Raw genomic sequence first — 53380 nt, forward strand, 5'->3', positions numbered from 1 at the left:
GGCCGCGGCACGGGTCGTGCGGGTCGTGGTCGCCTTGGCCGGCGCGGCCGCGGCGGCGGTCTTCGTGGCCGTCGCGCGGGTCGCGGTGGCGCGCTTGACCGGGGTGGCCTTCGGCAGCTTCTTGGTGCCGCCGATGACCTCCTTGAACGTCGTGCCGGCGCGGAAGGCGGGCACGTTGGTCTTCTTCACCTTCACGGCCTCACCGGTGCGCGGGTTGCGCGCGGTCCGAGCGGCGCGGGCGCGCTTCTCGAAGACACCGAAGCCGGTGATGTTGACCTTCTCGCCCTTGTTGACCGTCCGGATGATGATGTCCACCAGACCGTCCACGGCCTGAGCAGCCACCTTCTTGTCATCGCCCAGACGCTCCGACAGCGCCTCGATCAGCTGGGCCTTGTTCGTCATTCCAGTCCTCCATAGTGGAACTCGTCACGGCCCATCACGGCCGACATCACACAGAGTATTACCAAGTCGCCCCAAAAACCAAACGAGGGCGGTGAGGAACTCTCTTGCGTCGTCTGGAAAACAGCGAGAACGGTACGCTCGCCGAGTCCCGCCTGGACACACACGCGCAGCAAGGATATCGGCCTGACCTGCGAATACGTCACCACTGGCCGGTCAAAGTCCATAGAGGACACAGGTCGCGCAGTCGCTCACCTGTTCGACGCGGGGCTTGAGAAATCCCTGACGGCGCAACGAGTACCGGCACTCCAACGGCCCAGCGATGAGCCCGCTGAGGCATCCTGGCGCCGATGGGCCCCAGTGCCACCGTGCCGTCCACAGTGGAGACATCGGGGCCGCCCGGTTCGGGATGAGCCAGGGCCCGGACCTGCACGGCGTCCGGCCGGACTCGGACTTCAACAACGGTCGGCGAGGCGACCCGGGTCGCGACCGGCCAGTCGACCACGGCGAACGCGACGCCTGGGCCAACTGGCTCCAAACGAGGACATCTCGGGCCTGCGTAGTGGGCCAAACCCGCGGAAGCCCGCAGCGCAAGACGGTCACCGCCGCGCGTGAGTGGCCGTGATGGCCGGCAGATCACGGCGCCGCTACCACGCGAACCAGCCTCGATGACGCCACACGCGCCGCAACAGGCCAAGGCACGCCGGCATCCTCAGCGAGTTCACCCGGTGCCGCAGCCGCCGCACCGGGTGAACTCACCGCCGAGAGCCCCCGGACCGAAGCCTCACAGCCCGTACTGCTTGGCGATGTCCTTCCCGTGCGGCTGCCACCAGTCCTTGTCCACGTTGCCGCCCTTCGGCACCGCCGGGTTGCAGTGGTAGGTCGTGACCCAGTTGCCGCCGCCGTTGCCGTCCGGTTTCCAGTACGAGGTCATGTCGTACTGGACGCCGTCGTCCTTCGCGTCCTTGTCGTACTGGACGGACTTGCGGTTGCCGTCGTAGCTCTCGCGCTCCGCCTTGGCGCTGTCGTAGTCCGACTGCGCCTTGTCCCGGTCGGCCTTCGCTTCCTTGTACTCCTGGTTGAGCTTCTTGCCTTCGTCGATGATCGCCGCCCGCTCCTCCGGCGAAGCGTTCTTGACGGCGGCCTTCTTCGCGTGGAGCTCCGCCTCGAGCTCGTCGACCTTCTCCTGGTGCGCGTCGAGGGCGTCCTTCTTCGCGTTCACGTTCTGGTCGATCGAGCCGGGGTTCTTGCCCTCCGTGCCGTGCTTGGCGTACGCCGGGTCGTTGCTGTACTTGGCGACTTCCTTGGAGAAGTAGTCCTGGTGCCACTTGTCGTTGACGCTGTCCGGGAACTTCGTCCCCGAGCCGCCCGTGTACTTCATGCCGAAGCTCTGGTTGCCTTGCTGGTGCTTGCCCTGGTGGGAGTCGACCTGGACCTCGGTGCCGTCGTGCTTGCCGAGCGGGTGGGTGTCGGTCTTGCCGCCACCGCCGGAGCTGCTGGCCTGCGTGTCGTCGGTGTTCTTGCCCTTGCCCTTCTTGCCACCGCCGCCGCGGGGGATGTTGCCGGCGTTGTCGCCGCCGCCCGGCTGGTCGTTCGTCTTGTTCTTGCCGCCCTTGCCGCAGGCGAGGCCGAGCAGGTCGCGGTCCGCCAGCGGGTTGTCGACGTAGGCGGCCGGGTTGGGGGCGGGGCCGAGCCCGAGCGGGTCCTGGCTCAGGTACCGGCCGGTCGACGGGTCGTAGTAGCGGAAGACGTTGTAGTGCAGCCCCGATTCGGCGTCGGCGTACTGGCCGGGGAACCGGAGCGGGGTCGCCGCCGCGCCGGTCTCGCGGCCCCACAGGCCCGCGTTCCCGCGCCAGACCGGCGCTCCCGCCGCGTCGAGGAGCTCGGTCGGCCTGCCGACCAGGTCGGTGACGATCGCGAAGAACCGGTCCCGCAGCGTCGCCGCGCGCTCGACCTGGACGACCGGGCGGTCGTCGCCGGGGTGGTACTCCCAGACGGTGACGTGCCGGGTCTGCGCCGCGTCCACGTGCACCTGCTCCACCAGCAGCGCACCGCTCCACGTGAACTCGTAGGACTCGGCGACGACGCGGGCACCGGTGGCCGAGGTGACGACGCGCTGCTTCGCGATCCGGCGGCCGATCGGGTCGTACCGGTACCACCACTGGTCGCCCTCGGGGGTCGTGACCGAAAGCAGGCGGTCCTGGCCGTCCCAGAGGTACCGCCAGACCCGGCCGCCCTCGTTCCGCGCGATCACCCGGCCCTGGACGTCGTGGTCGAAGGTGACGGCGCCGGCGGCGACCAGCCGGTTGTTCGCGTACCGGCGCGGCCCCGCGCTCGGCACCGGGCCGGGTTCCCTGGTCTCCAGCACGTTCCCGGCGGCGTCGTAGCGGTAGGCCTCGCTGCCGGTCGCGCCGTGCACCTCGGCCACCCGCCCGGTGGCGTCGAGCACGAGCCGGGTCGGCCCGGCCGCGTCGTCGTCGATGCCGGTCAGCAGCCCGTCCGGCCGGTAGCTGAACCGCCGGTGCCGCGGCGGCGCCCCCGCGGCCAGCACCGACTGGCCGACCAGGTTGTCGTCGACGTCGAAGACCTGCGTGAACGCGACCCCGCCGTCGACGGCGCGCGAAACCTCCCGGCCGCCCGCGTCGTGCCCGAAGCGCACGGTGTGCCCGGCGACGACGAGCGACGCGGGCCGCCCGGCCTCGTCGAAGGTCCACACACTGTCCACTCCGGACGGCGTGCGGCGCCGCACCGTCCCGTCGGCCTCGTAAGTGTGCGTCAGCGTCCGGCCGTCGACCGACTCGCTGAGGACGTTGCCCTCGCCGTCGTAGGTGACGCGGAGCTCGACGTCGGCCATGACCGCGGCCGTCAGCCGGCCGACCGCGTCGTAGGTGAAGCGCGTCGTGCCGGCCGCGGAGCGGCGTTCGACGACGTTGCCGAGCACGTCGCGGACGTATTCGGTGTGCTCCCCCGCGCCGTTCACCGACCGGACGAGCCGGCCCGCCCGGTCGTAGCCGAAGCTGAGCGTCCGGCCGTCGAAGTCGGTCTCCTCGACCACCCGGCCCGCCGGGTCGTAGCGGTAGGTCCAGGTCTGCCCGAGCGGGTTGGTGACCGTGCTGGGCCGCAGCTCGGTGTCGTAGGTGTAGCTCGTCCGGGCGCCCGACGCGTCGATCGTCGCGGTCACCAGGTCGAACGGGCCGTACTCGGTCCGTTCGGCCAGCCCCGCGCCGTTGACGTGCTCGACCTCGTTGCCCTCCGCGTCGTAGCCGCGCGTCTCGCGCACACCGGAGGGCCGCACGCGCAGCCGTTCGTGCCCGTCGGCGGTCCAGCCGAGCACGACGTGCTGCCCGGACCGGTTGAGCACCGACTTCGGCCGCCCGAACACGTCCCGGTCGACCGGCGGCGGCTCTTCGTCCCCGCGCGTCCAGGCGGCCTGCTCGGAAGTCAGCGGCTTCGCGATGCCGAGAGGCTCGGTGTACGGGTCCGGCGCCTCGTCGCGCGGGTAGAAGCGGGAAAGCACGGTGCCGTCGACGGCGGTGGTCTCGATCGTCAGCCCGGCGGCGTCCTGCGTGACCTGGAGGACCGACCCGTCCGGCCGGGTCACCGACCGGAGCGCGCCCCGCTCGTCGTAGGCGAACGACGTCGTGTGCCCGAGCGGATCGGTGCGGGACAGCAGGCGGTCGTCGCGGTCCCATTCGGACGTGGTGACCTCGCCCTGGGGGCCGACCTCGCGGACGAGCTGGTTGGCCTCGTTGAAGTGGAACTCGCCGGTGTGGCCGAGGGAATCGGTGAACGTCGTGATCCGGCGCTCGGTGTCATAGGCGAACTCGGCGTCGTAGAAGCCGCGGTCGCCGATGGTGCGGACGCAGCGGCCACTGGGGTCGTAGACGTAGCGGAACCAGGTGCCGTTGCGGTCCTGCCAGCCGGTGACGCGGCCCTCGGCGTCGTAGTCGTAGACCTGCGCGCGGCCGGAGGCGTTGAACTCACTCGTCAGGCGTCCTTGCGCGTCGTAGCCGAAGCGCCGCACCAGGACCCGGGCCTGGCCGGCCGGGTCGGTCACGTGGACGGCGGTGACCCGCCCGCCTTCGGTCTCCAGTTCCACCCGGTACCCGGCGGAGTGCCGCAGGATCCGCGGCGCGCCGAGGGCGTCGTAGTCGAACTCGACCCGGGCGCCGTCGTCGTCGGTGACCGACCGCAGGACGAGCTCGGCGGCTCCGCGTCCCGGCAACGCGGCGAACCGGAGTTCCCGGCCGCGCAGCGGATCGGCCTGGGTGTAGCTGCCGTCGGCGTGCCGGGTCAGCGGGCGCCGCGGCCCGTCCAGGGGCAGCACCGGCGCGCCCGGCGCGGCGAGCGGGTAGACGAGGGTGGTGCCGTCCGCGGCGAAGCACCGGACGTGCTCGCGGCCCACCGCCAGCCGCTGGTCCACAGTGGACACCCAGGTGGGCCCGAACCACCGGCCGGCGCGGTAGGACGACACGTGCAGCCGCTCCAGCACCAGCGGCGACGGCAGTTCCAGGTCGAGCTGGTCGATCACGACGTTGCCGCGCGCGATGTCCACCGGGTCGGTCTTGCACTCCCAGGTGTCCTTGCCCCCGCCGCCGGTGTCGCCGGTCTTCCCGGTGTCGCCCTTCGGCGGCGGGTCGCCCGGGGTCTTGTTGCCGTTCCCGTTGCCGTTGCCGGAGTGGTCGCCCGACGTCGAGGTGGAGTCGTCCTTGCCCCCGCCGCCGTCCTTGCCCCCGCTGCCCGAGTGGTTCCCGGACGACGAGCCACCGCCCGAGTGGTCACCGGAGGTCGTGGTGGAGTCGCCGTCCTTACCGCCCTTGACGTCGGGCGACTTCGGGTTGCCGTCGATCTTCCCCGGCTTGGGCGGCGGGCCGACCTTCCCGCCCTTGATGTTCTTCAGCCCCTTGGCGGCGTCCTCGAACAGGGTGCCCGCCTTCTTCAGCAGCGGCACCAGTGCCTTGAGCGCCTTGACGAGCTTGGTCGTCAGGCTCGCGATCTTCGACGCGGTCTTCGCGACGGCGGCGACGACCTGCGGCACCACCCAGGTCAGCCCGATGCCGAGGGTGAACACCACCTGCAGCGCCCACGAAATCAGGTGCCCGACGAGTTCGGCGATGATGTCGCGCACCAGCGTGCGGACCGCGCCGACGACTTCACCGGCGGTCTTCACGCCGCTTCCGGCGCCTTCGCAGCCCTTCTGCGCGGCGGCCAGCAGCCCGGACGTGTCTTCGGCACGCTTGCGGTAGTTGTCGGCGGCGGGCCCCTGCCAGCCGTTGAGGTCGGCCTTGACCGCGTTCGTCAGCTCGGTCGAGACGTCCTCGAGCTCTTTGGCGATGTTGTTCCAGGTCTGCGACTGCGCCGCGATCTCGTCGGCGTTCCCGGTGAGCGCGTTGAGCGCTTCCTTGAGCGGGCCGACGTGCTCGATCAGCCACCCGACTCCCGCGGCGAAGATCGCGCCGAAGGGGTCCATCACCGCGGTCAGCGCGTCCAGCGCGGTGCCCACCGCGCCCATCGCGACCGAAGCCCAGTCACCGCTCTCGATGGCGTCCTTCAGCCCGACGGCGTCTTCGAGCAACGGAACACCGGAGTACGACTTCGTGGAATCCTGCGCCTGCGCGACCAACGGGTTACCCACAGCGACCGACTCCCCGGCCCAAGATCAGCATTCACCTGATCTTAGTGACGCGGCCGAATGCGGGTCACGACACCGCCACGGCTTGCCCTTTCGACTCCCCCGGAGTTCCCCATCCGGTCAGAAGCCGAGTGGTCCGATGTCGCCGATGGTGCGCGCAAGAGCGCGGATGAGGTCGTTCTCCGACTCGCTCTGCCACACGAGTGCGTAGGCGATCGCGTCGATGTCCCGGATGGGCAGGTAGGCGATGTCGGGCCGGACGCCGTAGCGGCTCATGTGGCGGGGGTAGGGCGTGACGATCTCTCCGACGCTGACCAAGGCGAGCACCTGCTCGTTGTTCCGGACGAGCGGACCGCGCTCGATGGGCCGTCCCTGGGGAGTGCGGGGCGGGAGGTAGCTGTCGATCCAGTAGGCCGGAGCCGATGCGATGCTGGGGAACCGGAAGTGGCTGATCATGTCCAGTGACACCGACGGGCGGCCGGCGAGTTCGTGCTCGCCTGCCACGGCGATCACGCGGGGCTCGGTGAACAGGACGGGCCCCACGGTGAGGTCGGCTTCCTCGACCGGGAGCCAGGCGACCAGGACGTCGACGTCGCCGCGGCGGAGCCCGGCGAACGGGTCGACGAAGGGCGCGTACTGGATGCGCAGGTTCCACTGGGGGTGGCGGGATCGGAAGGCGTCCCAGTGGGGGCGCAGGTCGTGGCCGTTGTGGGGCAGCACGCCGACGCGGAGCACGGCGGTGATGCCGCGGGCGGCGAGGCGGGCCCGTTCGAGGCTGTCGCGCAGGTCCGCGTAGACCGGTCGCAGGTCGTCGCGAAGTTGCCGGCCGACGGGAGTCAGCCGGACCACGCGCCGGTTGGCGCGGTCGAACAGCAGCGCGCCCAGGCGGCGTTCCTGGTGGCCGATCGCCTGGCTGATCCGGGCCTGGGAGACGTGCAGCCGCTCGGCGGTCCGGCCGAAGTGCAGTTCTTCGGCCAGGGTCAGGAATATCTCGATGTCCCGCAGCTCCATCGGGTTTCCGCCCCTCCGTTCGCCTCATAAGCCCGGTGTTATCGATCGGCCCGCGAAGTCGGCGTTGATCGGCTCGGTGCCCCGGTGGAGTGTTGGCGCGAGTCCACGCCGCGATTCGGCGGCGGAGATCCGAAACACTGGAGGAGAAATGGGTTCACGACTGCCCAATCCGGTCGAGCTGGTTCCCGAGTTGCGGGAACTGACGGGAGCTTTGTTCAAGGTCACCGGCAACGGCTCGGTGCCGAGGACCACGATCGCCCTGGTGCAGTTGCGGGCGGGCCAGATCGTCGGCAACACCTACCTGACCGTGCTGCACACCGGCACCCTGCGCCGCGGCGGCGAGCCGGAGGAGCGGATCACAGCGGTCGCGACCTGGCCGGACGCGCCGTACTTCACCGAGCCCGAACGCGCGGCGCTCGGGCTGGTCGAGGCCGTGCTCCAGCCATCGACACACGGCGAGCGGGTCTCCGACGAGCTTTACGCCCAGACGGCCCGGCACTACGACGACAAGGCGCTGACGACCTTGGCACTGGCGATCGGCCAGGTCACCTTCTACGCGCCCCTCGCGGTGATCGGCAAACCGTTGCCCGGCAAGTCACCCGCCGAACAGTGGGTGCCTGCTTCCCCCTGACCGGCTCGGCCGGGGCCGGGGGCGCACGCAGGCCTGCCCCGGCCCCTGCGGCCGTCGACCGGGAGTGGCCGATTGAGTCGAAGATCCGGCCGTTCACGTCAAGTTCCCTTCACGAACCTGTTCGCTGGGCGAGCATCCAGCGCCAGCGGCGAAGCTGAAGACCGCAGGCGGCCAGTGACACCACGGCCACCAGAGACGCCACGATCGCCGGCCAGGCCACGAAAGCCGCCGCACAGGCAGCGACCGGCTGCAGCAGCTCGAGGGCGATCGCCGGCCGGGCCGGGATCGAGACGGGATTCTTCTGCTTCTTCGCCCCGGGCATCCCGAAAACCGTGGGCAGGCCGATCAGCAGCACGTCGGCCAGCACGGCCAGCCAGATCGAGTGCGGCACCAGCGCCCACGGCGCGGCGACCCAGGCGATGATCTCGACCAGGAACCGTGGCACCGACGCGCTGAGGGAGTCCGGAGCGGCAGCTGCGCGCGCTGTTCCTGTCGCCGGACCACGACCCGTCTCCGTCACCCTGACTCCGCTCCTCGTCACCCTAACGGTGTTCGGCTGATACCCTAACGCCGTTAGGGCCACCGGGAAAGGGGTTCGCTCGATCATGCGCGTCGGACCACGGATGATCGATGTCGTCGCGCGCGCTTGACCGGCTCGCGCCGCGAGCCCGGGAGATCGTGCGAGCCGCGCGCGAGCTGCTGGAACAGGACGGACCCGGCGCGCTGTCGATGCGTCGCGTCGCCGAGCGGATCGGGATCCGCGCCTCGTCGATCTACGAGCACCTCCGCGACAAGCAGGCGCTGGAAGCCGCCTTGATCTCCATGGGATTCGAGGAACAGGCCGAGCTGTTCACGCAAGCCGTCGACGGGGCGGACGACCCGCTCGCCGCCCTCGCCGCCGCGTACCGCGACTTCGCCCGCCGGCAACCGCACCTGCACCGCCTGATGACCGAACGCCCGCTGCGCCGCGACCTGCTCGCACCCGGCGTCGAAGCGGCCGCGGCGAGGCCACTGCTCGACGCGACCGGCGGCGACCTCGAGCGAGCGCGAGCCTTCTGGGCCTTCGCGCACGGCATGGTCGCCCTGGAGCTGAACCACCGGTTCCCGCCCGGCGCCGATCTCACGACCACTTGGCGCAAAGGGATCGACGCGTTTCACGGCACTTCCTGACCCGGCAAACGTTGCCGCCGGTTCGCAGCCACAAGCCGCCCCGGATCTGCCCATAACAACTGCCATAACATCAGCTTTTCCATCCTCACCGATCACCGCCCTGACCAGCAGTCCACCACAATCACCACCATGGATTTACCTTCCATTTACCGACTTTGGTCGCTTGTTGGAGATTTCCGTCCACCGCAAGGTGTTGAGCAAAGTTCCCCGAATGAATCGCTCTCCCCCTTTCGTTGCGAAGGAGAAATCCATGGTCATCGCGCTCGACAAGAAGCTGATGGGAATGGCGTTGACGTGCGGCCTATTCGCCGCGACAGCCGGCCTGGCGCTGAGCCCGGTGGCCGGCGCGGCGACGTTGAACGAACATTCCGCTCCCGTGCCGAACGGCCTGACCCTGACCCACCCGCTCGCCGACAACAGCCACTTCAAGCTGGGCCCGGCCAGTGCCCGGGCGGCGAGGGAAGCGGTCAGCCTCGACTACAGCCAGCAGGTCCAGCAGAACGACGAGTGGTGCTGGGCCGCCGACGGCGCGAGCATCGAGCAGTTCCACGGCGCGTCGACGTCGCAGGAGGACTTCTGCGCGGCGGGCAAGGGGACCACGCCGGGCTACTGCCCGAACGAAGCGGCGCAGATCGACGAGATCGTCAACGGCTTCCACGGCACCGGCTTCTCCGCCGAAAGCGCCGGAGGTGCGGTGTCCTACTCGACGATCACCCAGCAGATCGACGCCGGCGACCCGGCGCTGACCGGGATCTACTGGACGTCGGGCGGCGGCCACGCGGAGGTGATCTACGGCTACGACGCCGCGAACCAGTCGATGGACGTCGGCGACCCGTGGCCGACCTACCAGCGCTACCGCACCCAGTCCTACGACAGCTACCTGCAGAACAGCGATTTCACCTGGGGCGACACGGTGGTCGGCATCGCCGGCGGGCGGTGAGGCAGCCGTGACCAGGCCTGCGCGGCTCGTCGTGGCCGCCGTGCTGCTGGGGCTGAGCGTGTCCGGCCCCGCCGCACCGGCGTGGCAGCCGCCCACGGATGCCCAGCTTTCGGCGGCCGTCACCGCGGCGCACACGCCTCGGGCGCTCAGCTTCGCGCGGACGAACCTGCGCAGGCCTGGCCAACCGGAACCCGCCGGGATCGTCGTCGCGAACACGGGGATCCCGGCGTACACCCTCTCCCCTGCCTTCGTCCGCGACGGAAGCGGACCAGCGGCGCGCCTGCGGTACGTCGCGGTCGTGGCACGCACTGCGGACGGGCGCAGCGGCACGATCCAGTCGGCCCCGGTGGCGGGCCGGCCGGACTCCGGCTGGCAGGTCGACAGCGTGCTTTCCGGCGACGACGAGACGCAGCTGTCCCGGCAGCTGCGCCCGGGAACGGTGCTGCTGAACGAACCCCAGATCAACGGCTGGTACGAGCTGGGCGAGGACGGCGTCAGGCTGCTGCGCGCCAGCCTGCCCCAGACGCCCGTCGGAGCGTTCGTCCCGCTACGCGAATACCAACGCCAGGTTCACAGCCGTTACGCGGACAAGCAATCGGCCGGACCGGTTGCCACTCGGCCACCGGTTCGGCCGTGGTGGCTTCTGGGCTCCGCCGCGATCATCGTGGTGGTCGCGGCGGCCTTCGCGAGACACCGCGTGACCGCGCGCGGGCGGTCGAGGCTGGGCGGCAGCACCGCCACGTAGTCTCAAGGCATGCTGATCACTCCGCGCACCGCGGCGCCGCCGGTCGATGGCGGCCGCGGCGCGGGTCGTGGTCACGTGCTCGGCTCGGCGGCGTGCCGTGCGAAATAAGTACCCCCCCCGGCGTTTTCCGGAAGAACGTCCAGGTGGCGACCGGTTTCGAACCCTGGCTGACGATCGGGTTCGAGCGGCGCGTGCTGGTCGTGGTGCGGACCGTCACGACGGTGAACCGCCTGCTCGACGCGTTGACGCTGTTCGAGAACGACCATCGCGTCCAGGTCGTGTTCACTTACAACGAGCACCGGCCGGCCATCCTGGGCGCGGGGGTGCCCGCGCTGCTCCAGCGGCTCGGTGTCGCCGTCGTCGCTTGGGAGCGAGCCGTCGGCGAGCGGTTCGACCTGGTCATCGCGGCCAGCGAGAACGACGACCTGCACCTGCTCGGCTCCCCGGTGGTGCTGCTGCCGCACGGCATCGGGTTCCAGAAGTACTACCCGGGCGGCACGGTGGTCGCCGGGATGGATCCGAGCCGGCTGGTCCGTGACGGCCAAGTCGTCCCGGCGCTCATCGCGGTGACCCACGAAGACCAGATCCACCACCTGCGCCAGGTGAGTCCCCCGGCCGCGGACCGCGCGCGCGTGGTCGGCGACCCCTGCCTCGACCGGATCAACGCCGGGACGCACCGGGCCGGGGAGTACCGGGAGGCATTGGGCGCCGCGGGCCGGAAACTGGTGACGATCGCGTCCACCTGGGGGCCGGCATCACTGCTGGGAACGCATCCGCGGTTGCCGTTGCGGCTCGTGTCGGAGCTGCCGGTCGACGACTTCGCGGTCTGCTTGGTGCTGCACCCGGGAATCACCGCGGCGCACGGTCCGTGGCAGGTCGAAGCCTGGCTGGCCCAGGCGCGGCAGGCCGGGCTGCGGGTGATCCCGCCCGATTCGGGGTGGCAAACCGCGATCACGGCCGCGGACTGCGTGATCACCGACAGCGGGTCGGTCTCGCTCTACGCCGCCTCCCAAGATCTTCCCGTCCTGCTGGCGGAGGGCGAACCCGCCACGATCGTGCCCGGCTCACCCGCCGCGGCACTGGCCGCACGGGCGCCGCGGTTGACCGCGGAGGAACCACTGCCTTCGCAGCTCGCGAAAGTGCTCGAGGGTCACGTGGCCGGCTGCCACGATGAGGTCGTGCGCCGAGCGGTCGCCGTTCCGGGCCGGTCAGCCGCGTTGCTCCGCGCGGCGTTCTACGACCTGATGGGGTTGCCGGAGCCCGCCGGCGAAGCCGAGTTCACCAGCCACGAGCCGGTGCGGCCGGCGCGCACGGCGATCGCCGCCTACCTCACGGGCGCTGTGGTCGAGGAAGATTCGACCACCCTCATGCGATTCCCGGCGACCGACGTGCCGCACCACGTCGACCACCAGCACCTGTCGGCGCACTTCACGCGGGCGAGCCTGCGACAGCTTTCCGCGGCCGCGATCGTCTTCACCGACCTGCCGGAAGCCGAGCTCGGCAGCTTCGCCGGCTGGGCCGCCGACACGCTCCGGCGGTGGCCCGACGCGCACCTCGCGGCCGCGCGCGCCTGCCGGGCCGCTGCCTGGTCCGCTCGCGGGACGGCCAGGTCCGCGAGCTCGTGCCGGACGATCCCGGGCTCGACCCGTTGCTGGCCGCTTCCCTGCCCTACCTCGGGCGGACCGCGCCGGCCGAGCTGATCACCGTGGGCGCCCGGACGGCGAAGGTAGCGATCCGAGTTCACTGAGGTACTCGTTCGTGCGCGGATGGCCGTAGGTGAACGCCTTGCCGAGCAGCTCCTGCCAGGCGAACCACGCTTCCTCGATCCGCCCCTCGGCCGTGAGGATCCGGGCACCGATCTCCCGCAGCTCCCACTCGTACTGGTCGGCGCGAGTCTGCTGCAACAGCCGCGCCGCCCGTTCCCAGCACTCCCTGGCGCGCTGCGGCGCGCCGATCGCGAGGTACGCCTTGGCCGCCACCATGTCGAGGCGGGCGGCGTTGCGCCCGGTCACGTGTTCCGCGGCCTGATTCGCCGCCGTGAGCGCCTCTTCCGCGCGCCCCGCCTTCACCAGGATCGACGCGCGCATGCGCAGGTGGATGCCGAGGGCGTAGCCGTGGTCGATCTCCCCGTCGACCGCTACCGCGGTGCTCAACCACCGCTCGGCTTCCGCGAGCAGCCTCGCGCGCTCTTGCCGCTGGGCTTCGGACGGCGCCGTGACCGCGACGACGTCGTCGGCCTGCTCTTCGCAGCACCGGCCCCGGAATTCCGCCACGGACGACAGCAACCGGCGGCGGCGCCAGTCCGGGATTTCCGCCGAGCCCGCCAGCCGCCACGCCCGTTCGAGGTCCTCGGCCGCGGGCGGGAACCACCGAGCCAGGAACCTCGCCCGGGCGCGCATCGACAGCGCTCGCGCGACCAGCGCGGGCGCTCCCTTGCCCTCGGCGGCGCGCTCGGAGTCCAGCGCTTCGGCGGCACGCACGGCGGTGTCGCTGATGTCGGCGAACTCCCGCCAGCGCCCACGCTGGTTGACGAGCACCTCGACCGCGCCGGCCAGCTGGCAGACCTCCTTGTGCCGTCGCCGCCAATACGCCGCACGCACCAGTTCGCCGATCAAGCCGAGATGCCGGTCCAGCCAGTCGAACCGGTCTTCGGGCAACGTCCAGGCGACACCGGCCGGGACCACGTACTCCCTCAGCCGGCCCGGCTTGCCCGGCTGGTCACCAGCGAGATCGGCGGCGACCACGTGATCACGCACGTATCGGAGCAACCGGTCGAACGCCGCCTCGCGATCGGCTGCCAGGGTCGCCGCGTACTGCCCGGCGAGCGTGGTCAGCCGGTGCCAGCCACCCCGGGCCGGCTCGGTCAGCTGAGCGTCGACGACCTCCTCGAACACCCGCTCCCCGTTGTGGCCGCCCAGGTACGCGGCGGCGGTGGCGCGCGTGAACCAGCCGCCCGGGAAAGTCGCCAGCTGAGCCGCTCCGAGGACTGCTTCCGCCGACAGTTCGGCGAACGTGCGCTGCAAGGCATCGCGGATGGCCCCTTCGGCATCGACGACGCCGGTGGTGCGGTAGTGGGCCAAGAGGCCCGCGACCGGCTGGGGCTCACCGGCCCGCCGCGCCAGGGTCAGCCCGGCTTGCTGCACCGCGGCGGGCATGTGCCCGCACAGCTCCACCAGCCGACGCGCCTCGACGGGTTCATCGGCCGGCCGGACCGGCGACGAGAAGTCGGCCAGCAGCTCGAGCGCACCGTCCTCGTCCAAGCCCCGCAACAGGATCGGTGCCCGATCCAGCGCGGCGAGCTCGCGGGTCATGACGGAAGTGGTCACCAGCAGCAGGTTCAGCCGGAACGGCAGGAACGGCTGCAGTTCGGACGCGAGAACGACGTTGTCCAAGATGATCGTGCACAGCCGCGTCGAAAGCGCGGAGCCGAACTGCTGGTCCAAACCCACGTTGTCGACCACGAGTTCCGCGTCGGGAACACCCAGCTCACGAAGGACCCGCTGCTTCACCACCGCCATGTCGACGACGCCATCGACCCGCAGTCCGGCCAGGTCGATCTCGATGGGGCGAACGGGAATCCGGTCCCGCGCGCGGTCGGCCAGCTGCCGGGCCAGCTCGGTCCGCCCCGACCCCGGCGGGCCGGCGATGACCCGCAGCCCCGACGTCGGCGGATCCGCCAGGTACCGCACGTGGTTGCGGTAGCCGGTGATCCCGACGGGGCCGTGCACCTGCTCGGCGCCGTCGTGGACGGTGGTCAGCAAGCGCGCGAGGTCGTCGGCGAACTCGGGATCGTCCCGCACCGCGGCGAGGATCCGGCCGGTGTCCGGCGGCGCACCGCCGAGCTTGCCGCGCACCAAGTCGACAACACGGCTCACGGCCTTGTCGACCCGCCCGACCAGCGCGGCCGCGGCGACCTTGGCCGCCTCGCTCGACACGACCTCCAGCACGTCGACCACGCACCAACCCCCGCTCCGGTCCCGAAAGGCCACGCTAGCAGCGAGTACTTCACCCGTCACGCCGAAGCGGCGGACACCCGATCTTGCCCCTTTCCGTCCGCGGATACCTGCGACGGGCACGGCATCCACACAGCAAAAAGCTCGGCTGACCTGAGTCAACCGAGCTTGAGCGGTAGCTGTTGTACCCCCCGACCGGGTACGAACAGCATCCACGCACTCTGCAACCACCTCTGACCTGCAGATTTCCGCAACTCTGACCCTCGTCGAGTTCGGCCGCCGTCGGCGGGAGCGGCCATGACCAAGACCCTCCGCGACGACTTGGCCCTGGGTGTCCAGTGCTTCTGCACCGGACCCGCCGATTCGGAGCCGACGGGACAACCGCCTCGATCTGGCCGCTCATCGTCGACGGCCTGCTGATCATCGCGACCGTCGAACTCTGGAAGTCGGCACCGGTAACCGCTGGCAGGCCTGGCTCGCTTTCACGTTCGGGATCTCACTTTCGCTCTGCGCCAACATCGACTCGGCCCCGGAGCTCAGCGCCTTCGGCATCGCGGTGGCAGCTTGCCCTCCGCTGGCCCTGCTTTTGGCGGTCGAGCTGCTCAACGGGGCACTGAAGCGCCACCGAGCCGCGCCATCAGCCGGCTCTGCCCCCACTGCAGAGCAAGCGCCATCCAAGTCGAACACAGCCCCGGAGGCGCTTGTGGAGAAAACAGCGGAACAACGTATGTGGTCGTTCTACGAGGACGAGTGCCGGCAAGGACGCACCCCGACCGGCGCAGACCTTGACCGGGTAGCGGGCACGCACAACTACGGCCGCCGCGTTCTCCGCCAGTGGCGGGCCGCCGGCTTGCTGACGGCGAATCCGAAGACGCCGGCGGAGGACTCGCCGACATCGCTATCCGGTTGAGGGTGCTCAGCCGGAGCAGTAGAAATCGCCTCTCATCAGACCGGGGTGTCGATGAGACGGTCGGTGTTCAAGCCTCCTTGGCGGATCTCGTACCGTCCGGGACCAAGCTCGATCGAATCCCGGCGGATCTGCTCGTACCACTCGAATGGCCAGCGTGTCGCTTCCGACCAGCGCAGACCCTCCAGCGGGATACCTCGAAGGTCCACATAGCTCAGGTCTGCCCCGCTGACGTTCGTCGCCGCCTCGACCAGCGAACCCAGGCTTGTCTCCAAGCCGGCATCACCGGCGTGACCACTTTCGCCGAGGCTCTCGATCTCGCGGTCGAGAGCGAAGGCGAGGTCGTGGTTCTTCGTGCGGGCGCGAGCCTGGTCGAGGACGTATTTTCCGGCGACGCCCGGAGCTGTCGACGGAACCGTCCCGCACGAACACACCGAGTCCGGTATTACCCAGCGCCGCTGGAGGCCGGGTCGGCAGCGAGCCTCAGCAGTGTGTGGGACAGCGCGTCGTTGAGCCAGTTCTCGGATTCGTCCAGCGACCAGCCGAGGTCGTCGGTGCGGATGAAGTAGGCCGCGTTGCAGAGATGCAACCAGAGCAGATCAGTGGCACGGGAAACATCCACGCCTTCGCGGAGCGCGCCCATAGCCGCGAGTTGCCGGGCGGTCAGGGCAAGCCCGTTGCGCATGCTGTCATGAGCGATCTGCTGGATCTCCCGCACGCTCGGCTCCCGCGGGGCAGCGGCGACAACCTGCCGCATCAGCGGCGACCACTGTTCGAACTTGACACGGGTGGCATGCACGATGAAGGCAACCAGCTCCCGCGGCTCGGTGATCGACTCGATCCGGGCGAGGATGCCGCGGATGTCTTCGTTCGTGGTGCCGGACTCGATCAGCGTGCGGAGCAGTCCGTGCTTCCCGCCGCCGACCGCGTACACGGTTGCCGGGGCGACGCGGGCCATCCGGGCGATTTCCTCGACTTTCGTCGCGAAGTATCCCTTCCGGACGAACAGGTCGCGGGCCGCGTCCAAGATGGCCTGGCGGGTGAGTCGGGCGTATTCACTCCTCCTGCCTGTTCGGCCGCCGTCGCCACGCTCGTTCACCACGTCGTCGATCATACCTGGTACTGTTCATCAGAGTCGGCTCTGACGAACAGAGCGACCTATATCAGGAGCGCTCATGAAAGCGTTGTTCTGCACCTTTCCCGCCTACGGCCACCTGTTGCCGATGCTTCCACTGGCCAAGGCGGCTGCCGCGGCCGGCGACGAGGTGGTCGTCGTCGCGTCGGACGAACTCCACGCGACGGCCGACGGCCTGGCGGTGCGTGCGCTCAGCCCGTCGTTGCCCGACCTGCTCGCCGAGAACGATCGCCGATCGGGACAGGACGTTCTCGGTTACCGGAGCGACAGTTCCGATCTGCTCGACGCGAACATCGCCCTGTTCACGACGACCCGCGCGGACCTGGCCTTCGACGAGCTGTGCGAACTGGCTGCACACGAGCGCCCGGACGTCATCGTCGCGGAGATGTGGGACTACGTCGCACCGCTGGTCGCCCGACGGCTCGACATCCCGTGGGTGAGCTTCGTGCACAGCCCGGCCACACCGATCGACGCCGCACTCGAGCGCGGCCTGGTACGGGCGTTGGAACAGCGCGAGCTGACGATGCCTGCCCGGTTGGCGACCGTCCAGTCATGGCCGGAATGGCTCGAGCAGAACCCTCCCGCCGATGACACCGCGCTGGCGATCGGAACCATCCCGCACGACACCTCCGCACAGGTCGACCTCCCCTCCTTCGACGGCGACCGTCCGGTGGTGCTGGTGACCCTCGGCACGGTCGTGGACGACCTGACGCTGCTCAACTCCGCCGTACGCGGTGTGCTCGACGCCGGCGCCGACGCCCTGGTCACGACCGGCTTCACCACCGGACCGGAGGACGTCGAGGGTGATCCCACCCGGGTACACGCCGTCCCGTTCGCCCCGATCAGCCAGCTCCTGGACCGAGTTCAGGCGGTGGTCACCACGGGTGGCTCGGGCACCACACTCGCCACGCTCTCCCGCGGCCTGCCGCTGGTGTTCCTGCCACGCATCGCAAACCAGCCACTCGTGGCATCCGTCGTCGCCGGCTTCGGCGCGGGCACCATCTGCGACGATCCGGTCACCATGACGGCGGCGGTGTCGATGTTGCTGCACGAGCCGCGGCTGCGATCACGAGCGGAAGTCGCGGCCGAACTGCTGGACCAGCGCCCCAAGCCGGGCACGGTGTGGTCGGCGCTACGAGACCGGATCCGCACTCCCGCGCGGTAAACCGGCTGGAACGCGGCAGTCCACCGCGTCATCGGTTCCGTCGGCGCGGGGTCAGTTCTCCCAGACCATGGCGCGGCGCGTCAGAAGACCGCGATCGGGTTGACCGGCACGCCGCTTGCGCCGTGGACGCGAGGTGGCGCCAGCATCAGCATGAACGTAGACCGTCGGAAATGTCGCGCCATGCGTCGCCGACCCAGATGCTGACCTCGTGATCGGCGAGCCAGCCCACGACCGATGCGTCGACGCCCGGCGGACCGCGTCGTCGAGCATCCCCGCGGTGATTACGGCGTCCAGGCAAGGGTCTGCTGCCACGCCTGCTCCCCCGGCGGCGCGGGAACCGGGCCGAACCGCGGTGCGGCGGGACGCACGATCCGCGCCAGAGACACCCTCTGTCCGGTGCGGGCTTCGGCAACCGCCGCCGCCCGCACAGCGTCCGTGACGAACCTCAAGGTGCCCCGCTCGTCGCCGGCCCCGGTCACGCAGCGGCCGGACGGATCGCGGCGACCTGTGTGCGGGAACCCGCCAGCAGCGCCTCGCTCAGGTAGGCGTCGTCGCGGTACTTCCTCCGGAACTCCGCATCCACGGCGTCCAGCGTCCCGGTATCTGTGACCAGCGTGTAGGTCACGACCCCTTCCCACCCGCCGAAGGAAACGCGACCGGCGCGTTGCGTGATCGCCGCGGCGAACCACCGCGACGCGGGATTGGTGGACCGGACGAAAACCGCGTCCCCGACCGCGACCGCCCACACCCACACCGGGGTGCCCGGGGTGGTCCCGTCCTCCCGGTACGGGGCGACGTGGAAGTCGTTCGTCGCCGTGATCGCGTCGAGCTGGCTGTCCGTCCACGAGGACTGTGCACCATCGGCCATCGGATTCTCCATCCGTCCTTTCCGGACCCGGCTCCGGGGAGTCCTACTTGGAGTCGATGCGTCCGACGGGGTTCGCGCTGTCGCTCAGCACCTGCCGTGCCTCCACCCAGGTCTTGTCACCTTCGGTCAGCGCACTGCGCAGGTAGGCGGTACTCAGCCGCTGCAGGACCGCGACACGTTCCGGGTCCTCGTCGGTGGTCTCCGCCGCCTCCCAGTTCGGGATCCCACCGAGGGCGTGCTCCGCGCCGAACAGCGTCAACAGGTCCGTGGCGCCGGGAGCGTAGGTGTAGGCGTCGGTGAACCAGTCGGGGCCGCGGCTGGACATCTTGGACTGGTCGTGGTCGCCCGCGACGACCAGTGTCGGCGTCGTCAGGGTCTGGAAGGACGGGTTCATGAAGGGGAAGTTCGCCTTCGCGAAGGGGTGCAGTTCCTCCCCGCCGATCCCCGTCGCGGCCAGCAGCACCCCCGCCTTCACCCGTGCATCCGCGAAATCCTCGCCGATCCCGCCGTCGGCGTCCTCGACGCGGGCACCGAGCAGCATCTGCGCGGTCTGGCCACCCCAGGAGTGACCGGCCACGGCGATCCGGTCCCGATCGACACGACCGGCCAGGCCGGGCACGGCGGCTTCGACGGTGTCGAGCTGGTCGATGACGCGCTCCAGGTCCCGGTACCGTTCCATCCAGATCGTCGGGAACACCGGGTGATCGAACCCGAAGCCGTTCCGCCGGGAGTCCAGATGCGTCGGCTGCACCACGACGAAGCCCTGTGACGCCCAGAACGCGGTCAGTGGCCCGTAGCCGTCCAGATTCCAGCCGTTGCCGTGCGAGAACACGATCACCGGCAGCCGGTCGCCGGTCGCGGGCGCGGACACCCGCACCTCCAACGGCACCGGCCGGCCCGGCGCGTCCAACGCCACCGGCGACGCCGACACCACGGTCTGGCCGGGTCCGACGACACCGTCCAGCTGCCGCACGATCACCGAGTCCGCAATGCCGGCGGATCCACTCATGATGCTGCCCACTTCCTTGTCCTGACGAACACGCTCTGCGACACTTGTTCCGGAGCAATGCTCCGCAAACGATACGGAGCATTGCTCCGGAAAGCAACCGGGGAGTGCCCGCATGCCCACCGACGAGGACAGCACGCCCAGCGGCCGCAAGAAGCGCTTCGACGCGCTCCGGAACGCGCAGGTCATCCTCGACGCCGCAGCGGCAGCCTTCGTCGCCGGCGGCATCGACACACCCGTGAGGGACATCGCCGCGAGGGCCGGGGTCGGCATGGGGACGCTGTACCGGCATTTCCCGACCAGAGCGGACCTCGTCGTCGCCGTCTACCGCCACCAAGTCGAAGCGTGTGCCGAAGCCGCTCCCCGGCTCATCGACGAGGCACCGTCACCGCACCAAGCACTCGAGCAATGGGTCAACCTCTTCGTCGACTTCCTCGTCACCAAGCACGGCCTCGCCGACGTCGTCTCAGGCGACACAGCCGGCGCTGACGCGTTGCACCGCTACTTCGTCGAACGTCTGGTACCGGCCGGAGATCTCCTTCTCGAGGCAGTGTTCGGCCCGGCCGCGACACCGATCAACGGCTACACGCTGCTTCGCGGGATCGGCAATCTCTGCATCGGCACCGACAGCCTGTACGACACTCGCCAAGCCGTCCGAATGTTCGTCCGCGGAGTCCTCGGCACACGCGATTAGCGTGTGCGTCGTGCGGCGAAAGCGGGTCAACGCCACTGATCGCGCGGACTGACTTCAAGCAGGCGGAACCCGGATCCGTGCGTCAGGCCGCCCGATCCGTCACGATCGCGCCCATCACCACGTCGAAGAGCCGCTTGGCGCGCGCCTCGTGCCCAGGTTGATCACCGAGCCAGGCCAGTGCCGACACCAGCGCGAAGAGGTCTGCGCCGTCCACGTCGGACCGCGCGGCGTCGGCGGCCTGAGCACGGGTGAGCAGCCGCGCGCCGGCCGCCTTCAGGGCGACACAGGATGCGTGCAGCTCGGACTCGGGCTCCTCGATCGCCTTCACCATGGACGTCACCACCCCGTGGTTGTCGGTGGTGAACGCGACGAACTCACGCAGCCACACCATCAGCGCCTCCTGCGGTGAGCCGTCCGCCTCGACCTCGGCCGCCCGTGCCGTCAGCGCGTCGAAACTGGTCCGCAGCAGCGCCTCCAGCAGCGCCTCCCGCGTGGGGAAGTGCCGCAGCAGCGTCGCCAGCCCAACGCCGGCCCGGCGGGCGATGTCGCGCATCGACGCGTCGGCGCCGTGCTCGGCGAGGACAGGGCCGGCGGCGGTCAGCAGGCGGTCGCGGTTGGCCTGGGCGTCCGCCCTCATGTGCGCCTCCTTGACTAAACGGATCAGTGAACCGTATATTCGGATCAGTGATCCAGAAAAACGGACCTCTGATTCACTTAGCGTACCGCACGAGGAACGGAGAGAGCTGTGCCGACACAGACCATGAAGGCGATCCGGCTGCACGAGTTCGGCGGCCCCGAGGTGCTGCGGTTCGACGACGTGCCGATCCCCGTCGCGGGACCGGGTGAGGTGCTCATCCGCGTGCACGCCGTCGGCCTGAACCCGCCCGACTTCTACGCACGCGAGGGCATGCCCGACGTGCCCGCCGAGCTGAAGCCCCCGATGGAGCTCCCCCTGATCCCCGGAACCGACGTCTCGGGCGTGGTGGCCGGCCTCGGCACCGGCGTCGACGCCTTCGCGGTCGGCGACGAGGTCTTCGGGATGCTGCGGTTCCCCACCGTCATGCAGAGCGGCGCCTACGCCGAGTACGTCACCACGCCGGCGTCCGACCTGGCCCGCAAGCCCGCCTCGGTCGATCACGTGCACGCCGCCGCCCTGGCCATGTCGGGGTTGACCGCGTGGCAGTTCCTGATCGAACTCGGACACCACCACCCATCGCCGTTCCAGAAGGCCGAGCACCGGCCGATGGCCCTCGACAGCGAGAAGACAGTCCTGGTCAACGGCGCCGCCGGCGGCGTGGGCCACCTCGCCCTCCAGCTGGCCAAGTGGCAGGGCGCCCACGTCATCGCCGTGGCCTCCGGCTCCCACGAGACCTTCCTGCGCGGCCTCGGCGCCGACGAGTTCGTCGACTACACCAAGGACCGGCCCGAAGACACCGTCCGCGGCATCGACCTCGTCCTGGACAACGTCGGCGGTCCCGACAGCCGGCGCTTCCTGCGCACTCTCAAGCGCGGCGGCGCCCTGTACCCGGTGTACTTCGGCGAGTTCGACGAGGAGGAGAACGCGAAGCTGGGAGTCACGGTCACGGCCACCCAAGTTCGCGCGAGCGGCGGGCAGCTCGCCGAGCTGGCCCGCCTGCTCGAGAACGGCACGATCCGCGTGGCGATCGACAGCACCTTCGCCCTCGAAGACGCGCCGGCAGCGCACAAGCGAGCCGCCGGCGGACACCTCCGGGGCAAGATCGTCCTGACGGTCGCATGAGCACGCCGGCCGCCCCGGGCTGGGGCAACGCTCACCTTCCCGAGTTCCGTCCGGGCGCGGTCACCCTCGACCCGGCGCGGCAGCTCGCCGTCCACCAGGTGCTGGTGCGCTACGCCTTCGCTCTCGACCAGCAGGACGTCGCCGCAGTGGAGTCCGTCCTGACCGAGAACGCCACCTGGACGTTCAAGTTCGCCGGCGAGAACGACCTCGGCCCCATCGCCGGACGCGCGGCGATCCTCGAATTCGTGCGCGAGGCGATCGACGCGGAGACCGACCAGCGGCGGCACAACCTCGTCAACCTGCAAGTCCACAGCGCCGACGCCGACACGGCACTGGCGCACGCCTACCTCATGCTCACGTCGAACGCGGGCGGCGGCTCGGGCGTGATCGCGACCGGCCTCTACACCTTCCGGCTCGAACACGACGGCGGCGAGTGGCGGATCGCAGACCTGTTCCTCCGCACGGACAATGCCTGGTAACGCGTCGGCCGATTCGAGGAAGCCGCTCGAATTCGACGCGAAGGGGTAACTCCCGGAACGGTTCGGCCGACGGTCAGTTGCGGCGGGCGGCCCAGACGGTGCGCTCGGTGCGTACCGTCAGGTCGTCGCGGCGCAGGATACTGTGCGGGCTGCCGGTGTCGAGGAGCTGGTCGAGCGCGGCGAGGTCTTCGGGAAAGAGCCTGTCCGCGATGACGCCGCGGATGCGCTGCAGAACGCCGGTGGCGTAGCGGCCGATGGCTTCGCCGCGGGTGCCGTCGAGGTGCACGGCGATGGTGCGTTCGCCCTCGACGGTGAATCCGGCGGCGGTCAGCATCGGGCCCCAGTCGGCGCCGCGGTGGGGCAGGTGTTCGGCTTGGCGGCGGTCGGCTGCGGCGTGGACGCGCTCTTCCAGGCCGGGCCGGCCCTCGGGGGCATTTTCCGGCAGGAAGCGGGGATGGCCGGCCAGTTCGACGACGGCGAACAGGCCACCCGGAACGAGCGCGTCGTGGACAGCGCGCAGCGCGCGGTCGGGGTGGGCCATGTGGTGCATCGAGGCCGACGCCCAGACCAGGTCCGGTGAGCCGAGGTCGGGCCAAGCGGTTTCGTCGAGGTCGGCCTGCACGGTGCGGATGCGCTCCTGGACGCCGAGGGCGCATGCCTTGGTGCGCAGGCGCTGAAGGTGCTCGACGGATGCGTCGACGGCGGTGACGTGCGCGTCGGGGAAGCGGTCGAGGAGGGCGAAAGTGCCCGCGCCCGTACCGCAGCCCAGGTCCGCGATGTGGCGCGGGTCGGTCTGCAGCGGCAGCCACGCGGTGATCGAGGCGGTGTGCTCGGCGAGGACGTCGGCGTCCAGGTCGAGGATCTCGGCCTGGCCGTCCAGTGCGTGCTCGTGGTGGTGACCGTGCGAAGCGCCCGGGTGGGGGCTGTGCGTGGGTGCGTGGTTCATGCTCGTCACACTAGAACGGATATGCGCCTAAAGCACAAATTGTCCCCGTTTACGCAAGATGATGGCCGGGGGCGCTGCCCGACGCGCAAGAGGTCGCCGCGCGGTCATCCGGCAGCATCGTCGCCGTTGTCGCTCTGGTGGCCACGGCGGGCGTCCCGGTCGAAGATGCCCAGGATCTCGCAGGGCCCGCCCTCGGCGCCGATCGCGTGCGGCATCATCGTGGGGAATTCGGCGGCCTGGTTGGTCTCGAGGCGGAAGCGGCGGTGCCCGAGCATGAGGGTCGCCGTGCCGGACAGGACGACGAGCCATTCGCGTCCCGGGTGGGCACGCATGCGGGCCGGGTTCTCCGGGGGTGGTTCGGTCATGCGCTGGCGCACCACGCTCATCCCGGGGTCGGCCTTGATGGTCCAGCGCAGCCGGCCGTGGGTGCTGTCGATCGTGGGGCTGGTGACGACGTCGTCGGCGGCGGTCTCCACGAGCTGATCCAGGGTGGTGTCCAGGGCGCGGGCGAGGGTGACCAGCTGGTCCAGCGCGAGGCGGCGCTGACCGTTCTCGATGCGGCTCAGGGTGGACTGGCTGAGGTGGGCACGGGAGGCCAGTTCCTCCAGGGACCAGCCCTGCGCTACCCGCAGGGCGCGGATGCGTTTGCGCACGAGGCCGTCCAGGTCGCCATCGTCTTGCGTCATGAGCAACATTGTATGCCTTCACGGCAAGTCGGGCTTACCGTCGTGCCCAGCTGGTCCGCAAGGTCTGGATCTGCGGTTCAGCGTCACCCTGGCCGACGGCCGAAGCGTGACCGCGCGCCGGGTCCTGGTGGCCACCGGCCTCAAGGACGTGCTGCCCGAAGTCCCCGGCCTCGCCGAACACTGGGGCCAGAGTGTGGTCCACTGCCCGTACTGCCACGGCTGGGAGGTGCGCGATGAGCTCATCGGCATCCTCGCCACCGGCCCGGCGTCCATCGGCCACGCCTTCCTGTTCCGGCAACTGACCGAGGACCTGACCTACTTCACCCAGGGCATCGACCTGGACGAGGAGACCCGCACCCGCTTCGCCGCCCGCAACATCCGCATCGTCGACACCCCGGTGCAGGAGGTCGTCGACAACGAGGACGGCACCCTCGGCGGGGTGCGCCTGACCGACGGCCAGGTCGTGGCCCGCCGAGTGATCGCGGTCGCCACCCGGATGGAAGCCCGCACCGAGGGCCTGGATGGTCTGAAGCTGCCGGTGGAGGACCTGCCCGGCAACATGGGCCGCCGCTTCGCCTCCGGCATGGCCGGTACCACCGAGGTGGCGGGCGTGTGGGTGGCGGGCAACGCCACCGACCTCGCCGCCCAGGTCGGCGCCTCCGCAGCGGCCGGTGCCCTGGCCGGGGCCCACATCAACAGCATGCTGGCCACCGCGGACACCAACGCGGCCCTCGCCGCAACTCCCGCCCGCTGACATCCCCTTCGGCACCGGGTCCCACCCATCCCCCGTCACCCAGCGACCGGCTCTGCTCCGGCGCTGACTCGGCACGCCCATTTCGAGAGGAATCCATGAGTACAAACCAGCCCGTACCGGCCACGCAAGCCGGCGACGGGGACGTCCCCGATGCGCGTCAGCTGCGCTCGATCCTGATCACCGTCTCCATCGCCCTGATGGCGGTGATCGCCTCGGCGACCGGGCTGAACGTCGCGCAGACCCACCTGGCCGTGGAATTCGACGCTTCCCAGAGCACGGTCCTGTGGATCATCAACAGCTACACCCTTGCCCTGGCCGCGCTGCTGCTGCCGCTCGGCGCCCTGGGCGACCGGCTGGGCCGCAAGCCCATGCTCGTCGCCGGACTCGGCGTGTTCGGCGTCGCCACCGTGCTCTCCGCCCTGGCCCCGACGGCGGAGGTGATGCTCGCCGCGCGCGTGGCCAGCGGTATCGGCGCCGCGATGATCATGCCGATCACGCTGGCCGTCATCACCTCCACCTTCCCCGAACAGCAGCGCGGCAAGGCGATCGGCGTGTGGACCGGCGTCGCCGGAGGCGGGGGCATCCTGGGTATGTTCCTCGCCGCGCTCCTCGTCGACGTCGCCGACTGGCGCTGGCTGTTCACCCTGCCGGTGGTCCTGATCCTGGTGGCTCTGGCCATGACGCTGACGTCGGTTCCCAACTCTCGCGAGACCTCGGCCCACCGGTTCGACACCGTCGGCGCCCTTGTCTCCGTGATCGCCGTGACCGGCCTCATCTTCGTCCTTCAGGAAGGCCCCGAACGCGGCTGGACCGCGCCCGCGACACTGATCAGCCTGACCGTCGGCGTCGCCGCCGCCATCGGTTTCGTGGCCTGGGAGCTGCACCGCCGCGACGCCTCGCTGCTGGACGTGCGCCTGTTCCGGGAGCGCGGACTGTCGGGCGGCTCGCTCACCCTGCTGGTGGTCTTCGGTGTCCAGGCGGGCATCGGGGTGGTCCTCTTCCCGTTCTTCCAGGCCGTACTCGGCTGGCCGGGCCTGCTGTCCACGGTCGGGATGATGCCCATGGCCCTCGCGATGATGCTGGCCTCCGGCCTGGCCCCCAAGCTGGCCGCGGGTATCGGCGCACGCTCGACCATGGTCGCGGGCATCGCACTGGCCGGCGTCGGCATGGCGCTCATGGCGCTGTTCGTCTCCGTCAGCGGCGGCTACGTCTCCGTCCTGCCCGGCCTGCTCGCCATGGGCGTCGGCATGGGTCTGTCGATGACCCCGTCCACGGAAGCCATCACCGCCTCCCTGCCGCGCGAGAAGCAGGGTGTCGCGTCCGCCCTCAACGACGTCACCCGCGAGTTCGGCACCGCACTCGGCGTCGCCCTGCTCGGCGCGCTCGTGTCCGCCGGCTACCGCGGCGCCATCGAAGGCAGGCTGGACGGCATCCCCCAAGAAGCCGCGGACACCGCCCGGGCGGGCGTCGCCAACGCCGTCGAGGCGGCGGGCAGCACCGGCCCGCACGCACAGGACCTGCTCCGCGCGGCCCATCAGTCCTTTGTCGACGGCTGGCAGCATGCGATGTGGGCCGGTGCCGCCATCATGGGCGTCCTACTCGTCCACGTCGCCCTCTTCGGCCCCAAGAACACTGTCGCGGACGAGACCCGGCCGCAGGGTCTCGGCAAAGTCGCGTCGGCCGAGGTGGGCTGAAGGGGACGTTGCTCTCATCCGACGCGCTGAAGGGGACTTTCCTCTCATGACATCGCAGGAAAGTCCCCTTCAGCCCACCTTGCCCCGGCTTCGGCCTCGCGCTGCCGGACACAGCTCGACGGGTCAGTGGGCGGTGGCGGCGGGCGGCCTGCTCGATCACGCGGGCGACGAGGTCGGGACGCGACACGGCGACGGAGTGCGATGCGGCGACCTCGGTGGTGCGGGCGTGGGCGCGCTGGGCCATGAACCGTTGGGCGGCGGCGGGGATGTTGAGGTCCTCGGTGGTGACGATGGCCCAGCTGGGGATGGTCTTCCACGCGGCGGTGGTTGCCTTCTCCTCCAGCGCGGCCTGGGCGACGGGACGCTGCGCGGCGGCCATGTCGGCGGCCTGATCGGCGGGGACGTCCGCGGCGAACTGGTGGCGGAACTTGTCCTGTCGGATGTAGAGATCGGTGGCGGTGGTGCCGTCGCCCTGCCGGTAGCTGACCGGGTCGAGGGCACCGGGCAGGGTCGAGCCGGGGTACTTGTTGGTGAGCTCCAGTGCGCTCTCGCCCGGCGCGGGCAGGAACGCGGCCACGTAGACGAGGGCCTTGACCTCCGGGTCACCGGCGGCGGCCTCGCTGATGACGTTGCCGCCGTAGGAGTGGCCTACGACGACCTTGGGCCCCTTGATGTGATCGAGGACGGTGCGCAGGGAGGCGGCGTCGGAAGCGGGGCCGCGCAGCGGATTGGCCGCGGCGACGACCGGGTAACCCTGCTCGCGCAGATCCGAGATGACGCCGTTCCAGCTGGAGCCGTCGGCGAAGGCGCCGTGCTCCAGAACGATGGTCGGCTTCGGGGTACGAGCGGTCGCGTCGGCTTGGGCACCCTTCGCGCTGGCGGTGCCGCTGAGCACGACCGCGCCGACGGCCAGGCCCGCGGTGACAGCCGCGCACACACCTGCCAGGACTCGCTTGCGTCCGTTTGTGGTGGCCATGACAAATACCTCTTCCAGGTTTCATCGGTTCGACTGATCCGGATCGGCGATCCAGGTAACCGGTTCACTGATCCGAATATATGGATCAGTGAACCGGTTCGTCAAGTGGCAAGACACCTCAGCGCACTTCGGCCTCGATCAGGCAGTAGGGCGAGCGGAGGGCGACGGCTCGGGTCCGGCACAGCCCGGCGGCGGCGAGCAGGGCGTCGAACTGACTGAGATCCCGCTCCTGCCCCGTGGTGGCGAAGAGCATCGCCATGTCCATGAGCGCGGCACCGGAACTCGCGCCGCCCTCGCCGATCAGCATCTCGACGACGAACAGCCGCGCTCCGGGCGGCATGGCATCGCGGATGTTCGACAAGATCGCGTGGCACGCCGTGTCGTCCCAGTCGTGCAGGACGTGTTTGAGGAGGTAGATGTCGGCGGTGGGCACCGACTCGAAGAAGTCCCCGGCGATACCCGTGATCCGGCCTTCCAGCCCGCGTTCGCGTGCTTCGACGGCAACTGCCTCCGCGACGTGCGCGAGTTCCAGAACCGAACCGGTCAGCCGCGGGTTCCGGTGGACCAGCTCGCTCACGAACACGCCGTGGGCGCCGCCGACGTCGAGGACCGTCGTCGCCGTACCCACATCGATGACGGCCGCGGCCTCGCGGATCACCGGAGTCGAGAGATCGGTCATCGCGGCACCGAACGCGCGCGCTTCCTCGGGGTTCTTGCCGAAGTACTCGAAGACCGTCGATCCCAGTGCTTGAACGGCTTGCGGGGAGCCCGCGGCGACCGCTTCGGGCAGGAGTACCGCGGGCAGCCAGAACGCGGGGCCGATGGCGGCTTGCGCGTAGTGCTTGAGCGAGACCGGGGAATCCTCGTGCAGCACCGCGAGCATCGGGGTCGGCGAGAAGGTCCCCTGTTCCGTGTCGTGGGTGAGTAGGCCCAGCGCGGCCCCCGCCCGCAGCACCCGGTAGGTCATGGCCGGATCGCTCGACTCCCGCAGGGCGATGTCCTGGGCGGAAAGCGGGCCGCTGTCGAGGTGTTCGGCCACCGACAGCGAGGCGATCGCCCGGACCGCCTGGCTTCCCCACGCGGCCATGATCAGGTGGTACACCTGGGAAAAGTGGTCCTGCTCCGGCGTTCCTGCGCCGTCTCCGGTGCTCTCCGCCGGAGTGGTGGTCGTCATGGTGGTTGCCGTCCTTCGGGTACTGGGGTTCAGCGGGCGATGGTGACGGCGAAGGGGGTGAAGCCGTTGCGGCGCAGGATGTGGGGGACGACGAGGATCATGGCTTCGGTGGCGCGGGCGGTGGTGATGTCGCCGAGGTCTTCGATCCAGGCGGGGTTCCAGCCGAGGTCGGCCAGGAGTGCGGTGACGGTTTTCTTGGCTTGTTCGTCGTTGCCGGACAGGTAGGCCGTGGGTGGGGTGGTCAGGGCGGTGGGGGCGGTCATGACCATGAAGAGCATGGTGTTGAGGGTTTTGACGACGTGGGTGGTGGGCAGGGCGGCTTGGAGTTGTTCGGCGAGGCTGCTGCCGGGGTAGCACAGGTCGCCGGGCAGGCCGTCGGGACCGTCGATGGTGGCGTTGGAGACGTCGATGAGGATCTTGTCTGCGAGCTCGGGCCTCAGGGCGGTGAGCCGTTCCAGCGCGCTGTCGCCGGGGGTCGCGTTGATCACGATGTCGGCGGTGCGGGCGGTGGTGGCGTGGTCGGCGTAGGGGATTTCGGGTCCGTCCGCGGGCGGGGTGCTCGGCTTGTCGTTGTCGCGGATGCCGAGGGTGACGTGGTGGCCGGCGGTGGTGAGGGTGTGGGCGAGGTTGGTGCCGACGCGGCCGGCGCCGAGGATGCCGATGGTGGTCATGACGGAATGCTCCTTGCGGACTGAGTGGGTTGGGGTGGTCTGGTCAGATCCGGGACAGGACCTCGAGCGCGGCGGCGTGCAGGCCCGGCGCGGCGGCCAGGAAGTCTCGGCTGGCCGCGGTCCACGGCTTGCCGTCCAGGTCGGTGACCGTGCCGCCGGCCTCGGCGACCAGCAGGGCGCCGGCGACGAGGCCGGAGCGGACGTCGGAGAACTGCCAGAAGGCGTCCATGCGGCCGGCGGCGACGTGGATGAGCTGCAGCGTCGCCGGGACGGACACGCGCACGACGAGGCCGGCGGTGAGCATGGCGGTGACCGACTCCCCGATCCGGCGGAACGTGTCGGTGCTCTCGCCGGGGCGGGCCTGTCCGGTGCCGATCAGCGCCGCGCCGAGGTCGTCTTTGGCCGAGACGGTCAAGGGACGGCCGTTGAGGTGGGCGCCGCCGGCGGCGGTGGCGGTGTAGGTGTCGCCGGTGAGCGGGAGGTGGACGACGGTGAGGATGGGCTGGTTGTCGCGCACCAGGGTGGCGGTGACGGCCCAGTCCGGCATGCCGTGGACGTGGTTGATGTTGCCCTCGGCCGGGTCGACGACCCACCACTCCCCCGGCGGCAGTGCGCCGCCTTCCAGTTCGTCCTCCGCCCACTGCGACCGCGGCCGGGCCGCCAGCAGCGGCTCGCGCAGGACGGCGAGGACCGCGTCGTCGTTCGCGTGGATCTCGCCGACGACCTCCGTCAGGCTCACGCCCCGGGCCTCGGTCGTGTAGCGCTCACGCAAGGTGACACCGGCGTTCTCGACCGCGGCGGTCACCGCGGTCACGAGCGTGGCGTCGAGGTCGAAAGGCATGGCTGTGCTCATCACGTACTCCCTGGATTCTGTCGGAAGAGGGGCGACGGTGAGTGATTTCCTCGGCCCCGCCCCTCCAACGTAGAGGCGACTGTCATTAACAACAAGTGCATCGTTGGCACTCGAAGATTTACCGTCATGCAATTAAGTGGCCCGCGCGGCCCATGTCCGGCTCGGTGTTCTCCCTACGCTGTCGGCGGCCTCGGAACTCCACGACGAAGTTCGCACCCAGCGCGGCGCCGACGATCCCGAGGACGGGGGTCATCAAGCCCGTTCCCGCCAGCGATCCCAGCAGCGCACCCACCAGCGCCCCCGCGACCGCTGCGGCGGCCGCGAACCGGGAACCGGGATTCGCCCTCGACCGGGCGAGGTGCGCACCGAGCCCGATCACCAGGCCCGTGCCCGGAACCACCACGACCGGAGCGGCGAGGAACCATCCAGGCGCCAGCGTCCAGGTGAACAACACCCCCGGAAACCACCCGGCCAGGCCCAGCGGCACCATGGTCAGCGCCCGGATCCAGCGGCTCGCCCGGCGGCTCGGCGCGCCGCGACGCCGGCGCTCGCGGACCAGCAGGCCGAGCACCAGCAAGCCGACCAGCACCCCGCCGGTGGTGACGCCAACGAGGAGCCCGGCGATCGCCGACATGCTCAACGGCACGGCGGCGAAGCCGACCGGGCGCCGGTCGAACTGCGAGCTGTCGACGCGGCCGGTGTCGAAGAAGGTGGTCAGCAGGTGCTTGCCCGCCTCGGGCCGGTGCTCCCAGAAGTCGTTGGTGTGGCCGAGACCGGGCAGGACCACCTGGTGCCCACGGGACAGCGCGGGCAGCAGCTCGTTCGTCGCGTTCACCGGCGGTGTGGAGAAGTCGAGTTCGCCGCCGACGAGCAGGGTCTCGACCGCGCTCGGCTGGACCGCGCGGTATGCGGCGTTGTCGGGACTGTCCGGCCACGCGGTGTAGAAGCCTCCCGGGCCGCCCCAGAGGAAGTCGGTCGAGGCGTTGCCGAGGATCGAGCCGGGATCGCCGCCCTGGGCGTAGTACTGCCGCGCGGCGGGGGCGTCGAGCATGGCGAACGACGCGAATTCGCCCCAGACCGTGGAGGTCGGCAGCGCGACCTCGGACAGCACGGACATCGCCCACTTGGCGCCCGGGCCGCCGTCGAGGTAGGCGTCGATGGCCGTGGGCGCGTTGTTGGGCGCTGATCCCGGGCCGTTGTGGTGCATCGCGTACTGACTCAAGACGCGCACGTTGGTGTCTTTGATGGAAAGCGGGCCCCACCTCGACGGCATCGTGGCGACGGCGTCTCGGATCGTTTTCCCGAGATCGGGAGTCTTCGCGGCGCACGCGGCGTCCGCCCGGCACAGATCGGCGTACTGCGCGAACTGGGAGTCCGTGACGCGCGGGTTCCAGAACAGGTGGCCGGGCGGGTTGACCGAGATCATCGCCGAGCGCAGCAGCGCCCCGGGGTGGCGCCACGCGTAGACCATCGCGGTCCGGGTGCCCGCACTCGAGCTGACCAGGTCGACCCGTTGGTAGCCAAGGGCTTTTCTCGCCGATTCCAGGTCCTCGACGCGCTGGGCGGCCGAGTAGCCGGTCAGGTCGACGCCGGCGCGCTGGAGCCGGTTCGCGCACTTGCCGAACGCCCGGCTGGTCGCCGAAAGAGCGTCCGGGCTTGTCATGCCGTCGGAGGACGACTGCAGCGCGGAAGTCACCTCGGGACAGTCAAGGCGTCGTGAGCCGTCGACTCCCCGGTAGCCGACGAGAACCACATCGTGGTGGTCGGTGAGCCGGGCGGCTTCGGGGAACTCCATGTTGGACAGGCCCGGACCGCCACCGAGCCGGAAAATCGGTTCTCCCACGGGCTGCGCGGCGGCGCGGATCCGGACGACCGGCAGGGCGATGAGGCTCGACGCCGGGTTCGCGCGGTTTTCCGCGACCACGAGAGTTCCGCAGTCGGCGGCCCGTGCTCCCGCTTCCGTGTCGTAGGTGCACGCGTCGAGGCGCAGTGAGTCCGGCGCGGCTCCGGGCGGAACCCGCGGCGTGTCGTCCGGCCAGAAGACGAGCGTGCTCAACACGAGCAGTACGGCCGCGACGCCGGCGAGAGCCACCGTCCGGCGGCGGGAGAGGGACAAGCGCATGGCGGCACGCTAAGAGCCGGACCTGCCGCGAGGCGTCACACCGCGCTGTGATCGCTGTCCCTCTCGGGAGTGACTTCCGGCCGGGTTCGCGCCGGGCACAATGACCGGATGCTCAGCAGCACCAACGAGGTGGACCGCGCTCCGCTCCGCCGCTGGCTCGGCCGCGCGGGCGGGCACGACACGGAGCGGTCCCTGGCGCGTCAGTCGGCCCTGATGGGGGCCGTGTGCCTGGTCGTCGACGCGGTGAGCTACTTGACCCGCGGCCCCGGGCCAGGACTGTGGAGCACGCTCGTCCTGATCGGAATACTGATCGCGGACGCGACCCTCGTGTCGTCGCCGAGGCTCTCCGGCTGGGTCGCGCTCGGGCACGCCGTGCTGATGCCCGCGCTCGCCTTCGTGCTTCTTCCCGGCCCCAGCGCGAGCACCGCCGGTCAGCTGGTCAGCGCCTACCGCGCCGGTGCCTGGCTGCGAGGGTGGCCGGCTGCCGCCGCGCTGGCGGCGTTGTGCGGTGGGTTCCTGGGCTCGTTGCTGATCAGTGGGCTGGACGGACCGGCATCCGTGCTGAGTCTCGTGGCCGCCAACGCCCTGATGCCGTGGCTGGTCGGGCGGTACACCACCGCGCGCAAGGCGCATGTGGACGAACTGCGCCATCAACGCGAAGCCGCGCTGCGGGACGCGCAAGCCGAAGTGGCCGCGGCAGTGGCCGAGGAGCGCGAAACGATCGCCGTCGAGCTGCACGACGTCATTTCCCACCATGTCAGCGCGATCGGTGTCCACGCCACGGCGGCCCGGCTGAACCTCGCGGCGGGCCCGCTGACCGACGACCGTGCGGTGCGCACTTCGCTCACCGCGGTCGAGGAATCCAGCCAGGCCGCGATGGTCGACCTGCGCCGGCTGCTTTCGCTGCTGCACGAGGGCGATGAGTCACCCGAACAGCCGGGGCTGTCGATGCTGCCGGACCTGCTCGACGGCGTCCGGTCTTCCGGCCTGAAGGTGACACATGTCGTCTACAACACCCCGCACCCCCTCCCCCGCGCCATCGACACCACGCTGTACCGGGTGGCACAGGAGATGATGACGAACGCCCTGCGGCACGGTGACGGGAAAGCCGCTCGCGTGGAACTCGACTACGGTGGCGACCGCGTGGGCCTCACCACTCGCAACCCGATCGTCTCCGGCGCGGATCCGGTGGGGACGGACTCCCCGGTCACCGGCTTCGGCGTCGGGCTCGAAGGAATGCGCAAGCGCGCGGAGACACTGGGTGGGTCGGCGGCTTTCGGCCTCGTCGGCGACGGGCTCTACTGGGAGTCGAGCGTGACGATTCCCCTCGGAGGTGAATCGTGACCTTGCGGATCGTGATCGCCGACGACCACGCGATGTTCCGATCCGGTTTTCGCGCGGTCCTCGACGCCCAGCCGGACATGGAATGCGTCGCCGACGTCGGCGACGGGTACAGCGCCATCGAGGCCATCCGGTCGCTTGCCCCGGACCTCGCCGTCCTGGACGTGCGCATGCCGAAACTCGACGGTCTCTCGGCCGCTCGCCAGCTGATGTCGTCGGGCCGGCAAGCGTTGAAAGTCATCCTGCTCACCACGTTCGGCACCGACGACTACCTGCGCTCGGCATTGGCCTCCGGGGTGAGCGGGTTCGTCCTGAAGAGCCTGCCCCCCGAAGAACTCGTGACCGCGATCCGCGTCGCCGCCCGGGGCGACACCTACCTCGATCCGTCGATCACCAGCCGGCTCGCCCCACGGCTGGTCGACGCGCTGACCCCGGCCCTACCGGACCGGGAACGAGCACCCGGCCTGGACCGGCTCACCGCACGCGAACGGGAGGTGTTCCTGCTGATGGCCACGGGTTTCTCCAACTCCGACATCGGCGAACAGCTCTACGTCGGCGAGCAGACCGTCAAGACCCACGTCTCACGCGTGCTCGCGAAACTCGGCCTGAGAGACCGGGTGCACGCCGTGCGCTTCGCCCACCATCACGGCCTGATCGAGCCACACGACACCTCCGGCCTGTGACGGCGACCGCGTCTTTGACCAGACGTTCTCTCAAACCCTCATGGCCGGCCTCACGAAGGGGACCGGGGGTGGCAACGGGTGTGTCTGCCGGGGAGCGATCGCGTCGAGCATGAGTGCGAGGTAGCGGCGCCAGCCATCACTGTTCGGGGCCATGGTCGCGTGGACGCTCACCAGCATCATCAGTATGCGGGGAATGTCCTCGGGGACGAGATCGTCTCGAACCGCACCGGCATCCTGTGCGCGCCGGGCCAGTTCGATCACCGTCTCGGCGAGTTCACTGCCGGCTTCGACCGCTTGGAGCCCCGCCTCGCTCGCCGCGATCAGCAAAGCGTGCTCGCTGGAGACCAACCCCATGGCCGCTTCGAGGGCGTCGACCAGCGCCCGGCGGGGATTGTCGTCAGCCTTGCAGCGTTCGAGCTCGGAAGCCAGCCGGACGGCGTAGGTCTGTTGCAGTGCCGCACGGATCAGCGCTTGGCGATCGGGGAAGTGCCGGAACAGCGTCGACGTGGCGACGTTGGCCCGGCGCGCGATTTCCTCGAGTGGCGCGCCAGGTCCCTGCTCGACATAGACATCTCTGGCCGCGCCGGCGAGACGCTCCACGTTCCGCACCGCGTCGGCACGCGGCCTGCGATGGCTGCTTTCCATCCTGCCGCTCCTTACAGGTGAGAGTCCTCTATCATATTAGACCATTCTTGCGCCACGCGCGTTTCCCCACCCTGCCTCGACACTTGACGCCTCGACCTATCTAGTAGTTAGCTCTTACTTAGCGCGGCGGCAGGGGATGAACCATGAAGATCACCGTCGACGAGTCCGCCTGTGTCGCGGCCAGTGCGTTCTGACGGCTCCAGACGTGTTCGACCGTTGCTGTGCCCGGCGGCCGCGATCCAGCTGAACGACAAGTGACGCGACACCGTCGACCAGGCGGCGTGCATCACGTGAATCCCTCAATCGAATCCGGCAAGCGAGGCTGAATCATGAGCGCTTCACCCGACGACCACACCACCCCACTGGCCTACCCGGCTCTCCGGGAACCGCAATGCCCGTACCAGCCGCCAAGCGAATACGCGAAACTGATCGAGCACGACGGCCTCGTGCAAGCGCAACTACGTCATGGCGACCGGGTCTGGCTGGTCGCCCGCTACGACGAAGTGCGCGCCACCCTCGCCGACCGAAGGATCAGTGCGGACATCACCAACCCGCACTTGCCTGTGCCGGTGCACGGACGGCCCACCTTCGCGCGAATGGACGACCCGGAGCACGCGCGGCTCCGCCGGCTCTTCACGTCGGCCTTCACCGTGCGGAACGTCAATGCCCTGCGCGGCTCCATCGAGACGGTCGTGGAACGGACTCTCGACGCCTTCGCCTCCGGGCCGAACCCGGGTGACCTGATGCGCGACTACGCCCTGCCTGTCACGTCCCAGATGATCTGCCTGATGCTCGGCGTGCCGTACGAGGACCACCAGTACTTCGAGGAGAAGGCCGCCGCGGCTTTCCAGCTCGACTTGGATCCGGGCGTGAAGAAGGCGGCGTTCACCGAGATGTTCGAGTACACGCGGAAACTGGTGAACGATCGCGTGCCCCAGCCCACGGACGACCTGGTCGGCCGCCAAGCCGCCCACATAGCGGCGGGCGAGCTGAACCTGGAGGACGCGGTGATGAACACCATGGGCCTTCTCGTCGCCGGCCACGAGACGACCTCGAGCATGATCTGCCTGGCAATTCTGGTGCTGCTGGAGCATCCCGAGCAGCTGGCCCGGATCCGGGACACCGAGGACGCTTCGGTCGTCGCCCGTGCCATCGAGGAACTGCTGCGCTACATCACCATCGCCGAAACCGCGATCGTGCGCGTGGCCACCGACGACCTCACCATCGGCAGCCACCGGGTGCGCAAGAACGACGGTCTGGTCATGTGCCTGCCCGCCGCGAACCGCGACGGCAAATTCGCGGGGGCGAACGACTTGGACATCGACCGCGACGCGCATGGCCATCTCGCTTTCGGATTCGGCGCCCACCAATGTCTTGGGCAGAACCTCGCCCGGCTCGAACTGCAGATCGCGGTTCCGGCCCTCCTGCGACGCCTCCCCCACCTGAAACTGGCCGTGGGACTCGAAGAACTCCGGATGCGGCTGGGAATCCTCAGCGTGGAAAAGCTTCCCGTGACGTGGTGAGCCCCGACCCCGGCCCGGTTCGTCGCACCCAGCCGGCCGCCGCGCCGGTCTCGGGGACGTGCCGAGGTGCGAGCGCTTGCCTTCGCGGTCGAGGCTGCACAGGATTTCCGCCGGTCCTCCGTACGCCTTGAGGGCATGCGGTGTCATCGTCGAGAACTCGGCCGCGTTCCCGGTCTCCGCGCGGCTCACGGTTTCGCCGACGAGGGCTTCGGGCCGGTCGCCGACGCCTTCAAGGACAACTTCGACCGCGGTACCGAGACCGGCGCCGTCGGGTTTTCCATCACCAAGGGGCTCGTGGCGCTCGCCGGATACCTTGCGCAGCAACAAGGACTGCTCCGCTTCGACGACCCGGTGAGGTCGGTCTGGCCCGCGGTACGGGCAGCGAGGCACAGAGCGCACGACGATCCGTGATGAACCAGCGCCCGCAGTTCAAGCCCGGCTACCACGCACTGACCTTCGGCCGGCTCACCGGCGAGATCCTGCGTCGCGCCACCGGATTGCGGCCGCGGGACCTGATCGCCGACCACCTCAGCAGGCCCCTGGACGTACAAGCGTGGATCGGGATCCCGCACCGGAAGTCACCGGCCCCGAGGCGGACGCGCTCATCGCGAAGGTCATGAGCATGCCGGCCTTCGGCCGGTGACCTTGGGCGGCGTTTTCCCGCCCCGGTTCCTCGACGGCGGCGACCACGACTTCAACTCCCCCGGCCCGCACTCGGCCGGGGTGCCCGCGGCCAACGGCATCATGTCCCACACCGCCATCGCCCGGATCGTCCTCAACGGACAGCCTCGGCTGCTCTCCGAACACTCCTTCGGCCACGACGGTGCCAGACGCCCAGGCCGAAATCGGCTTCGCCTAGCTCAACAGCCGGCCAACCCGATCGACGGACGAGCCGACCGCCTCACCACCGCGCTTCGAACCGCTCTGCGCCTCGACACCCTGCACGTCCCGCCCGATAGCCGATGGCGCCTCGATCGTTCTGTCCAGCACGGATTGCCGGCGGCTACTGTCGCTGGAGTCCCAGCAGCAGCCGTGCGTACTGTTCGCGATCGAGTTCGGTGATGAAGGTGGGGTGCCGGGTAGCGGTTCCCAGATCACGCCAGATGCGCTGTGCCGGATCCGAGTCGGCGAATCGGCTGGCGCCGCCGACATCCAGCAGCTTGTCCGCCGCCCGGCGGATCTGCCGCGCGGCGAACCCGCAATCCATCCGGGTGCGGGCGATGGCGAGGGCGGACAATTGCGCCCCCGTGCGGGTGGCTCGGTCGACGGCGTGGGCGGTGCGCGCGGCCTGCAGGATCGCACTGTCGATGAGCATGGCGGCTTCGGCGACGTTCGCCTGCACGGCGGGTGAGTCGATCGCGCGTGCAGGCGATTTCGTCGCGGTGGCCAGCGGTCGGCCGCCGCTGAGTTTCGCCACGACGTGGTCGTAGATCGCCATGCCCATCCCGAGCACCGGTGCGGCCAGCGCACCCATCAAGCCCTGCGGTTTCGGCACGCTCAGGGGCCCCTGGACCTGGTGGACCGCACCGGCCGCCATCGCGGCCCTGGCCGCCCTGGACGGGAAGATGACCTGCTCCTCCGGCACGAACACGTCTTCCGCGATGATCGTGTCGCTGCCGGTGCCGCGCATCCCGGCCATGTTCCAGGTGTCCGCGACCGCCAATTCGCTCGTCGGCACCAGAGCGAAACCGCTTTCCTGGGGGGCGGCCCCGGGCTCGCTCACCACGCTGAGAATCGCCCAGGATGCGTTGTGGATACCCGAAGCCCAGCCCCAGCGACCGCTGATCAGGTAGCCGCCGGTGACTTCCCGTGCCGGCGCGGCGCCGGCGGAGGAACCGCACACGGTCGCGTCCGGATCCTCGTCCCAGACCCGATGCCGTACCTGGTCCGGGAACAGCCAGAGGGCGATACCCGCGGTGTAGTAGACCGTCAGCACCCACGAGGCCGATGGGCAGCCGCGCGCCACTTCCGCGGCAATGGCCGTCGCGGCGCAGGCGCCGGCCTCGTGACCGCCGTACTTCCGCGGTGTGGCGAGGCGGAACAAACCCTCTTTGCGCAACGCCGCGATGTCCTCATCGGCGAGTCTTCCCGTGGCATCCGCCGTCTCCGCGCCGGCGCTCAAGGCCGGCACCAGCGAAGCCGCGGCCGACACGAGCGCCAGCTCTTCCGCGGGCAGGTCGACGGTGAGCGCCTCCAGCCGATCGTTCACGGGGGGCGAGTCCGGCTGTCCTTGCCGGTTCGTCGCGGTGGTCATGACCTTGCTCGGATCCATCGCCGTACGTCTCCGCTCATAATCTGACACTGAGTATCGCTTGTGAAACTACGGTACCAGGTTTGGCGTGTAGTACCATCAGCGTCGTGACCAACCTGCCGGAGCGGGACGAGCGTCGTCCCGGTGCACGCGAACTCGCCCGGCGTGCCATGCGGGCACAGGTGTCCGAGATGGCGCTCGACCTGTTCCTGGACCGTGGCTACGAGCAGACCACCATCGACGACATCTGCGCGGTCGCCGGAATCTCGCGAAGTACGTTCTTCCGCTACTTCCCTTCCAAGGAGGACGTCTTCGCGAACGAGACCTCGACCGCCGTCGACGAAATAGCGCAGGCGTTACGTGAACGACCCGATCACGAGGCCCCGTGGTCTGCGCTCCGCCACGCGATGAGCCCTCTCGTCGAGTACTACGCGACCAAGACCGAGCGCGCGCATCGGCTGGCCGCGCTCGCCGTGAAGACCCCCGCCCTCGCGACGATCAACCAGGAAAAGAACGCGAGATTCCGCGCCCTGATCGCACCCGAGCTCGCACGACGGCTCGGTACGGACCCGGACGACCCGACGGATCCACGACCACGCGCCCTCATCGGGAGCGCCCTGGGCTGCCTGGAGGCCGCCGTCGCGGCGTGGATCGCCGGCGATGGAACACAACAACTGGGCCGGCTGCTCGACCGCGCGATGGCTTCGATCAGCCCTGGCTCGCCTGAGCAGTAGCAAGAATCGTCACCGCGGCTGTTCCTGATCATCAACTGTGGTCGAAGGCGTCGGTGATCATGGTGCGGAACCAGCGGTGTGCGGCGTCCTGGTCGTGGCGCGCGTGCCAGGCAAGGACCGCCGGAACGGGCGTCGGGGGCCCGGGCATCGGATAGCGGCGCAGCACCGGAGGGAGCGCCTGTTCGGTAAGCCGCCCGGGAACCACGGCGATCAGGTGGTGGACGGCCAGCATCGGCAGGGCCAGGGCGACCGTGGGCACGGTGAACGAAACACTGCGGCTCAGGCCGCGAGCCTCCAGCAGTTCGTCCACACGGTTGGCACGGCGGCCTCGGCGGGAGACCACGACGTGCGGGAGGGCGGCGAACCCGGCCCAGCCTGACGGATCGCGGGGTAGGTCCCGGCGGCCGATGACGGCCAGTTCGTCGGTCAGCACCGTGGTCGAGCGGATCTCCGTGTGCGGTGGGGCCTCGTCGGTGATCTGCAGATCGATACGGCCCTGGCGCAGCTCGTCGGTCGTGGTGTGGGTCTCGCCGATGACGCGAAGGCACACTCCGGGGGCCGTCCGGGGCAGAACGGTGGCGAGGCGAGGAAGGAGCGCGGCGCCGACGACGTCGTTGCACTGGATGGTGAAGGTGCGCTCCAGCGTGGCCGGGTCCACTTCGGACACCGGGGTCAGCACCGCTTGCGCTTGGGTGACGAGGTGGTGCACCTGGTCACGGACCGCCTCGGCGTACGCCGTCGGCAGCATGACCCGTCCGGAGCGGACCAGGATCTGGTCACCCGTTGCCCGTCTGATCCGGCCGAGGGTGCGGCTCATGGCCGGCTGCGTGAGGTGGAGACGTGCGGCCGCGGCGCTGACGCTGCGCTCGTCGAGCAGCGCGTCCAGCGCGACCAGCAGATTCAGATCCAAATGCACGGGAGTCATGATAGGCAGGCCGACTATGCATTTGATGTTGGCCACGAAGGTTCGTTGACTAGTGGTGCGGCGCCATCGCGCCGCACCACAGAGGGAGTTGACGATGCGAACCGTCATTGTCGGAGCAGGACTGGTCGGACTGACCACCGCGGCCTCGCTGGCCTCGATCGGGCACGACGTCACCGTGCTGGAACATGCTCCGGAGGTACGGGCCGCCGGGGCGGGCATCGGTCTTTGGGAGAACGCGCTGCGGGAGTTCGACCACATCGGTGTCGGAGCCGCCGTCCGAGCACTGGGCGAGAGGATCGACACCTGGTTCTTCGACCCGGCGGGCCACCCGATCAGGGACGCCCGCTACCAGGACGCCGACCACCAGTTCCTGCTCGTGCCGCGGCCGGGCCTGAACACCCTGCTCGCCGACACCGTGGGCGGGGACCGGATCCGCCTGTCCACCCACGTCGCCGGCTTCACCGAGCACGACACGTATGTCGCGGTGCACCTCGCGAACGGCGAGGAACTGCACGCGGACCTGCTGATCGGCGCCGACGGGGTCTACTCCGGCGTGCGCGCGGCCATGCTGCCCGGCAGCGAAGCGGTCGAACACGGCGGCCACTACGCCTGGCGGGCACTCGTCCCGTCCGAAGGCGAACGGCCGGAGGGCACCGTACTCACCATCGGCACCGCCCGGACCCGCGGCGGGTACGCGCCGGTCGCCGGAGGCCGGACGATGTGGATGGTCAACCAGTTCGAAGCCGGCGAACTCGTCGGCAGCAAGCGGGACCGGGCGCTGCTGCGTGCCCGGCACCTCGCCGAAGCGGGCTGGCACGACGACCTGCTGGCGATGATCGCCAGGACACCCGAGGAGGCGATCCTGGAGAACCGGATCATGCTCGTGCCCGAACTGACCGCCTGGACCCGTACCCGGGTCGCCCTCATCGGCGACGCTGCCCACGGGCTTTCTCCGCACATATCCGCCGGCGGCACGCTGGGCATCGAGGACGCCGGGGTGCTGCGCACCGAACTGGCGGCCGGACCCGACACCGCCACGGCGCTCGCCCGCTACGAACGCAGCCGCCGCGCCCGATTCGCCAAGGTCCGCGAGCACTCCACCGCCGTCGAACTCGCCGACGGAGCCGCCGAATTCGCCGCGCGCTACGCGGCCTTCAGCCACTGGATGCTCACCACCGCACCGGCGACCTGAGCGCCGGATCAAGGGCGGCACGGAACCGATGGCGGCTGGATGGCGTGGACACCGCGATCCACCTCGTTCGCGCTGCCGAGCATCCGGTGCCTGACAGTCATTCCGCTTCGAGCAACGCGGCAATTCGGTCGAGCGTACGGCGCATTGCCACACGGACCTGCCTGCGCCCCACAACCACGAGCATCCGTAGCCGCTCTTCACGAAGATCCCAGGTCTCCCGGACCAGGGTGGTGTCGCCGTCGGACTCGAGCTCGTAACGCCAGATCCGGCCGCCGAAGATGAAGCGCCATTTGCTTGAGTGCGCGTGCGGCTTGCACTGCCAGGCGAACCGCTCGCCGGGCACGGCTTCGACGACCGTGCTCGTCATGGTGTACTTGCCGTGGAAGTCCATGGTCATGCTGAACCAGTCACCGGCGCCGAGCGGCCGGACCGAAGAACTGACTTCAACGGCCTCGACCAAAGTGCCCGATCCGTCGAAGTCCTTGTGGCGCACAGGGTCGGCGATCAATGCGTAGATGCGGTCCGCGGGGGCGGTGATACGACGCTCGACCGACTGGACCCAGTAGCTCATGCCGGCAGCGTACCGTCGGTGGCCTGAAGCGGTCCTTGAAATGTTGGTGCTGCGGGCGTCCACGGGGGACGATCTTCAGGCCGAGGCCGGTTGCCGCCGGATCGGGGCGACGACCGCGAGGAACGCCGCCATGCCGGCCACGACGGCCAGGAACGAGCCGAGGCTCTGGGTGGGCCCACTGATCGCGGCGCAGGTCGCGATGCCCAGCCCGATCGCCACCCGAGCGCTGCGGCGGCGCAGTGCGAGATCTGCCCGCGGTTCGCCGTCCGCCGGTCGGCGCAGGGCAAGCAGGGCGATTGCCCACGAGACGATGGCCGCGCCCGCCGACACCGACAGCAGGCTCCAGCGGCCGGCCACGCCGAGGCTCAGCAGCGACCCGGCGGTCGCCAGTCCACTCAGGGCGAGCGCCCAGGCCGGGACCAGGTCAAGCAGCGTCCGGCGGGCGAGGGCGGCTTCGCGACGCGGTCCGCGCGACGGCCGCTGCGCCAGCAGCTCCGCGATCAGCCCGCCGAGTATCAGCGTGGTGACGATGGTCCCCGCGGTCGCGTCGCCGAGCGCCGGCGGGATCACCAGGAACAGCCACGGGTACCAGATCCGGCGCCGCTTGAGGTAACGGACGGCGAGCGTGACCTCGGCGTCGCCGGGATCGGGCACGCCCCAGCGTTCGAGTAAGCGCTTTCCGTGTCTCGCGCGTGGCCAGAGCGCGTTCAAGACCGCCAGGCCGATCAGCCCGGTCAGGAGCGCGATCCAGAGCACGTTGTCCCATGCCATGCCGGACTTCCTCTCTTGTATCAACCACATGGTACAAGCCGGGTGGGTAGCCGCCGCGCCGGGGACTGCTCGCCCCGTGGCCGACGTCATGCTCCACAAGCGCGGAAGTCCAGCGGATCGCCCAGGGCATCGACGTCATCTCCGTCCTACCTCGGCACAGCGACCGTGGCCATCCCCCGCCGGAGCCGTGGTTCGCGTCCGCGCCTTGCGCGTCGGCACCGGGGCGATCATCGCTTCGACGAACTGGGACGCTGACAGGGTTGTGAAACCCTTCAAGATCACAATCGACCGGTGCGCTCGATCACCTGGCCGGCGAAGTCGAGCGTCTGGTCAAGACCGGGGAACACCGCGAAGGCATCGACGAACGCTTCGTCCACACCGGACTCGGCGTAGCGCTTGAGTTTGCCCGCGAGTACGTCGATCGACACGTCCGGTTCGAGGTTGATCCGCATCGCCGTCTTCAGCGCGTCAGGATCGCGGCCGGCGTCCTGCGCCGCACGACGGGCGATCGACCACAGGTGGCCGGCGACCTCGTCCGACAGTCCCTCGAACCCGAGCCAGCCGGTGCCGCTGCGCCCGACCCGGCGCATCGCGGCCTCGCCGGCACCGCCGATCCAGATCGGCGGGCCGCCCGCTTGGACCGGGCGCAGGTCGGCGTGCACCGGAGGCACGGAGAGAAACTCGCTGTCCCAGGACACCGGATTGGTCGTCCACCACGCGCGCAGGAACCCCAGCAGGTCATCGAGCATCTTGCCGCGCCGATACCAGTCGGCGCCGCGGGCGATGTCGTACTCGTCCTTCATCCACCCCAGTCCCACACCGACGTCGAGGCGGCCATTGCTGAGTACGTCGAGGGTGGTCAGCAACCGCGCCAGGTGCGGGGGCTCGTAGTAGAACGTGTTGAGCGTGCTGGCGTTGAGCCGCACCCGGCTGGTCGCCGTCGCGGCGACGGTCCACAGCAGCAGCGGATCGAGGTAGCGGGTCATCTGCGGCGGGTACGGCTGCGCCTTTCCCGGATAAGTGCTGTGCATGTCCACGGGCGTGACCAGGCGATCGCCGACCCACAACGTGTCGTAGCCAAGGTCTTCGAGGCCGCGGCAGAACGCGCTCAGCCCGGCGGCGCCGGCGACAGCGGGCCCTACTACGGGAATTGCGAAACCAAGCCTCATCGCGAGAATCCTCTCCGGGCAGACCCATCGTCCGCCGACAGTGATTTACCGGACTACGACACCGAGTAACGTACGTGACACTACAGTACCAAGTTTGAGATGTAGTACCATCAGTCTCGTGACCACCCTGCCGGAGCGGGACGAGCGTCGTTCCGGTGCAGGTGAACTCGCCCGGCGTGCAGACCACCATCGACGACATCTGCGCGGTCGCCGCACCATCCAGTCCGCAAGGAGCATTCCGTCATGACCACCATCGGCATCCTCGGCGCCGGCCGCGTCGGCACCAACCTCGCCCACACCCTCACCACCGCCGGCCACCACGTCACCCTCGGCATCCGCGACAACGACAAGCCGAGCACCCCGCCCGCGGACGGACCCGAAATCCCCTACGCCGACCACGCCACCACCGCCCGCACCGCCGACATCGTGATCAACGCGACCCCCGGCGACAGCGCGCTGGAACGGCTCACCACCCTGCAGGCCGAACTCGCAGACAAGATCCTCATCGACGTCTCCAACGCCACCATCGACGCCCCCGACGGCCTGCCCGGCGACCTGTGCTACCCCGGCAGCAGCCTCGCCGAACAACTCCAAGCCGCCCTGCCCACCACCCACGTCGTCAAAACCCTCAACACCATGCTCTTCATGGTCATGACCGCCCCCACCGCCCTGACCACCCCACCCACGGCCTACCTGTCCGGAAACGACGAACAAGCCAAGAAAACCGTCACCGCACTCCTGGCCGACCTCGGCTGGAACCCCGCCTGGATCGAAGACCTCGGCGACATCACCACCGCCCGCGCCACCGAAGCCATGATCCTCGTCGTCCCCCACATCCTGCGCCGCAACGGCTTCACCCCCTTCGCCGTCACCATCGCCCGCTGACCTGCCCGCCTCTTTGACAATCGTTTGGGAGACACCCATGTCACAGGACCTGGTCCGTGCCGTCACCGCCGCCGTCCGCCACGCCGGCACCCGGCTGCTGAAGCGCTACTCCACCGCCGCCCGCCAGCCCGGACTGCCCGAACTGCTCGCCGATCTGCGTGCCAACGACCTGACCGTCGTCGACGTCCTGGAACCCGCGCTGGCCGAAGCCCTCCCGGAAGCACGCTGGCTCAACGACGAACACGGCTCCGGCCCGTTGCCCGACGGAGCGTGGTGGCTGATCGATCCGGTGGGCGGCAACCTCAACGCCGTGCACGGGATGACCGACTGGAACATCGGGGTGAGCCTGGTCCGCGACGGCCGGCCGGTGCTCGCGGTGCTGTACTTCCCGCTGCTGGACGAGATGTTCACCGCCACCGAGGGCGGCGGTGCCTTCCTCAACGGCGTACCCCTGCGGGTCTCCGACAAGCAGTCACTCGAGGGAGCGGTGACCGGAACCGGCCAGGCACAGCCCGGCACGACCGTCGCCCTGGCCGACCGCACGGGCGCCTCCTACGCCGCGATGGCCAAGGCCGCCCTCTACGTCCGGATCTCGGTCCCCGTCAGCCACCAGCTCGCCCAGGTCGCGGCGGGACGGATGGATCTGCACTGGCAGTTCGACAACGTCCGGGCCCACGCCGGCGGCGTGCTGCTGGTCCAGGAGGCCGGCGGGGTGGTCACCGACCTCGAGGGCAAGCCCTGGGAGATCACCTCCGAAAGCTACCTGGCCGCCGCCCCGGGAGTGCACGCCGCCGCACTCGAGGTCCTCACCGCCTGACCCCCCAGAAGCAGGATTCGGCCGATGCCGTCGCACCCGTCCGAGAGGTTCAGCTCGTGCTCGTGCTCGAAGCCGCAGGAATAGTCGCGTTCGCCTATGCCGGAGCGGCCGGAGCCCTGCGGGCCCGGCTCGACGTGTTCGGCGTCGTCGTGGCAGCGATCGTCACGGCCATCGGCGGCGGTGTCCTGCGCGATGTGCTGCTGGGGATCCACCCGCCGGTTGGCATGCTCACAGCCTGGTACTTCGTCGCCTCCATCGCGACGGCGCTCACCGTGTTCTTCGGCTATGCGGTGCTGCAGCGGCTGCGCACGGTGGTCCAGTTCGCGGACGCCGTGGGGCTGGCCATGTTCACGGTGACGGGTACGGCGAAGGCGCTCGGGGCCGGCGCGCCCTGGTATGCCGCGGCGTCGGTCGGCATGATCAACGCGGTCGGCGGCGGCATGGTGGTGGAGACGATGCTGCGGCGCACTCCCACCGTGCTGTGCAAGGACATCTATGCGTTGCCGGCGTTCGGTGGCGGAGTCGTGATGGCCGCGAGCGCCGCGGCCGGCCTGTCCGCCACCGCGTCGACGCTGGCCGTGGTGGTGCTGGTGGTGACCGTGCGGATGCTGGCACTCAGGTTCGACTGGCACCTCGCGGTCGGCAAGCCCCATCCGGGGCCTGCCGACCGCAAGCCGGTCGCTCCCGACGCCATGGCGGACACGGCCGTCATGTTCCTGCCGCCGGGTCCAGCTCCGTGGGCCGAGCGCACGGTCGAGCTGCCTCGGGTGAGGCCGGCCGCGCCCTTCAGGTCCGTCCGCGACGAGCCACCACGCCGGGTCGCTCTGGGGACGAGGCCACCGGGAGGCAACGTCGCCCCACCCGGAGTTGATCATCCGTCTTGCTAGGCGACCGAGGCCGACCTCGATCTGCGGAGGATCGATTGTGTCGGTGGCGCGCGGGAGACGGCCGGATCCTGCGCGCCCCGTTCGACGAGTTCTCCGAGCGCGGCTTCCCCGCGGTTTCGGTCCGGGAGCTGGCCGAACGCGTCGGCGTCACCAAGACCGCCGTGCTACACCACTTCCCCGGCAAGGCGGACATCGTGACGGCGCTGGCCGCACCGCTCCTCGACGACCTCGAAACGGCAATGACGACGGCCGCGGACGCCGCCGACCCGCGATCGAGGGCGTCCTCGAAGTGTGGCTGAGCCACCGCTACCTGCTCCGGATGACCCTGCGCGACCTCGGCCTCACCGCGTCGAAGGCGGTGTTCGACCGCTTTCGCGACGGCATGCTCGAGGCGAACCACCTGGTGTCGGGCCCGGACGCGGACGGTTGTACGCGGTCGCGCGACCCGAGACCAGGCCGCGCGGCCGCCGCGGCCGGCCACCGGTGATGAGCCCAGGGAGGATCGAGGCGGCCCGGCGCCTCTACGACGCGGGCCACGCGCCGGCCGACATCGCCATGGCGCTCGGCGTCTCCCGTGCCACGATCTACCGGCACCTGCCGACGCGGGAGAACAAGACTTCGAGCGATATCGAAAATAACGATGACAAAGCCGAGCGGGATGAAGGAATGGGTGCGCTGCTTCGGGGAGGTCACCTACGACGATCAGGATGCGGAGTTCGGTTACGTCCCCGGCCTATGTGGCGCCGGCCGTAACCCCGCTGCCCCTGTGTGGCCAGGGCGGGGCTTGGCCGTCCCGGACGCCGCGGTACCAGGACTGCCGGGCAGCCGTCGCCTCGGTAATAGCCGGCGCGGAGCGCCGTCGTCCGGCCCGGTCTGTACCGCCACCTCGCGACGCACGAACACACGCAGCCACAATGCTGTGGCTGCGCACCGGCCTACCTGACAGAACTGATCCTGCGCCGTGGTGTCAGCCCAGCTCGACCAGCAGCTCGGCGAGCCGTTCCGGCGCCGACCAGAACGGCGAATGCCCACCGTCGATCTCAAGAACCGCAGCACCGAGCAGCTCTTGGGCCACGGCGGCGTTCCACGCGCCGTCCACCGCACGATCGTCGCGGCACGACACGTAGGTGGTCCGTACCTTGCGCTCCGGCAGATCCGGGCAGGTTTGCTGATACAGCACGTTCGCGTCGGGGCGCAGCCGGCCGACAGCGTCGGCGGCGTCCGCCGGGAGGCAATCGTGGTAGAACAGCTCGGTTGCGTCGGCCGGGTCCAGCACGCTGCGAGCGGACTCGTCGTAGGTGGCTCGTTCGAGCACCTTCCGCATCGGCTCGGCGAGCGGCTCGAGCCCATTGTCCGCCCCGGTAGTCCCGGGCCGGCGCATCAGGGCGGCGAGCAGGACCAGAGAGCTCACCGCGCGGTTGCCAACTGCCAGCGGTGCCAGCAGCCCGCTCATCGAGTGTGCGACGAGAACGACGTCGGAACGGGACCGGAGCGCGTCTTCGATCGCCGCGAGGTACTCGTCCTGGCCGGCGTCGGCGGTGTCGGACGGCAGCTGCGGGCACACGACATCATGACCACGCGCCCTCAGGTACCCGCCCACCCTCTCCCAGCACCATGGGCCGTGCCAGGCACCGTGCACAAGGACAAACGTCTTGGACTCCCCATCTTCCATGAAGATCATGCTATCTCGGCGACCGCCGCACCGGGTGGCATGAAGTTCGCCGAGGACCTGCGGCTTCAAACCTTTGCCCGAACGGGCACCTCTGCCCGAAACAGGAGACGGCAACGAAGCGTCTTCCGCGCTCGCGCCCCGTTTCTCGGGGTCCACCACGCACGATGGCCGGCCGGGTTGTCCGCGCCGCAACCGGTGGGCCTGCCTCGTCTCCGTCGACGACGGCCGTCCGTCCGAACTGGACGTCGACGAGGTGCGCCGGCGGCCATGGGTCGTGCCCGACTCCACAACACCCGTGCAGTCCATGCTGCACCGGTTGCGCGCCGCGGGAGTGGAGCCGCGGGCCGCGGTCAGCACGGAAGACTTCCTGGCAGTGCCCTGCCTCGTCCGGGGCACCGACCACATCGGACTGGTGCCCGAGCGCGTGGCCCGGCTGACCGCGGGAACCCAAGGCCTCGAGGTGGCGCCCTCCCGCCCGAACTCGGCATGGTCGTGGAAGCGCTGTGGTGCACCCGATGAACGAACCACTTCCCCACCAAGGAGGTCCACGGCCGCACCGCAGGCCAGAACTGCGGCTGATCACCTGCGGGCTCCTTCGACCGGGCTGTGCGCTCTTACCGCGACGACGTGATCGTTTTCGCGCAGGCCAAAGAAAGAACACGACCCGGCCACCAACGGGACAGCCGCGGCAGCGCCGTCGACCGCCGCCACGTCACTCAGCCGGCGCCCAGCCACGTGATCGCGGCCACCGCGGCACCGGAAACGGTGGCGAGCAGCACCAGCCGCACCTTGACCTCGGAGTGGACACTCAGCGGGCGGCGGACAACAGGCAAGCCCTCAGAACGGACAAATCCACAGCAGGCGCCGCCCTCGTCGCCAGCGACCTCGCGGACGATTACTCGTTCTGCCACCCGCAGAGTCCGGCGGCAACACGGCCCGGCGCGAGTGCCCTGTGCGGCAGGGTGCCCCACCGCGTGGCTCTACCCCCCGTCAAAGGTCCAGACGAACACCACTTGCTTGTCTTCCAGGGCGCCTCCGGCACGACTGTAGGTCATCCGTGCCGCCGCGTTGTCCTCGTCCGTGATCACCCACATGCCGTAGCAGTTCCGTTCACGCGCCAGATCCGCAAGCGCCGACACCAGGGCCCGGGCGACACCACGCCCGCGGAACAGCTCGTCCACACCCAGCTCGTACAGGAACATCTCGGTGCCCTTGTCCGGGTGCGTCATCTCGACGCCGGTGACCATCCCGGCCGGGACGTCGTCGGCATAGGCGATCAGGAGGTGGTGGCGCCCGTCTGCCAGAAACCTCTCAGTCGCCTCCGGCAGGGGGAACCGGTCGAACAGATGCCCGGCGTCCTGGACGGCCTCGACCCGAGTGATCCGGCGGATCTCCATGGGCGGGATCCTGCCAGGTTCCGGCATGAACGACACCGGGATTTCCCCACCGCCCGGGAGCAGCTGCCACGAAACGTACGGTTGCCTGGCCGCCACGACGTTCCCGCACGAGCAGGGCTGGCCCGTCCCACGTGGTCGACCACCTAACCAAGATGCGCTGGAACACCCTCGTCAAGTGGCTACCCATCGCCGACGTCGAGTCGGTATCGCGGCGCGTCAGGCGTTGACGTACGCCAGCACCGCCAGCACCCGGCGGTGTCCGCTGTCGCTCGTGGGCAAACCCAGCTTCCGGAAGATGTTGCCGATGTGCTTGGTCACCGCGCGTTCGGTCACCACCAGCTCGCCGGCGATCGTCAGGTTGTCCAGGCCTTGCGCCATGAGGTGCAGCACCTCCTGTTCGCGCGCGGTGAGGGTCTGCAGCGGGTCGCGCTTGGTCATCAGCTGCGACACCACCTCCGGGTCGAGCGCCGTGCCGCCGGCCGCGACGCGGTCCAGGGCGTCCAGGAACTCCTCGACCCGGCCGACCCGGTCCTTCAGCAGGTAGCCGGTGGCCGCCGCGCCCGTCTCCAGCAGTTCCTTCGCGTACGCCTGCTCGACGTACTGGGACAGCACCAGGACCGGCAGCCCGGGCAGGTGCTCGCGAGCCTCGATCGCCGCGCGCAGGCCCTCGTCGCGGAAGCTCGGCGGCAGGCGGACGTCGATCACCGCGATGTCCGGCCGGTGCCTCAGCAGCGTCGGCACGATTTCGGGGCCGCTGGTCGCGATCCCGACGATCTCGTGCCCCGCGCTCTTCACCAGCAACGAAATCCCCTCGCGCAGGAGGGCGTTGTCCTCGGCGAGCACTATTCGCATGGCAGCAGTACCTCGATCGTCGTTCCTGCGTTCACCGGGCTGTCGATCCGGGCGGTGCCGTCGAGCGCCGCCACCCGGCGCCGGATGCCGGACAGCCCGCTCCCGCGTTCGGCGTCGGCGCCGCCCTGGCCGTCGTCGCGCACCGTGACGCGCAGGCTGTGTCCATCGCCTTCGACGACGACCTCGGCGTTCACGGCCGTGCTGTGCTTGGTGATATTGGTCAGCGACTCGGCCACGACGAAGTAGGCCGCCGCTTCGATCGCCGCGGGCGGGCGCGGCAGGTCGTCGGGAACCCGCACGGTCACCGGGATGCGCCGGTCCCCGGCCAGGGCGCGCACCGCGCCGGCGAGCCCGCGATCGGCGAGGATCGGCGGGTAGATGCCGCGGATGATGCCGCGCAGGGCGCCCAGGGAGTCCTCGATGCCGGTCCGGGCGTCTTCCACCAGCCCGGCCGCGGCGGTCTCCGGTCCGGCCGACAAGGCGCGCGCGGCGAGGCCGAGCCGCACCGAGACGGCGACCAGCTGTGCCTGGACGCCGTCGTGGAGGTCACGCTCGATGCGGCGCAGCTCAGCGCCGTGCGATTCCAGCGCCTCGGCCCGGGTTTCGGTGAGCCGCTCGACCTGTCGCGCCAGCAGCTCGGTCTCGTTCGGCCCGAGCAGTGAGCGGGCGAGCCGCCGCTGGCCACGCGCGATCAGCGGAACCAGCCACACCACCATGGCGGCGTAGAGCGCGGCCTGCAGCAGCGGCAGGGTCAGCGCCTCCGGCCACGTCTCGATGATGACGAACATCCCGGTGAAGCTCTCCGGCGGGAACAGCCACCAGTACGCGGGCATCGTCGCGCTCGCCACGATCGCGGGCCACAGTGCGAGACCGAGCAGGCCGAGGAACGTGCCGCCGAGCCCGTGCCCCACCAGCCACAGCAGAGCGCGCCAGGTCGCCGGGTCCCGCACCGCGCGCAACCGGCCACCGCCCTCGGCGTGGGCGGTTTCCGGCAACGCGAACCGCGCGCACTCGAGCCGGGCCAGTACGCGCACCGGCTTCGTCACCGACGGCGCGAACGGCAGCAGCAGCACTAAGAACGGCAGTGCGAGCACGCCGGCCAGCGCGGGCAGCGCGGTCTGCAGCCCGGCGGCGAGCGCCGCGGTGGCGCGGATGCTGCGGCTGATCGCGGTCCTCATCGGGCTCCCCGGTGCGGTGGTGGCCGCGACTCTACTGAACCCCCCGAGGCGGTGTAGCTGGCTACACCCCCGGTCCGGGTGCGCGGCCCCGTGTGCCGCGCCCGTCCCGCTCATAGCGTCCTCACCAAGGCAAACAGAGGAAGGACGACGGCGATGACAGCGATCGCGCACGGTCTCGAGTACGCGGTGCGGATGGACTCGGTGACCAAGACCTACGGCAAGGGGGACGCCGCGGTCCACGCGCTCAACGGCATCACGCTCGGCCTGCGCCGCGGGACCTTCACGGCGATCATGGGCCCGTCCGGGTCGGGCAAGAGCACGTTCCTGCACTGCGCCGCCGGTCTCGACCGGCCGACTTCGGGCCGCATCACACTCGGCGACGTCGAGCTGACCGGCCGCCGCGAGTCCGAGCTGACCGCGTTGCGGCGCGAGCGGATCGGGTTCGTCTTCCAGGCCTACAACCTCCTGGACGCCCTGACGGTCGAGCAGAACATCGTGCTCCCGCTGCGCCTGGGCAACCAGCGGTTCGACCCCGCGTTCCTCGCCGAGATCGTCCGGTCGGTCGAGCTGAACGTCCCCCTCGACCGCCGCCCGAGCAGGCTCTCCGGCGGCCAGCAGCAGCGCGTCGCGATCGCCCGGGCCCTGGTCACCCGGCCCGAAGTGATGTTCCTCGACGAGCCGACCGGGGCACTGGACACCCGCACCGCACGGCAGGTGCTCGGCACGCTCCGGCAGGCAGTGGACCGCTGGGGCCAGACCGCGCTGATGGTCACCCACGACCCGGTCGCGGCGTCCTACGCCGACACCGTGGTGTTCCTGGCCGACGGCCGGATCGTCGGCGAGCTGACCGGCGCCACCCCGGAGCGCATCGCCGAGCGCATGACGCACCTCGGGGAGTGGTGATGAGCGTGTTCGCCCTGGCGCGGCAGAGCATCCGCGCCCGCAAGGCGACGTTCGCGGCCGCGTTCGTCGCGGTGTTCGCCGGGTCCGCCCTGATCACCGCGAGCGGTGTGCTGCTCGACTCCGGTCTGCGCGCCGGGATCCCGCCGCAGCGCTACGCCCAGGCCGCGGTGGTCGTCACCGCGCCGCAGTCGGAATCCACGCGAGGGGACCTCGAGCAGCGGTTCGCCGAGCGCGTCCCGCTGCCGGTGGCGCGGGCGGGCGAGATCGCCCGCGTTCCCGGGGTCTCCGCGGTCGTGCCCGATGTGAGCGCGACAGTCGTGCTGCGCGGCCGCGGCTCGCTCGTCGTCCACGGCTGGTCCTCCACGCGCCTCGACGCCGTCGCGCTCACCGAGGGCCGGGCGCCGGAACGTCCCGACGAGATCGTCTTCGGCGGCGCGCGCGTCGGCGAAGTGGTCGACGTCGCGGTGGGCGGGATCGCGTCGCCGTACCGCGTGGTCGGTACCGCCGCGACGGGGACGGCGTTCCTCACCGACGAGCAGGCGCGTGTCGTCGCCGGCCGGCCGGACGCGGTGGACGCCGTCGCGGTCCTGGCCGAGCCGGACGCCGACGCGGCC

General features: G+C 70.0%; 53 protein-coding genes and 2 pseudogenes. 28 read left to right on the forward strand and 27 right to left on the reverse strand.

The window, feature by feature from the left end; translation table 11 throughout:
- The 3 genes from G3I65_RS53800 to G3I65_RS53810 all read right to left on the reverse strand — a co-directional run.
- The coding region (locus tag G3I65_RS53800) for an HU family DNA-binding protein (RefSeq protein WP_160704060.1) at positions 1–402 on the reverse strand (402 nt) is incomplete at its 3' end.
- Between the two features lie 781 nt (positions 403–1183).
- Entirely contained in the window at positions 1184–6034 is a 4851-nt protein-coding gene (locus G3I65_RS53805; protein WP_160704062.1) for an RHS repeat-associated core domain-containing protein, read from the reverse strand.
- Between the two features lie 117 nt (positions 6035–6151).
- The gene (locus tag G3I65_RS53810; RefSeq protein ID WP_160704064.1) at positions 6152–7042 is read right to left on the reverse strand and encodes a LysR family transcriptional regulator; all 891 of its coding nucleotides are present in this window, start codon (positions 7040–7042) and stop codon (positions 6152–6154) included.
- 148 nt (positions 7043–7190) lie between these two features.
- On the opposite strand from G3I65_RS53810, the gene G3I65_RS53815 reads away from it, so the two are divergent.
- Positions 7191–7673 (forward strand): carboxymuconolactone decarboxylase family protein, encoded by a 483-nt coding sequence (locus G3I65_RS53815; protein ID WP_160704066.1) that lies wholly within the window; start codon positions 7191–7193, stop codon positions 7671–7673.
- A gap of 109 nt (positions 7674–7782) precedes the next feature.
- Here the strand turns inward: G3I65_RS53815 and G3I65_RS53820 are convergent, their stop codons facing one another.
- Positions 7783–8118 carry a hypothetical protein gene (locus G3I65_RS53820; RefSeq protein ID WP_203612754.1) on the reverse strand — a complete coding sequence of 112 codons (336 nt, stop codon included), beginning with the start codon at positions 8116–8118 and terminating at the stop codon, positions 7783–7785.
- Positions 8119–8303: 185 nt separating this feature from the next.
- Between G3I65_RS53820 and G3I65_RS53825 the strand changes: the two genes are divergently transcribed.
- The 4 genes from G3I65_RS53825 (at position 8304) to G3I65_RS53840 (ending at position 12228) form a co-directional block, all read left to right on the forward strand.
- Complete coding sequence (locus G3I65_RS53825; RefSeq protein ID WP_160704070.1) at positions 8304–8843, forward strand: TetR/AcrR family transcriptional regulator; 540 nt, start codon at positions 8304–8306, stop codon at positions 8841–8843.
- Between the two features lie 250 nt (positions 8844–9093).
- Positions 9094–9783, forward strand: a complete 690-nt coding sequence (locus tag G3I65_RS53830; RefSeq protein WP_239072014.1) for a papain-like cysteine protease family protein — start codon at positions 9094–9096, stop codon at positions 9781–9783.
- A 7-nt stretch (positions 9784–9790) separates the two neighbouring features.
- Positions 9791–10528 carry a hypothetical protein gene (locus tag G3I65_RS53835; protein WP_160704072.1) on the forward strand — a complete coding sequence of 246 codons (738 nt, stop codon included), beginning with the start codon at positions 9791–9793 and terminating at the stop codon, positions 10526–10528.
- A 143-nt stretch (positions 10529–10671) separates the two neighbouring features.
- Positions 10672–12228, forward strand: coding sequence for a hypothetical protein (locus G3I65_RS53840; protein ID WP_239072015.1), 1557 nt, complete (start codon positions 10672–10674; stop codon positions 12226–12228).
- On the opposite strand, the gene G3I65_RS53845 is transcribed toward G3I65_RS53840, so the two are convergent.
- A complete protein-coding gene (locus tag G3I65_RS53845; RefSeq protein ID WP_160704073.1) occupies positions 12229–14484 on the reverse strand; it encodes a hypothetical protein in 2256 nt (751 codons plus the stop codon).
- A gap of 356 nt (positions 14485–14840) precedes the next feature.
- Here G3I65_RS53845 and G3I65_RS58095 point away from each other — a divergent pair.
- Positions 14841–15391, forward strand: a pseudogene (locus tag G3I65_RS58095) (DUF2637 domain-containing protein); the annotation flags it as partial.
- A gap of 35 nt (positions 15392–15426) precedes the next feature.
- On the opposite strand, the gene G3I65_RS53855 reads toward G3I65_RS58095, so the two are convergent.
- Together G3I65_RS53855 and G3I65_RS53860 are read right to left on the reverse strand one after the other, a co-directional pair.
- On the reverse strand, positions 15427–15822 hold the full coding sequence (locus G3I65_RS53855; protein WP_160704074.1) for a hypothetical protein: 396 nt from the start codon (positions 15820–15822) through the stop codon (positions 15427–15429).
- Positions 15823–15833: 11 nt separating this feature from the next.
- Positions 15834–16502: a TetR/AcrR family transcriptional regulator gene (locus G3I65_RS53860; RefSeq protein ID WP_160704075.1), complete on the reverse strand. Its 669-nt coding sequence runs from the start codon at positions 16500–16502 to the stop codon at positions 15834–15836.
- Positions 16503–16563: 61 nt separating this feature from the next.
- Between G3I65_RS53860 and G3I65_RS53865 the strand changes: the two genes are divergently transcribed.
- Entirely contained in the window at positions 16564–17688 is a 1125-nt protein-coding gene (locus G3I65_RS53865) for a glycosyltransferase (protein ID WP_160704076.1), read from the forward strand.
- Positions 17689–18163: 475 nt separating this feature from the next.
- Here G3I65_RS53865 and G3I65_RS53870 read toward each other — a convergent pair whose 3' ends face one another.
- Positions 18164–18556, reverse strand: a complete 393-nt coding sequence (locus G3I65_RS53870; protein WP_160704078.1) for a DUF2255 family protein — start codon at positions 18554–18556, stop codon at positions 18164–18166.
- A 43-nt stretch (positions 18557–18599) separates the two neighbouring features.
- Positions 18600–19679 carry an alpha/beta fold hydrolase gene (locus G3I65_RS53875; RefSeq protein ID WP_239072016.1) on the reverse strand — a complete coding sequence of 360 codons (1080 nt, stop codon included), beginning with the start codon at positions 19677–19679 and terminating at the stop codon, positions 18600–18602.
- Here G3I65_RS53875 and G3I65_RS53880 point away from each other — a divergent pair.
- A complete protein-coding gene (locus tag G3I65_RS53880) occupies positions 19678–20256 on the forward strand; it encodes a TetR/AcrR family transcriptional regulator (RefSeq protein ID WP_160704080.1) in 579 nt (192 codons plus the stop codon). The genes G3I65_RS53875 and G3I65_RS53880 overlap by 2 nt on opposite strands.
- A gap of 82 nt (positions 20257–20338) precedes the next feature.
- On the opposite strand, the gene G3I65_RS53885 is transcribed toward G3I65_RS53880, so the two are convergent.
- Positions 20339–20893 (reverse strand): TetR/AcrR family transcriptional regulator, encoded by a 555-nt coding sequence (locus tag G3I65_RS53885; protein ID WP_160704082.1) that lies wholly within the window; start codon positions 20891–20893, stop codon positions 20339–20341.
- 108 nt (positions 20894–21001) lie between these two features.
- Between G3I65_RS53885 and G3I65_RS53890 the strand changes: the two genes are divergently transcribed.
- Positions 21002–22015: an NADP-dependent oxidoreductase gene (locus tag G3I65_RS53890; protein WP_309236104.1), complete on the forward strand. Its 1014-nt coding sequence runs from the start codon at positions 21002–21004 to the stop codon at positions 22013–22015.
- Positions 22012–22494, forward strand: a complete 483-nt coding sequence (locus G3I65_RS53895) for a nuclear transport factor 2 family protein (protein ID WP_160704084.1) — start codon at positions 22012–22014, stop codon at positions 22492–22494. Before G3I65_RS53890 ends, G3I65_RS53895 begins: the two co-directional genes overlap by 4 nt.
- 73 nt (positions 22495–22567) lie before the next feature.
- On the opposite strand, the gene G3I65_RS53900 is transcribed toward G3I65_RS53895, so the two are convergent.
- Complete coding sequence (locus tag G3I65_RS53900) at positions 22568–23440, reverse strand: trans-aconitate 2-methyltransferase (RefSeq protein WP_160704086.1); 873 nt, start codon at positions 23438–23440, stop codon at positions 22568–22570.
- A gap of 104 nt (positions 23441–23544) precedes the next feature.
- Positions 23545–24126: a helix-turn-helix domain-containing protein gene (locus tag G3I65_RS53905; protein WP_203612755.1), complete on the reverse strand. Its 582-nt coding sequence runs from the start codon at positions 24124–24126 to the stop codon at positions 23545–23547.
- Here G3I65_RS53905 and G3I65_RS53910 point away from each other — a divergent pair.
- Both G3I65_RS53910 and G3I65_RS53915 read left to right on the forward strand, forming a co-directional pair.
- The gene (locus G3I65_RS53910; RefSeq protein WP_239072017.1) at positions 24125–24880 is read left to right on the forward strand and encodes an FAD-dependent oxidoreductase; all 756 of its coding nucleotides are present in this window, start codon (positions 24125–24127) and stop codon (positions 24878–24880) included. The two genes, G3I65_RS53905 and G3I65_RS53910, sit on opposite strands and share 2 nt — an antisense overlap.
- Positions 24881–24975: 95 nt before the next feature.
- The gene (locus G3I65_RS53915; RefSeq protein ID WP_160704090.1) at positions 24976–26574 is read left to right on the forward strand and encodes an MFS transporter; all 1599 of its coding nucleotides are present in this window, start codon (positions 24976–24978) and stop codon (positions 26572–26574) included.
- Here the strand turns inward: G3I65_RS53915 and G3I65_RS58980 are convergent.
- The 5 genes from G3I65_RS58980 to G3I65_RS53940 all read right to left on the reverse strand — a co-directional run bounded on the left by G3I65_RS58980 (position 26465) and on the right by G3I65_RS53940 (position 32370).
- Positions 26465–27550: an alpha/beta fold hydrolase gene (locus G3I65_RS58980; RefSeq protein WP_203612757.1), complete on the reverse strand. Its 1086-nt coding sequence runs from the start codon at positions 27548–27550 to the stop codon at positions 26465–26467. The two genes, G3I65_RS53915 and G3I65_RS58980, sit on opposite strands and share 110 nt — an antisense overlap.
- A gap of 118 nt (positions 27551–27668) precedes the next feature.
- Positions 27669–28724, reverse strand: a complete 1056-nt coding sequence (locus G3I65_RS53925) for a methyltransferase (protein ID WP_160704092.1) — start codon at positions 28722–28724, stop codon at positions 27669–27671.
- 29 nt (positions 28725–28753) lie between these two features.
- The gene (locus G3I65_RS53930; RefSeq protein WP_160704094.1) at positions 28754–29395 is read right to left on the reverse strand and encodes an NADPH-dependent F420 reductase; all 642 of its coding nucleotides are present in this window, start codon (positions 29393–29395) and stop codon (positions 28754–28756) included.
- A 43-nt stretch (positions 29396–29438) separates the two neighbouring features.
- Positions 29439–30248, reverse strand: a complete 810-nt coding sequence (locus G3I65_RS53935) for an inositol monophosphatase family protein (RefSeq protein ID WP_160704096.1) — start codon at positions 30246–30248, stop codon at positions 29439–29441.
- Positions 30249–30372: 124 nt separating this feature from the next.
- Entirely contained in the window at positions 30373–32370 is a 1998-nt protein-coding gene (locus G3I65_RS53940; protein WP_160704098.1) for an alpha/beta hydrolase, read from the reverse strand.
- A 108-nt stretch (positions 32371–32478) separates the two neighbouring features.
- Here G3I65_RS53940 and G3I65_RS53945 point away from each other — a divergent pair, with 108 nt between their 5' ends.
- Both G3I65_RS53945 and G3I65_RS53950 read left to right on the forward strand, forming a co-directional pair.
- Positions 32479–33714 (forward strand): sensor histidine kinase, encoded by a 1236-nt coding sequence (locus G3I65_RS53945; protein ID WP_160704099.1) that lies wholly within the window; start codon positions 32479–32481, stop codon positions 33712–33714.
- Positions 33711–34394, forward strand: a complete 684-nt coding sequence (locus G3I65_RS53950; RefSeq protein WP_160704101.1) for a response regulator transcription factor — start codon at positions 33711–33713, stop codon at positions 34392–34394. The genes G3I65_RS53945 and G3I65_RS53950 overlap by 4 nt, the downstream gene beginning before the upstream one ends.
- Before the next feature lie 30 nt (positions 34395–34424).
- Here the strand turns inward: G3I65_RS53950 and G3I65_RS53955 are convergent, their stop codons facing one another.
- On the reverse strand, positions 34425–35039 hold the full coding sequence (locus G3I65_RS53955; protein ID WP_160704103.1) for a TetR/AcrR family transcriptional regulator: 615 nt from the start codon (positions 35037–35039) through the stop codon (positions 34425–34427).
- A 329-nt stretch (positions 35040–35368) separates the two neighbouring features.
- On the opposite strand from G3I65_RS53955, the gene G3I65_RS53960 reads away from it, so the two are divergent.
- The 3 genes from G3I65_RS53960 to G3I65_RS59210 all read left to right on the forward strand — a co-directional run bounded on the left by G3I65_RS53960 (position 35369) and on the right by G3I65_RS59210 (position 37182).
- Positions 35369–36562, forward strand: a complete 1194-nt coding sequence (locus G3I65_RS53960; RefSeq protein ID WP_160704105.1) for a cytochrome P450 — start codon at positions 35369–35371, stop codon at positions 36560–36562.
- A gap of 66 nt (positions 36563–36628) precedes the next feature.
- Positions 36629–36973 (forward strand): serine hydrolase, encoded by a 345-nt coding sequence (locus G3I65_RS53965; RefSeq protein ID WP_160704107.1) that lies wholly within the window; start codon positions 36629–36631, stop codon positions 36971–36973.
- Entirely contained in the window at positions 36973–37182 is a 210-nt protein-coding gene (locus tag G3I65_RS59210; RefSeq protein ID WP_160704109.1) for a serine hydrolase, read from the forward strand. Before G3I65_RS53965 ends, G3I65_RS59210 begins: the two co-directional genes overlap by 1 nt.
- Positions 37183–37565: 383 nt before the next feature.
- On the opposite strand, the gene G3I65_RS53975 is transcribed toward G3I65_RS59210, so the two are convergent.
- On the reverse strand, positions 37566–38834 hold the full coding sequence (locus tag G3I65_RS53975; protein ID WP_239072018.1) for an acyl-CoA dehydrogenase family protein: 1269 nt from the start codon (positions 38832–38834) through the stop codon (positions 37566–37568).
- Positions 38835–38920: 86 nt separating this feature from the next.
- On the opposite strand from G3I65_RS53975, the gene G3I65_RS53980 reads away from it, so the two are divergent.
- Positions 38921–39547 carry a TetR family transcriptional regulator gene (locus tag G3I65_RS53980; RefSeq protein WP_309236105.1) on the forward strand — a complete coding sequence of 209 codons (627 nt, stop codon included), beginning with the start codon at positions 38921–38923 and terminating at the stop codon, positions 39545–39547.
- Positions 39548–39578: 31 nt separating this feature from the next.
- Here G3I65_RS53980 and G3I65_RS53985 read toward each other — a convergent pair whose 3' ends face one another.
- Positions 39579–40580 (reverse strand): LysR family transcriptional regulator, encoded by a 1002-nt coding sequence (locus G3I65_RS53985; RefSeq protein ID WP_239072019.1) that lies wholly within the window; start codon positions 40578–40580, stop codon positions 39579–39581.
- On the opposite strand from G3I65_RS53985, the gene G3I65_RS53990 reads away from it, so the two are divergent.
- Complete coding sequence (locus tag G3I65_RS53990) at positions 40567–41664, forward strand: FAD-dependent oxidoreductase (protein ID WP_160704111.1); 1098 nt, start codon at positions 40567–40569, stop codon at positions 41662–41664. The two genes, G3I65_RS53985 and G3I65_RS53990, sit on opposite strands and share 14 nt — an antisense overlap.
- Positions 41665–41761: 97 nt before the next feature.
- Here the strand turns inward: G3I65_RS53990 and G3I65_RS53995 are convergent, their stop codons facing one another.
- From G3I65_RS53995 to G3I65_RS54005, 3 genes are all read right to left on the reverse strand, one after another.
- The gene (locus tag G3I65_RS53995) at positions 41762–42235 is read right to left on the reverse strand and encodes an SRPBCC family protein (RefSeq protein WP_160704113.1); all 474 of its coding nucleotides are present in this window, start codon (positions 42233–42235) and stop codon (positions 41762–41764) included.
- A 75-nt stretch (positions 42236–42310) separates the two neighbouring features.
- Positions 42311–43006: a hypothetical protein gene (locus G3I65_RS54000; protein WP_160704115.1), complete on the reverse strand. Its 696-nt coding sequence runs from the start codon at positions 43004–43006 to the stop codon at positions 42311–42313.
- A 278-nt stretch (positions 43007–43284) separates the two neighbouring features.
- Positions 43285–44175: a TIGR03619 family F420-dependent LLM class oxidoreductase gene (locus tag G3I65_RS54005; protein ID WP_160704117.1), complete on the reverse strand. Its 891-nt coding sequence runs from the start codon at positions 44173–44175 to the stop codon at positions 43285–43287.
- Between the two features lie 243 nt (positions 44176–44418).
- Between G3I65_RS54005 and G3I65_RS54010 the strand changes: the two genes are divergently transcribed.
- The 6 genes from G3I65_RS54010 to G3I65_RS58115 are packed head-to-tail and all read left to right on the forward strand — an operon-like array spanning position 44419 to position 47517.
- Positions 44419–45060: an NADPH-dependent F420 reductase gene (locus G3I65_RS54010; protein ID WP_160704119.1), complete on the forward strand. Its 642-nt coding sequence runs from the start codon at positions 44419–44421 to the stop codon at positions 45058–45060.
- A gap of 37 nt (positions 45061–45097) precedes the next feature.
- Entirely contained in the window at positions 45098–45877 is a 780-nt protein-coding gene (locus G3I65_RS54015) for an inositol monophosphatase (RefSeq protein WP_160704121.1), read from the forward strand.
- Between the two features lie 56 nt (positions 45878–45933).
- Positions 45934–46764: a TRIC cation channel family protein gene (locus G3I65_RS54020; RefSeq protein ID WP_309236106.1), complete on the forward strand. Its 831-nt coding sequence runs from the start codon at positions 45934–45936 to the stop codon at positions 46762–46764.
- Between the two features lie 35 nt (positions 46765–46799).
- The gene (locus G3I65_RS58105) at positions 46800–47063 is read left to right on the forward strand and encodes a TetR/AcrR family transcriptional regulator (RefSeq protein ID WP_239072020.1); all 264 of its coding nucleotides are present in this window, start codon (positions 46800–46802) and stop codon (positions 47061–47063) included.
- Positions 47054–47251 carry a hypothetical protein gene (locus tag G3I65_RS58110; RefSeq protein ID WP_239072021.1) on the forward strand — a complete coding sequence of 66 codons (198 nt, stop codon included), beginning with the start codon at positions 47054–47056 and terminating at the stop codon, positions 47249–47251. Before G3I65_RS58105 ends, G3I65_RS58110 begins: the two co-directional genes overlap by 10 nt.
- Positions 47251–47517 carry a helix-turn-helix domain-containing protein gene (locus G3I65_RS58115; protein WP_239072022.1) on the forward strand — a complete coding sequence of 89 codons (267 nt, stop codon included), beginning with the start codon at positions 47251–47253 and terminating at the stop codon, positions 47515–47517. Before G3I65_RS58110 ends, G3I65_RS58115 begins: the two co-directional genes overlap by 1 nt.
- Positions 47518–47731: 214 nt before the next feature.
- Here the strand turns inward: G3I65_RS58115 and G3I65_RS54030 are convergent, their stop codons facing one another.
- Positions 47732–48445, reverse strand: coding sequence for an alpha/beta fold hydrolase (locus tag G3I65_RS54030; protein WP_160704123.1), 714 nt, complete (start codon positions 48443–48445; stop codon positions 47732–47734).
- Positions 48446–48509: 64 nt separating this feature from the next.
- Between G3I65_RS54030 and G3I65_RS59215 the strand changes: the two genes are divergently transcribed.
- Complete coding sequence (locus tag G3I65_RS59215; RefSeq protein WP_160704125.1) at positions 48510–49067, forward strand: LysR substrate-binding domain-containing protein; 558 nt, start codon at positions 48510–48512, stop codon at positions 49065–49067.
- A 349-nt stretch (positions 49068–49416) separates the two neighbouring features.
- On the opposite strand, the gene G3I65_RS54040 is transcribed toward G3I65_RS59215, so the two are convergent.
- The 3 genes from G3I65_RS54040 to G3I65_RS54050 form a co-directional block, all read right to left on the reverse strand.
- Positions 49417–49833 carry a GNAT family N-acetyltransferase gene (locus G3I65_RS54040; RefSeq protein WP_160704127.1) on the reverse strand — a complete coding sequence of 139 codons (417 nt, stop codon included), beginning with the start codon at positions 49831–49833 and terminating at the stop codon, positions 49417–49419.
- A gap of 216 nt (positions 49834–50049) precedes the next feature.
- A complete protein-coding gene (locus G3I65_RS54045; RefSeq protein ID WP_166641740.1) occupies positions 50050–50685 on the reverse strand; it encodes a response regulator transcription factor in 636 nt (211 codons plus the stop codon).
- Positions 50676–51863, reverse strand: a complete 1188-nt coding sequence (locus tag G3I65_RS54050) for a sensor domain-containing protein (RefSeq protein ID WP_160704129.1) — start codon at positions 51861–51863, stop codon at positions 50676–50678. Before G3I65_RS54050 ends, G3I65_RS54045 begins: the two co-directional genes overlap by 10 nt.
- A gap of 153 nt (positions 51864–52016) precedes the next feature.
- Here G3I65_RS54050 and G3I65_RS54055 point away from each other — a divergent pair, with 153 nt between their 5' ends.
- Together G3I65_RS54055 and G3I65_RS54060 are read left to right on the forward strand one after the other, a co-directional pair.
- Positions 52017–52766, forward strand: coding sequence for an ABC transporter ATP-binding protein (locus G3I65_RS54055; protein WP_160704131.1), 750 nt, complete (start codon positions 52017–52019; stop codon positions 52764–52766).
- Positions 52766–53380: pseudogene (locus G3I65_RS54060) on the forward strand (ABC transporter permease); the annotation flags it as partial. The gene G3I65_RS54055 and the pseudogene G3I65_RS54060, both read left to right, overlap by 1 nt.

The sequence above is a fragment of the Amycolatopsis sp. SID8362 genome, assembly GCF_010550475.1.
GTDB classification, from domain to species: Bacteria; Actinomycetota; Actinomycetes; order Mycobacteriales; family Pseudonocardiaceae; genus Amycolatopsis; species Amycolatopsis eburnea.

Bases quoted from the DNA above. Each gene is read 5' to 3' on its own strand.
- G3I65_RS53945 (WP_160704099.1), top strand. From the start codon at position 32,479: ATGCTCAGCAGCACCAACGAGGTGGACCGCGCTCCGCTCCGCCGCTGG.
- G3I65_RS54040 (WP_160704127.1), bottom strand. From the start codon at position 49,833: ATGGAGATCCGCCGGATCACTCGGGTCGAGGCCGTCCAGGACGCCGGG.
- G3I65_RS53990 (WP_160704111.1), top strand. From the start codon at position 40,567: ATGCGAACCGTCATTGTCGGAGCAGGACTGGTCGGACTGACCACCGCG.
- G3I65_RS54045 (WP_166641740.1), bottom strand. From the start codon at position 50,685: ATGCGAATAGTGCTCGCCGAGGACAACGCCCTCCTGCGCGAGGGGATT.
- G3I65_RS54015 (WP_160704121.1), top strand. From the start codon at position 45,098: ATGTCACAGGACCTGGTCCGTGCCGTCACCGCCGCCGTCCGCCACGCC.
- G3I65_RS53975 (WP_239072018.1), bottom strand. From the start codon at position 38,834: ATGGATCCGAGCAAGGTCATGACCACCGCGACGAACCGGCAAGGACAG.
- G3I65_RS53925 (WP_160704092.1), bottom strand. From the start codon at position 28,724: ATGACGACCACCACTCCGGCGGAGAGCACCGGAGACGGCGCAGGAACG.
- G3I65_RS53930 (WP_160704094.1), bottom strand. From the start codon at position 29,395: ATGACCACCATCGGCATCCTCGGCGCCGGCCGCGTCGGCACCAACCTC.
- G3I65_RS53915 (WP_160704090.1), top strand. From the start codon at position 24,976: ATGAGTACAAACCAGCCCGTACCGGCCACGCAAGCCGGCGACGGGGAC.
- G3I65_RS53985 (WP_239072019.1), bottom strand. From the start codon at position 40,580: ATGACGGTTCGCATCGTCAACTCCCTCTGTGGTGCGGCGCGATGGCGC.
- G3I65_RS53880 (WP_160704080.1), top strand. From the start codon at position 19,678: ATGCCCACCGACGAGGACAGCACGCCCAGCGGCCGCAAGAAGCGCTTC.
- G3I65_RS53995 (WP_160704113.1), bottom strand. From the start codon at position 42,235: ATGAGCTACTGGGTCCAGTCGGTCGAGCGTCGTATCACCGCCCCCGCG.
- G3I65_RS59210 (WP_160704109.1), top strand. From the start codon at position 36,973: ATGAACCAGCGCCCGCAGTTCAAGCCCGGCTACCACGCACTGACCTTC.
- G3I65_RS53885 (WP_160704082.1), bottom strand. From the start codon at position 20,893: ATGAGGGCGGACGCCCAGGCCAACCGCGACCGCCTGCTGACCGCCGCC.
- G3I65_RS53875 (WP_239072016.1), bottom strand. From the start codon at position 19,679: ATGCGGGCACTCCCCGGTTGCTTTCCGGAGCAATGCTCCGTATCGTTT.
- G3I65_RS53895 (WP_160704084.1), top strand. From the start codon at position 22,012: ATGAGCACGCCGGCCGCCCCGGGCTGGGGCAACGCTCACCTTCCCGAG.
- G3I65_RS53825 (WP_160704070.1), top strand. From the start codon at position 8,304: ATGTCGTCGCGCGCGCTTGACCGGCTCGCGCCGCGAGCCCGGGAGATC.
- G3I65_RS53910 (WP_239072017.1), top strand. From the start codon at position 24,125: ATGAGCAACATTGTATGCCTTCACGGCAAGTCGGGCTTACCGTCGTGC.
- G3I65_RS53830 (WP_239072014.1), top strand. From the start codon at position 9,094: ATGGTCATCGCGCTCGACAAGAAGCTGATGGGAATGGCGTTGACGTGC.
- G3I65_RS53960 (WP_160704105.1), top strand. From the start codon at position 35,369: ATGAGCGCTTCACCCGACGACCACACCACCCCACTGGCCTACCCGGCT.
- G3I65_RS54005 (WP_160704117.1), bottom strand. From the start codon at position 44,175: ATGAGGCTTGGTTTCGCAATTCCCGTAGTAGGGCCCGCTGTCGCCGGC.
- G3I65_RS53815 (WP_160704066.1), top strand. From the start codon at position 7,191: ATGGGTTCACGACTGCCCAATCCGGTCGAGCTGGTTCCCGAGTTGCGG.
- G3I65_RS54055 (WP_160704131.1), top strand. From the start codon at position 52,017: ATGACAGCGATCGCGCACGGTCTCGAGTACGCGGTGCGGATGGACTCG.
- G3I65_RS54050 (WP_160704129.1), bottom strand. From the start codon at position 51,863: ATGAGGACCGCGATCAGCCGCAGCATCCGCGCCACCGCGGCGCTCGCC.
- G3I65_RS53810 (WP_160704064.1), bottom strand. From the start codon at position 7,042: ATGGAGCTGCGGGACATCGAGATATTCCTGACCCTGGCCGAAGAACTG.
- G3I65_RS54010 (WP_160704119.1), top strand. From the start codon at position 44,419: ATGACCACCATCGGCATCCTCGGCGCCGGCCGCGTCGGCACCAACCTC.
- G3I65_RS54000 (WP_160704115.1), bottom strand. From the start codon at position 43,006: ATGGCATGGGACAACGTGCTCTGGATCGCGCTCCTGACCGGGCTGATC.
- G3I65_RS53955 (WP_160704103.1), bottom strand. From the start codon at position 35,039: ATGGAAAGCAGCCATCGCAGGCCGCGTGCCGACGCGGTGCGGAACGTG.
- G3I65_RS54030 (WP_160704123.1), bottom strand. From the start codon at position 48,445: ATGATCTTCATGGAAGATGGGGAGTCCAAGACGTTTGTCCTTGTGCAC.
- G3I65_RS53905 (WP_203612755.1), bottom strand. From the start codon at position 24,126: ATGACGCAAGACGATGGCGACCTGGACGGCCTCGTGCGCAAACGCATC.
- G3I65_RS53870 (WP_160704078.1), bottom strand. From the start codon at position 18,556: ATGGCCGATGGTGCACAGTCCTCGTGGACGGACAGCCAGCTCGACGCG.
- G3I65_RS53935 (WP_160704096.1), bottom strand. From the start codon at position 30,248: ATGAGCACAGCCATGCCTTTCGACCTCGACGCCACGCTCGTGACCGCG.
- G3I65_RS53865 (WP_160704076.1), top strand. From the start codon at position 16,564: ATGAAAGCGTTGTTCTGCACCTTTCCCGCCTACGGCCACCTGTTGCCG.
- G3I65_RS53900 (WP_160704086.1), bottom strand. From the start codon at position 23,440: ATGAACCACGCACCCACGCACAGCCCCCACCCGGGCGCTTCGCACGGT.
- G3I65_RS58980 (WP_203612757.1), bottom strand. From the start codon at position 27,550: ATGGCCACCACAAACGGACGCAAGCGAGTCCTGGCAGGTGTGTGCGCG.
- G3I65_RS53940 (WP_160704098.1), bottom strand. From the start codon at position 32,370: ATGCGCTTGTCCCTCTCCCGCCGCCGGACGGTGGCTCTCGCCGGCGTC.
- G3I65_RS53860 (WP_160704075.1), bottom strand. From the start codon at position 16,502: ATGATCGACGACGTGGTGAACGAGCGTGGCGACGGCGGCCGAACAGGC.
- G3I65_RS58115 (WP_239072022.1), top strand. From the start codon at position 47,251: ATGAGCCCAGGGAGGATCGAGGCGGCCCGGCGCCTCTACGACGCGGGC.